53 protein-coding genes and 2 pseudogenes (2 of these 55 cut by a window edge) are annotated in these 56,378 nt (G+C 67.4%); 21 read left to right on the plus strand and 34 right to left on the minus strand.

The features are described 5' to 3' along the window. Positions 1-79 carry the 5' portion of a CidA/LrgA family protein gene (locus Q0L30_RS24165; RefSeq protein WP_296662946.1) on the minus strand. It extends 389 nt beyond the left edge of the window, so the window shows 79 of its 468 coding nt (coding positions 1-79); it begins with the start codon at positions 77-79; its stop codon lies off the left edge, out of view. A gap of 104 nt (positions 80-183) precedes the next feature. Here Q0L30_RS24165 and Q0L30_RS24170 point away from each other — a divergent pair, with 104 nt between their 5' ends. Then, complete coding sequence (locus Q0L30_RS24170; RefSeq protein ID WP_296662948.1) at positions 184-1,113, plus strand: LysR family transcriptional regulator; 930 nt, start codon at positions 184-186, stop codon at positions 1,111-1,113. A 46-nt stretch (positions 1,114-1,159) separates the two neighbouring features. Here the strand turns inward: Q0L30_RS24170 and Q0L30_RS24175 are convergent, their stop codons facing one another. Beyond that, the gene (locus Q0L30_RS24175) at positions 1,160-2,788 is read right to left on the minus strand and encodes a GMC family oxidoreductase (RefSeq protein ID WP_296662953.1); all 1,629 of its coding nucleotides are present in this window, start codon (positions 2,786-2,788) and stop codon (positions 1,160-1,162) included. A 247-nt stretch (positions 2,789-3,035) separates the two neighbouring features. On the opposite strand from Q0L30_RS24175, the gene Q0L30_RS24180 reads away from it, so the two are divergent. The 4 genes from Q0L30_RS24180 (at position 3,036) to Q0L30_RS24195 (ending at position 7,112) form a co-directional block, all read left to right on the plus strand. After that, positions 3,036-3,290, plus strand: coding sequence for an AbrB/MazE/SpoVT family DNA-binding domain-containing protein (locus Q0L30_RS24180; protein WP_293034339.1), 255 nt, complete (start codon positions 3,036-3,038; stop codon positions 3,288-3,290). Next, positions 3,290-3,652, plus strand: coding sequence for a type II toxin-antitoxin system PemK/MazF family toxin (locus tag Q0L30_RS24185; protein ID WP_296662956.1), 363 nt, complete (start codon positions 3,290-3,292; stop codon positions 3,650-3,652). The genes Q0L30_RS24180 and Q0L30_RS24185 overlap by 1 nt, the downstream gene beginning before the upstream one ends. Before the next feature lie 242 nt (positions 3,653-3,894). Further along, a complete protein-coding gene (locus Q0L30_RS24190) occupies positions 3,895-5,613 on the plus strand; it encodes an isovaleryl-CoA dehydrogenase (protein WP_296662958.1) in 1,719 nt (572 codons plus the stop codon). A gap of 77 nt (positions 5,614-5,690) precedes the next feature. Further along, entirely contained in the window at positions 5,691-7,112 is a 1,422-nt protein-coding gene (locus Q0L30_RS24195) for a coniferyl aldehyde dehydrogenase (protein ID WP_296662961.1), read from the plus strand. Here the strand turns inward: Q0L30_RS24195 and Q0L30_RS24200 are convergent. The 5 genes from Q0L30_RS24200 to fliE form a co-directional block, all read right to left on the minus strand. Further along, positions 7,090-7,476 (minus strand): EscU/YscU/HrcU family type III secretion system export apparatus switch protein, encoded by a 387-nt coding sequence (locus Q0L30_RS24200; RefSeq protein WP_296662964.1) that lies wholly within the window; start codon positions 7,474-7,476, stop codon positions 7,090-7,092. The genes Q0L30_RS24195 and Q0L30_RS24200 overlap by 23 nt on opposite strands. Continuing rightward, positions 7,476-9,077 carry a flagellar hook-length control protein FliK gene (locus Q0L30_RS24205; RefSeq protein WP_296662967.1) on the minus strand — a complete coding sequence of 534 codons (1,602 nt, stop codon included), beginning with the start codon at positions 9,075-9,077 and terminating at the stop codon, positions 7,476-7,478. The genes Q0L30_RS24200 and Q0L30_RS24205 overlap by 1 nt, the downstream gene beginning before the upstream one ends. Positions 9,078-9,153: 76 nt before the next feature. Further along, entirely contained in the window at positions 9,154-9,483 is a 330-nt protein-coding gene (locus Q0L30_RS24210; protein ID WP_296662970.1) for a flagellar protein FliT, read from the minus strand. Continuing rightward, positions 9,480-9,926 carry a flagellar export chaperone FliS gene (gene fliS, locus Q0L30_RS24215; RefSeq protein WP_296662972.1) on the minus strand — a complete coding sequence of 149 codons (447 nt, stop codon included), beginning with the start codon at positions 9,924-9,926 and terminating at the stop codon, positions 9,480-9,482. Before fliS ends, Q0L30_RS24210 begins: the two co-directional genes overlap by 4 nt. A gap of 141 nt (positions 9,927-10,067) precedes the next feature. Next, complete coding sequence (gene fliE / locus Q0L30_RS24220) at positions 10,068-10,403, minus strand: flagellar hook-basal body complex protein FliE (protein ID WP_296662974.1); 336 nt, start codon at positions 10,401-10,403, stop codon at positions 10,068-10,070. 345 nt (positions 10,404-10,748) lie between these two features. Here fliE and fliF point away from each other — a divergent pair, with 345 nt between their 5' ends. From fliF to fliR, 13 genes are all read left to right on the plus strand, one after another. Then, positions 10,749-12,530, plus strand: coding sequence for a flagellar basal-body MS-ring/collar protein FliF (fliF, locus tag Q0L30_RS24225; protein ID WP_296662976.1), 1,782 nt, complete (start codon positions 10,749-10,751; stop codon positions 12,528-12,530). Next, positions 12,520-13,515, plus strand: coding sequence for a flagellar motor switch protein FliG (gene fliG / locus Q0L30_RS24230; RefSeq protein WP_293033041.1), 996 nt, complete (start codon positions 12,520-12,522; stop codon positions 13,513-13,515). The genes fliF and fliG overlap by 11 nt, the downstream gene beginning before the upstream one ends. After that, positions 13,502-14,194, plus strand: coding sequence for a flagellar assembly protein FliH (fliH, locus tag Q0L30_RS24235; protein WP_296662979.1), 693 nt, complete (start codon positions 13,502-13,504; stop codon positions 14,192-14,194). Before fliG ends, fliH begins: the two co-directional genes overlap by 14 nt. After that, positions 14,188-15,894 (plus strand): flagellar protein export ATPase FliI, encoded by a 1,707-nt coding sequence (gene fliI, locus Q0L30_RS24240; RefSeq protein WP_296662980.1) that lies wholly within the window; start codon positions 14,188-14,190, stop codon positions 15,892-15,894. Before fliH ends, fliI begins: the two co-directional genes overlap by 7 nt. After that, a complete protein-coding gene (fliJ, locus tag Q0L30_RS24245; protein ID WP_296662983.1) occupies positions 15,891-16,343 on the plus strand; it encodes a flagellar export protein FliJ in 453 nt (150 codons plus the stop codon). The genes fliI and fliJ overlap by 4 nt, the downstream gene beginning before the upstream one ends. Before the next feature lie 25 nt (positions 16,344-16,368). Beyond that, complete coding sequence (locus tag Q0L30_RS24250; RefSeq protein ID WP_296662985.1) at positions 16,369-17,964, plus strand: flagellar hook-length control protein FliK; 1,596 nt, start codon at positions 16,369-16,371, stop codon at positions 17,962-17,964. 457 nt (positions 17,965-18,421) lie between these two features. Continuing rightward, positions 18,422-18,937: a flagellar basal body-associated protein FliL gene (gene fliL / locus Q0L30_RS24255; RefSeq protein ID WP_296662988.1), complete on the plus strand. Its 516-nt coding sequence runs from the start codon at positions 18,422-18,424 to the stop codon at positions 18,935-18,937. Between the two features lie 97 nt (positions 18,938-19,034). Beyond that, entirely contained in the window at positions 19,035-20,033 is a 999-nt protein-coding gene (fliM, locus tag Q0L30_RS24260) for a flagellar motor switch protein FliM (protein ID WP_296663092.1), read from the plus strand. Then, positions 20,026-20,493 (plus strand): flagellar motor switch protein FliN, encoded by a 468-nt coding sequence (gene fliN / locus Q0L30_RS24265; RefSeq protein WP_296662990.1) that lies wholly within the window; start codon positions 20,026-20,028, stop codon positions 20,491-20,493. The genes fliM and fliN overlap by 8 nt, the downstream gene beginning before the upstream one ends. Before the next feature lie 92 nt (positions 20,494-20,585). Then, the gene (gene fliO, locus Q0L30_RS24270; protein ID WP_296663095.1) at positions 20,586-21,104 is read left to right on the plus strand and encodes a flagellar biosynthetic protein FliO; all 519 of its coding nucleotides are present in this window, start codon (positions 20,586-20,588) and stop codon (positions 21,102-21,104) included. Positions 21,105-21,251: 147 nt separating this feature from the next. After that, positions 21,252-21,998 (plus strand): flagellar type III secretion system pore protein FliP, encoded by a 747-nt coding sequence (gene fliP, locus Q0L30_RS24275; protein WP_296662993.1) that lies wholly within the window; start codon positions 21,252-21,254, stop codon positions 21,996-21,998. A gap of 12 nt (positions 21,999-22,010) precedes the next feature. Further along, positions 22,011-22,280 (plus strand): flagellar biosynthesis protein FliQ, encoded by a 270-nt coding sequence (gene fliQ / locus Q0L30_RS24280; protein ID WP_293035497.1) that lies wholly within the window; start codon positions 22,011-22,013, stop codon positions 22,278-22,280. A 34-nt stretch (positions 22,281-22,314) separates the two neighbouring features. Then, on the plus strand, positions 22,315-23,106 hold the full coding sequence (gene fliR, locus Q0L30_RS24285) for a flagellar biosynthetic protein FliR (RefSeq protein WP_296662997.1): 792 nt from the start codon (positions 22,315-22,317) through the stop codon (positions 23,104-23,106). A gap of 58 nt (positions 23,107-23,164) precedes the next feature. Here the strand turns inward: fliR and flgL are convergent, their stop codons facing one another. The 12 genes and pseudogenes from flgL to Q0L30_RS24345 form a co-directional block, all read right to left on the minus strand. Continuing rightward, on the minus strand, positions 23,165-24,433 hold the full coding sequence (gene flgL / locus Q0L30_RS24290) for a flagellar hook-associated protein FlgL (RefSeq protein ID WP_296662999.1): 1,269 nt from the start codon (positions 24,431-24,433) through the stop codon (positions 23,165-23,167). Between the two features lie 11 nt (positions 24,434-24,444). Beyond that, positions 24,445-26,457 carry a flagellar hook-associated protein FlgK gene (flgK, locus tag Q0L30_RS24295; protein ID WP_296663003.1) on the minus strand — a complete coding sequence of 671 codons (2,013 nt, stop codon included), beginning with the start codon at positions 26,455-26,457 and terminating at the stop codon, positions 24,445-24,447. Between the two features lie 169 nt (positions 26,458-26,626). Continuing rightward, positions 26,627-27,385: a flagellar brake protein gene (locus Q0L30_RS24300; protein ID WP_296663005.1), complete on the minus strand. Its 759-nt coding sequence runs from the start codon at positions 27,383-27,385 to the stop codon at positions 26,627-26,629. 268 nt (positions 27,386-27,653) lie between these two features. Then, positions 27,654-28,667, minus strand: coding sequence for a flagellar assembly peptidoglycan hydrolase FlgJ (gene flgJ, locus Q0L30_RS24305; RefSeq protein WP_296663007.1), 1,014 nt, complete (start codon positions 28,665-28,667; stop codon positions 27,654-27,656). A gap of 11 nt (positions 28,668-28,678) precedes the next feature. Further along, positions 28,679-29,761 (minus strand): annotated as a pseudogene (locus Q0L30_RS24310) (flagellar basal body P-ring protein FlgI); the annotation flags it as partial. 122 nt (positions 29,762-29,883) lie between these two features. Further along, positions 29,884-30,552, minus strand: a complete 669-nt coding sequence (flgH, locus tag Q0L30_RS24315) for a flagellar basal body L-ring protein FlgH (protein WP_296663100.1) — start codon at positions 30,550-30,552, stop codon at positions 29,884-29,886. Positions 30,553-30,618: 66 nt separating this feature from the next. After that, on the minus strand, positions 30,619-31,407 hold the full coding sequence (gene flgG / locus Q0L30_RS24320) for a flagellar basal-body rod protein FlgG (protein ID WP_296663010.1): 789 nt from the start codon (positions 31,405-31,407) through the stop codon (positions 30,619-30,621). A gap of 46 nt (positions 31,408-31,453) precedes the next feature. Further along, positions 31,454-32,212: a flagellar basal-body rod protein FlgF gene (gene flgF, locus Q0L30_RS24325; RefSeq protein ID WP_296663011.1), complete on the minus strand. Its 759-nt coding sequence runs from the start codon at positions 32,210-32,212 to the stop codon at positions 31,454-31,456. A gap of 35 nt (positions 32,213-32,247) precedes the next feature. Continuing rightward, positions 32,248-33,513: a flagellar hook protein FlgE gene (gene flgE / locus Q0L30_RS24330; protein ID WP_296663015.1), complete on the minus strand. Its 1,266-nt coding sequence runs from the start codon at positions 33,511-33,513 to the stop codon at positions 32,248-32,250. 26 nt (positions 33,514-33,539) lie between these two features. After that, positions 33,540-34,250: a flagellar hook capping FlgD N-terminal domain-containing protein gene (locus tag Q0L30_RS24335; protein WP_296663018.1), complete on the minus strand. Its 711-nt coding sequence runs from the start codon at positions 34,248-34,250 to the stop codon at positions 33,540-33,542. A 106-nt stretch (positions 34,251-34,356) separates the two neighbouring features. Further along, the gene (flgC, locus tag Q0L30_RS24340; RefSeq protein ID WP_296663021.1) at positions 34,357-34,782 is read right to left on the minus strand and encodes a flagellar basal body rod protein FlgC; all 426 of its coding nucleotides are present in this window, start codon (positions 34,780-34,782) and stop codon (positions 34,357-34,359) included. A gap of 134 nt (positions 34,783-34,916) precedes the next feature. Further along, positions 34,917-35,540, minus strand: coding sequence for a flagellar basal body protein (locus Q0L30_RS24345; protein WP_296663025.1), 624 nt, complete (start codon positions 35,538-35,540; stop codon positions 34,917-34,919). Positions 35,541-35,743: 203 nt separating this feature from the next. On the opposite strand from Q0L30_RS24345, the gene flgA reads away from it, so the two are divergent. From flgA to Q0L30_RS24360, 3 genes are all read left to right on the plus strand, one after another. Further along, on the plus strand, positions 35,744-37,144 hold the full coding sequence (flgA, locus tag Q0L30_RS24350) for a flagellar basal body P-ring formation chaperone FlgA (RefSeq protein WP_296663028.1): 1,401 nt from the start codon (positions 35,744-35,746) through the stop codon (positions 37,142-37,144). A 99-nt stretch (positions 37,145-37,243) separates the two neighbouring features. Beyond that, positions 37,244-37,597: a flagellar biosynthesis anti-sigma factor FlgM gene (gene flgM, locus Q0L30_RS24355; protein WP_296663031.1), complete on the plus strand. Its 354-nt coding sequence runs from the start codon at positions 37,244-37,246 to the stop codon at positions 37,595-37,597. Between the two features lie 34 nt (positions 37,598-37,631). After that, positions 37,632-38,081 carry a flagella synthesis protein FlgN gene (locus Q0L30_RS24360; RefSeq protein WP_296663033.1) on the plus strand — a complete coding sequence of 150 codons (450 nt, stop codon included), beginning with the start codon at positions 37,632-37,634 and terminating at the stop codon, positions 38,079-38,081. Positions 38,082-38,207: 126 nt separating this feature from the next. Here Q0L30_RS24360 and Q0L30_RS24365 read toward each other — a convergent pair whose 3' ends face one another. The 15 genes and pseudogenes from Q0L30_RS24365 to motB form a co-directional block, all read right to left on the minus strand. Beyond that, positions 38,208-38,939 (minus strand): RNA polymerase sigma factor FliA, encoded by a 732-nt coding sequence (locus Q0L30_RS24365; protein WP_296663036.1) that lies wholly within the window; start codon positions 38,937-38,939, stop codon positions 38,208-38,210. A gap of 49 nt (positions 38,940-38,988) precedes the next feature. Further along, positions 38,989-39,957: a MinD/ParA family protein gene (locus tag Q0L30_RS24370; protein ID WP_296663039.1), complete on the minus strand. Its 969-nt coding sequence runs from the start codon at positions 39,955-39,957 to the stop codon at positions 38,989-38,991. Continuing rightward, the gene (flhF, locus tag Q0L30_RS24375) at positions 39,950-41,920 is read right to left on the minus strand and encodes a flagellar biosynthesis protein FlhF (RefSeq protein ID WP_296663042.1); all 1,971 of its coding nucleotides are present in this window, start codon (positions 41,918-41,920) and stop codon (positions 39,950-39,952) included. The genes Q0L30_RS24370 and flhF overlap by 8 nt, the downstream gene beginning before the upstream one ends. A 324-nt stretch (positions 41,921-42,244) precedes the next feature. Then, positions 42,245-44,341: a flagellar biosynthesis protein FlhA gene (gene flhA, locus Q0L30_RS24380; protein ID WP_296663045.1), complete on the minus strand. Its 2,097-nt coding sequence runs from the start codon at positions 44,339-44,341 to the stop codon at positions 42,245-42,247. Then, positions 44,338-45,594: a flagellar biosynthesis protein FlhB gene (gene flhB / locus Q0L30_RS24385; protein WP_296663048.1), complete on the minus strand. Its 1,257-nt coding sequence runs from the start codon at positions 45,592-45,594 to the stop codon at positions 44,338-44,340. Before flhB ends, flhA begins: the two co-directional genes overlap by 4 nt. A 291-nt stretch (positions 45,595-45,885) precedes the next feature. Beyond that, the gene (cheZ, locus tag Q0L30_RS24390; protein WP_296663101.1) at positions 45,886-46,578 is read right to left on the minus strand and encodes a protein phosphatase CheZ; all 693 of its coding nucleotides are present in this window, start codon (positions 46,576-46,578) and stop codon (positions 45,886-45,888) included. Between the two features lie 58 nt (positions 46,579-46,636). Next, the gene (gene cheY, locus Q0L30_RS24395; RefSeq protein WP_296663051.1) at positions 46,637-47,032 is read right to left on the minus strand and encodes a chemotaxis response regulator CheY; all 396 of its coding nucleotides are present in this window, start codon (positions 47,030-47,032) and stop codon (positions 46,637-46,639) included. 122 nt (positions 47,033-47,154) lie between these two features. Then, a complete protein-coding gene (locus Q0L30_RS24400) occupies positions 47,155-48,252 on the minus strand; it encodes a chemotaxis response regulator protein-glutamate methylesterase (protein ID WP_296663104.1) in 1,098 nt (365 codons plus the stop codon). Between the two features lie 5 nt (positions 48,253-48,257). After that, positions 48,258-49,034, minus strand: coding sequence for a chemoreceptor glutamine deamidase CheD (gene cheD, locus Q0L30_RS24405; protein WP_296663053.1), 777 nt, complete (start codon positions 49,032-49,034; stop codon positions 48,258-48,260). Then, positions 49,031-49,963 (minus strand): CheR family methyltransferase, encoded by a 933-nt coding sequence (locus Q0L30_RS24410; protein ID WP_296663107.1) that lies wholly within the window; start codon positions 49,961-49,963, stop codon positions 49,031-49,033. Before Q0L30_RS24410 ends, cheD begins: the two co-directional genes overlap by 4 nt. A gap of 205 nt (positions 49,964-50,168) precedes the next feature. Further along, positions 50,169-51,983 carry a methyl-accepting chemotaxis protein gene (locus Q0L30_RS24415; protein WP_296663054.1) on the minus strand — a complete coding sequence of 605 codons (1,815 nt, stop codon included), beginning with the start codon at positions 51,981-51,983 and terminating at the stop codon, positions 50,169-50,171. A 160-nt stretch (positions 51,984-52,143) separates the two neighbouring features. Next, positions 52,144-52,668 carry a chemotaxis protein CheW gene (cheW, locus tag Q0L30_RS24420; protein ID WP_296663110.1) on the minus strand — a complete coding sequence of 175 codons (525 nt, stop codon included), beginning with the start codon at positions 52,666-52,668 and terminating at the stop codon, positions 52,144-52,146. Positions 52,669-52,742: 74 nt separating this feature from the next. Further along, positions 52,743-55,043 carry a chemotaxis protein CheA gene (gene cheA, locus Q0L30_RS24425; protein ID WP_296663057.1) on the minus strand — a complete coding sequence of 767 codons (2,301 nt, stop codon included), beginning with the start codon at positions 55,041-55,043 and terminating at the stop codon, positions 52,743-52,745. 64 nt (positions 55,044-55,107) lie between these two features. Next, positions 55,108-55,482 carry a response regulator gene (locus tag Q0L30_RS24430; protein WP_296663059.1) on the minus strand — a complete coding sequence of 125 codons (375 nt, stop codon included), beginning with the start codon at positions 55,480-55,482 and terminating at the stop codon, positions 55,108-55,110. A 301-nt stretch (positions 55,483-55,783) separates the two neighbouring features. Then, positions 55,784-56,378, minus strand: a pseudogene (motB, locus tag Q0L30_RS24435) (flagellar motor protein MotB); its annotated part runs 353 nt beyond the window's last position; the annotation flags it as partial.

A 56,378-nucleotide genomic window follows, 5' to 3' on the forward strand; every position in this document is an offset into this window, starting at 1 on the left:
ACTGCACGGCGATCAAGCCGATGCGCGCCACTGCGCCCACTTGCCGCGAGGCTTTCGTCGTTGAGCGTTGAGTGGTCATGGCAAACCCTGGGTGACATTGGAAAGAACCCAGTATAGGTTGCGTCGCAGCATAAATATAATGACTTAGAATTATCCAGATCATTCCAAACTGGAATCAGAACCATGGAGCTACGTGCGCTTCGCTATTTCATCGAGGTGGTGCGGCAACAGAGTTTCACCGCCGCCGCCGAGCAGATGCACGTCACGCAGCCGACCATCAGCAAGATGGTGAAAGCGCTCGAAGACGAGATCGGCACGCCGCTTTTGCTGCGCGATACGCGCCAGATGGTGCTCACCGACGCGGGCCGCATCGTCTGGCAGCGCGGCCAGGACGTGCTCGCCGCGCATGCGCAGTTACAGGCCGAAATCGACGATCTGGAGACGCTCGGCCGCGGCGAGCTGACGATTGGCGTGCCGCCGATGGGCGGCTCGCTCTTCACCCCTGCCATCGCGGCATTCCGCGAGCGCTACCCGAGGATCGAGCTGAAGCTCTTCGAGCAGGGCTCGCGCGCAATCGAAGCCGCGCTGATTTCCGGCGAACTCGAACTGGGCGGCGTGCTGCAGCCGGTCGATCCGGCGACCATCGACGTACTGCCGATCTCGCATGAAGTGCTGTGGCTCGTCGCGCAGAAGGGTTCGCGGTGGGACGGCGCGGCGAGCGTGCCGTTGGCCGAACTCGCCGACGAGCCGTTCGTGTTCTACGGCGAGAGCCTGGCCCTGAACGACGTCGTGCAGCATGCGTGCCGCGAAGCGGGCTTCGTGCCGCAGATCGTGGGGCGCAGCGGACATTGGGATCTGATGGCGGCGCTCGTGCTCGCGGGCGTCGGGATCGCGTTGCTGCCCGCCCCGTACTGCCGCAGGCTCGACGCCGCGCGCTTCACGTGCCTGCCTGTGAGCGAGCCCGAAATCACCTGGGATATGGCGATTGGCTGGAAGCGCAACGCGTACCTGTCACACGCGGCGCGCGCGTGGCTCGCGGTGGCGAAGGAGACGTTCGGCAAGCCCTCGTCGTTTCTCGACGATTTCGTGCTGCCGCCCGGGCTGGGCGAATGACGCGCGCGCGGCTGCCGAAAAAGCGCAGCCGCTGCCAGGTCGCTACTCAGACCACCGCGCTCGCTCTGGCCGTTTCACCCTTGCGGCGCGTTTGCGCGATGAAGTCCGCAGCGCGCTCGCCGATCATCACGGTCGGCGCGTTCGTGTTGCCGCCGATCAGCGTCGGCATCACCGAGGCATCGACAATGCGCAATCCGCGCACGCCGCGTACGCGCAACTGCGTATCGACGACCGACCGCGCGTCGCCGCCCATGCGGCAGGTCGCAACCGGGTGATAGATCGTGTCGGCGTGCGCGGCAATCGTCGCGCGCAGTTCGGCGTCCGTCTGCCCAGGGTGCGTGTAGAGTTCGCGCCCGCCAAGCTCCGCCAGCGGCGCCGCATCGAGAATGGGCCGCACAAGCCGCACGCCCGCAACGAGCGCATCCATGTCGCGCGCATCGGAGAGAAAGCCCGGATCGATCACGGGCGCGACGCGCGCGTCGGCGCTTGCGAGCGTGACCGTGCCGCGACTCGCCGGACGCAGCACGCATACATGCAGCGAATAGCCGTGGCCCCAGTGCATGCGGCGGCTGTGATCGTCGACCAGCCCGGTGCAAAAGTGCAATTGCAGGTTGGGCCGGTCCAGACCGGGGCGGCTCTTCAGAAAGCCGCCCGCCTCCGCGACGTTCGACGTGAACATGCCGCGCCGCGAACCGAAGTAACGCGCGAGCGCGGGCGCCATCTTCGCGAAGCCGCGCAGCGAATAACCGAACGCATCGGTCGTTTTCACGCGCAGGTTGTAGGTGTAGTCGATGTGGTCGATCAGATTGCGGCCCACCTCGGGCGCGTCGTAACGAACCTGCAGGCCATGCGCGCGCAGTTGTTCGGCCGGGCCGATGCCCGAGCACATCAGCAACTGCGGCGTGTTGAACGCGCCCGCCGCGAGGATCACTTCGCCGCGCGCGCGCAGTTCCTCGACCCGGCCGCCGCGCGCGACGTTCACGCCGGTCGTGCGCTCGCCGTCGAAGGTCACGCGCAGCACGGTCGCATCGGCAATCAGATGCAGGTTCGGGCGCTCGCGCCCATACAGGTACGCCCGCGCCACGCTGCAACGCTCGCCGCCGCGCTGCGTCACCTGATAGAAGCCGACGCCTTCCTGATCGGGTCCGTTGAAGTCGTTGTTTACGCGAAAGCCCGCTTCGAGCGCGGCCCGCACGAAGCGCTCCGCCACCGGGTTACGGACGCGCAGATCCGTGACGCCGAGCGGCCCGCCCGCGCCGTGCCAGGCGTTCGCGCCGCGCGTGTTGTCCTCGGCGCGCAGGAAGTACGGCAGCACGTCGCTAAAGGCCCAGCCCGTGCAGCCGAGCTTCGCCCATTCGTCGTAGTCGAGCGGATGGCCGCGCGTGTAGATCATCGCGTTGATGGCGCTCGATCCGCCAAAGCCGCGTCCGCGCGGCTGGTAGCCGCGCCGGCCTCCCAGCCCCGGCTGCGGCACGGTCTCGTAGCCGTAGTTGTTCTTCATCGCACGCGGCACGAGCCCGGCGACGCCCATCGGCATGTTGACGAGCAGATTGCGTTCGGTGTGCGGACCGGCTTCGATCAGCGCGATCGTCGCTTCAGGACAGCGCAAGGCGAGCCGCCCGGCCAGCGAAGCGCCGCCCGATCCGGCGCCCACGATGATGTAGTCGTATTCCACCATCTCCTCCGTCTGTCTTTATTGGCGTTGCACCTGGGTCGCGCCCGACGCACGCTCGTTCGATAATTAGTTTTTTGCGCATTGTAGGAAGCGAGCAGAGCGAAGCGCGACACTTATGTCAGAGCCTTCCCTCTAATCGGCCGGAAGCGCGGCACGCCTGTCAAACCGGGAAACCCATATAAACGCGTTAAAGCGTCCACTGGAGCGTGTAGACTTGTTTATACGTCAACAAGAGAGGGATTCCATCATGGGAAAAACAGCGACGCTTACGATTCAGCAGTGGGGGAACAGCCTGGCTGTCCGCATTCCCGCTGCTGTCGCACGCGCGGCGCATTTTTCGGTCGGTCAGGAGGTCGAAGTGACGACCGATGAGGTGGGCGTGACGGTGAAACCGGTTGGTCCGCGCAAGCTCACGCTCGCGGAGAAACTGGCTCTGTTCGATCCGGAAAAGCACGGCGGCGAAGCGATGGCAACCTCCCGCGTTGGCGCGGAGGTGTGCTGATGGCAGGGGCGGTGTGGGCACCCGATCGCCGCGACATTATCTGGATTGACTGCAATCCGCAGGTCGGGCGCGAAATGAGGGACATGCATCCGATGCTGGTCCTGTCACCGAAGCCGTTCAACGAGCGGACCGGCATCGTCATCGGACTTCCCATGACGACCGCCAGATCCAACGACACGAATCCGTTTGCCATCAAGTTTCAGGGGCCGAAAAACGTCACGAGCTACGTGCTTGGACACCAGCCCAAATCGTTCGACTGGCGAGCGCGAGGCGCGAAGGCACACCCGTGGAAGCGCGTTCCGGATGAGGTGTTTGCTGCGGCGTGCGAACAGTTGAACCAGATTATCGCGATTGGCGACTAGGAAACGGCGGCGTGACGTTTGACACGCCAAAGACGCTCGCGGGCAACGTGATCTCCCGCGCTCGCGAGTGCAGGTAACCACGCAGATGCCGCGCGCTTTCCGCGCGACTACCACACAACTACACGCAACTACCAAGCAACTACCACGCGATTACCACGCGATTACCACGCGATTACCACGCAGTCACCATAATCAGACAAGGCCGCGCGCACCCGCGCCCAAGGCCCAAAGGAGACAGGCAGATGGAAAGAGCACATCGCCCCGGCACGAGCCACGAGGTCACGAATCAGGCGCCGCCGCTCGCCGACTACAACCTTTTCACCACCGACGCCGCGCTCGCCGAATCGCTCGCACGCGCGGGCGCCGGGTGGCATCGCGAGGCGCTCGAACGCGACGGCGCGCGCCTCGGCACCGCCGAGGTGATCGCGCTCGCCGATCTCGCCAATCGCCACACGCCCGAACTCTTCACGCACAGCCCGCGCGGCGAGCGCATCGATGCGCTCGAATTTCATCCGGCGTGGCATCGCCTGCTCGCGCTGCTGCGCGCCGAGGGCCTGCAGGCGCTGCCGTTCTCGAACCCGCAGCCCGGCGCGATGGCCGCGCGCTGCGCGGGCTACTTCCTGCACGCGCAGATCGAATCGGGCGCGCTGTGCCCCACCACGATGACCTTCGCGAGCATCCCCGTGCTGCGGCGCGAACCCGCGCTTTTCGAAACGCTGCGCGAGCGCCTTTACGCGCGCGAACACGATCCGCGCGACATGCCGTGGCAGCAGAAGACGTCGATGATGATCGGCATGGGCATGACCGAAAAGCAGGGCGGCTCCGACGTGCGCAGCAACCGCACCGAAGCGCACGCCGCAGGTACCACCGCGGGCACCGCCACCGGGCGCGGCGCCGAGTACCGCCTGACCGGGCACAAGTGGTTTCTCTCCGCGCCGCAATGCGACGCGCATCTGGTGCTCGCGCGAAGCGGCGCTCACGACGGCCTCTCGTGCTTCTTCGTGCCGCGCTTCGCGCCGGACGGCACGAAGAACACCGTGAACGTGCAGCGCCTGAAGAACAAGCTCGGCAACCGCTCCAACGCAAGCAGCGAAGTCGAGTTCTTCGACGCGTACGGCGTGATGATCGGCGACGAGGGACGCGGCGTGCAGACCATCATCGAAATGACGAACTACACGCGGCTCGATTGCGTGATCGGCAGCGCGGCGCTCATGCGCGCGGCGCTCGTCGAGGCGATCCATCATGCGCGCCATCGCAGCGCGTTCGGACGTCTGCTTGCCGATCAGCAGCTCATGCAGAACGTGCTCGCCGATCTCGCGCTCGAATCGGAGGCCGCGACGGTGCTGTTCATGCGCCTCGCGCATGCGTTCGAGGAAGACGCGGGCGCGCACGTCGCCCAGTCGCCCGAAGAGCGCGCATGGCGCCGCATCGTCACGCCCGCCGCGAAGTTCTGGGTCTGCAAGCGCGCGATCGCGTTCACCGGCGAGGCCATGGAGGTCTGGGGCGGCAACGGCTACGTCGAGGAAGGTCCGATGGCGCGCCTCTATCGCGAAGCGCCGGTCAATTCGATCTGGGAAGGTTCGGGCAACGTAATGTGCCTCGACGTGCTGCGCGCGCTCGAACGCGAAGCCGACGCCGCCCAGACGCTCTTTCTCGCGTGGCGGCGCGAGGCGCAGGGGCATCCGGTGCTCACGGCCGCGCTCGATCGTCTGTCGGCACTGCTCAACGGTGCGCCTGGCACGCGCGAAGCGAGCGCGCGGCACATCGCGCAGCAGATCGTACTGATCGCGCAGGCACTGTTGTTGCGCGAGGGCCCGCAGGATGTCGCCGACGCCTTCATCGCCACGCGGCTCGGCGAACGCGACGGCGACGGCAATGGCAACTGCGGCCGCGTGGCCGGCACGCTGCCTGCGCGGTTCGACCATGCAGCTTTAGTGGCGCGCGCGTTCCCGGCCATCTGACCCACGGCCCGCCACGCCATGCCACGCCACGCCATGCACGATCATTCGAACGTTCAAGCCCTGAGGACCGACCGACCATGAAACAGGATCTGCCCGAATCCGTCTCGCGCGATCCCCTCGCCGCCCTGCTCGACGTGCAGCGCGACGCGTTCCTGCGCGAGCCGTTCCCTGCGTGGGAGGTGCGCGCACGCCACCTGAGGGCGTTGCGCGCGATGCTCTTCGACAATCGCGACGCACTGGCCGAAGCGATGAACGCCGACTTCGGCCAGCGCTCGAAAGCCGAGGTCACGCTTTCGGAATTCGTCGTACTCAAGCAGGAAATCGACGGCGCGCTGAAGCACGGCGCGCGCTGGATGAAGCCGCAGCGCCGCAGCGTCGGCAAATGGCTGCGGCCCGGGCGCGCGAGAATCGTGCCGCAGCCGCTCGGCGTGGCGGGCATTGTCGTGCCGTGGAACTATCCGCTGCTGCTCGGCGCGGGGCCGCTCGTCTGCGCGCTCGCGGCGGGCAACCGCGCGATGATCAAGATGTCGGAGTTGACGCCGCGCACCTCGGCGCTCTTCGAGGCCCTCATCGAAAAGACCTTCTCGCGCGACCACGTCGCCGTGGTCAACGGCGACGCGTCCGTCGGCGCCGCGTTCGCGGCGCTGCCGTTCGACCACCTGCTGTTCACGGGCTCGACGCGCATCGGCCACGAGGTCATGCGCGCGGCGTCGGCCAACCTGACGCCCGTGACGCTGGAGCTCGGCGGCAAATCACCGGCGCTGATCGGCGAGCACGCGCGTTTCGACTACGCGGTCGACAGCCTCCTGCTCGGCAAGACGCTCAACGCGGGTCAAACCTGCATCGCGCCCGACTACGTGCTGCTGCCGCGCGGCCAGGAGGCGGCGTTCATCGAGCGCGCCCGCGCGCGCTTCGCGCAGCTTTATCCGGACTTCCTCGACAACCGCGATTACACGTCGATCATCTCGGCGCGCCACTACGAGCGGCTCGTGCGCATCGCCGACGAGGCACTGGCGGCGGGCGCGCAACTGCATCCGCTCGGCGCTCAGGACGAGGCTGCGCGGCGCATGGCGCCCGTCATCGTGACGGACGCTCCGGCGAACACGGCGCTCATGCAGGAGGAGATCTTCGGGCCGCTCTTGCCGCTCGTGCCCTACGACACGCTCGACGACGCGTTGCGCTACGTGAATTCGCGCGCACGCCCGCTCGCGCTCTACCTCTACGCCGACGACGCACGCACGATCGAGCGCGTGACGCGCGAGACGATCGCGGGCGGGATGTCGGTGAACGAGACGCTGATGCACATCGCCGCCGAGGGCCTGCCGTTCGGCGGCGTCGGGGCAAGCGGCATGGGCGCGTATCACGGCTACGAGGGTTTCGCGACTTTTTCGAAGCTGAAGCCGGTGTTCACACAGGCGCGGCTCAACGCGCGCGGGCTGATCGCGCCGCCCTACGGCCTGATCTTTCGCTTCCTGATCAATCTGATGATGAAGTTCTGAACGGCGCAAGCGCCAGGAACGGCGACGCGCGACGCTGCGCGTTGCGTTCCGGCGCGGCGGCGGCAGGTTCGGGCTCGGGTGCGGGCGGCGGCGCACTGCTGACGGCTTCGAGCTGATGCAGCCACGCGAGCAGTTCGGCCACGGCCTGGTAGAGCTGGGGCGGAATCTTCGAGTCGAGATCGACCTGCATCAGCAGCGACATCATCTGCGGCGACTCGTGCACGTAGAGGCCCGCTTCCTTTGCGCGCTGAATGATCATGTCCGCGACGAGGCCGTAGCCCTTCGCGACGACGCGCGGTGCGCCGTCGGCGGCGGGGGCGTCGTAGGCGAGCGCGGCGGCGCTCTTGCGATGCATGCGGCTCATTACAGATCCCAGTCGAGATAGCCTGCGCCCGCGACGGCCGCGCTCGCCTGCGGCTCCGCCGGACGGGCCTGCGCAGCCGCCTGGGCAGCCTGCGCTGCCTGAGCCGCCTGCGCTGCTTGAGCCGCCTGAGCCTCTTGAGCCTCTTGCGCGGCGGCGCGCGCATACGCGCTCGCGGCTTTCGCGGCTTCGGCCGTTCCCGGCGCGCCGCTGCCGACTTCGCGGATCGAGAATCCCGTGAGCGCGAGACCGAGCGCTTCGAGGCGGCCCTTCAACGCATTGCCGCCTTCAACGAGACGCGACGCGCCGTCCGGGTTCGCCTGCACCCGCACGGCAAGCGACTGGCCGGTGAGCGTCAGCTCGGCATCGACGGTGCCGAGCGACGGCAGCGCAAGCGTGAGCCGCGTGCGCCACTGCGCGTCGTCGGGATCGGCTGCGCCGTGACGCGGATCGCGCGCGTCGACGCGGTCTTGCTGGATGCTCCAGTCGAGGCGCACGCCCGCCCAGGCCTCGCCGGTCCAGCGGAATTCGCCGGTCGCCAGCAGATCGAGCTGTTGCCGCACGAGCGGAATCACAGCCGGATGAATCGAAGCGCCTGCCGCCTGCGCGTCGTGCGATGCGGACGACGACGCAGGCAACAACGTGGGCAAAAGCGCGGCTTCGGAAAGCGCGCCGCTCGCCCGCACGAGCACGGCGTTCGTCGCGAGCGCGGCTGGGCCGGACTGGGCGGCCGCATTGCGTGCGAGCGACGCGTTCGCGCTGTCCGCCTGCTGCTCGCGCGCACCCGCTGCGGGCGTTTCGGTCCAGAACACATCGTCAGCGTCGCTTGCGGCGAGGCTCCAGTCGCGCGGCAACTGGACGGCGCCGTCGACGAGCCGGTTCTGCGGTTCGGCGGCGAGCGACGCGGGCGTGCGCTGGCCTTGCAGCCATTGCGCGAGATGGGATTCGTAAAAGAGGCCGCTGTCCGTGACGGTCTGCGCGAGCGCTGCCGCAAGCGCGGCAACCGGGGTTGCCGCCGCCTGGCTGGCCGCCGTAGCCGCAGTCGTCTGGCCAGCCGCAGCAGCGGAAGCCGCCGTGCCGTTTTGCGCGCCTGCGGTCGTGGCGGCCTGCGCGGCGTCTGCCGTGCCGGAACCGGCTGGATTGCCGCTCACGCCCGTTTGCGTTTCGGTTTGTGTCAGTGCGGCGGCGTCGCCAGCGAGCAGTTCGGCTTCGATCAGCGCGGCCTGCGCGGCGGCATCAGCTGCGCCCGGCAATGGGACCGAACCCAGGACCGAACCAGGCAGCGAACCCGGCAACGCGCCCGCCCCGGCTTGCGTCGCGGCACCCGGATCGCTCCAGACCGGCGCGTTGCCGACCACCGCGGGCGTCGCTTCGCCGCCCGAACGGATAATCGCGTCGAGCGTGAGCGCCACAGCCGAGAGTACGGTTTGCGCCGAGGCCTGCTGCGTGGCGCCCGTGACCGCATCGGGCAGCGTCGGCGTGCCGGTCGCAAGCGCCGATACGTCCGTCTGCGTCGCGCCCGTGCTGCCTTGCGACCCCACCGGATTGAGCGCGCTCGAGCGGTTCGCGACGAGCGCGGCGCTTCCCGTGTCGATTCCGTTCATGCATTCCCCGAGGCCGGCGGGTCGTCGCGCGCGTCGCGCTCCGCCCAGGTATCAATGTCGATCGGGCGCGGCGCGCCTAGCGCACGCCGTAGAGTTCCTGCAACACCCGCCCGGGGCGCGTCTTGCCGGCAAAGAGCGCCGCGAGACGCGTCATGCACGGGCTCGCCAGTTCGCGGATCGCCGCGTCGTCGGCGAGGATCTGGCGGATCAGCTCGAATTTGCGCGCGCGCTCGTGGGTCGACAGCAGCGTGCCGCCGTCCGCAGCCTTGAGCGCGTCGACGAGGTGGCGATACTCCTCCTGGAGATCGATCAGATCGTCCCAGTGCGCACCGCGTGCTGCGCAGAGCATCCGCTCTGAGACTGCCGCTATCGCTTCGTAGCGGGCGAAGTAGTCTGCGTTCGTCATCTCATCATTGGACCGGCGCCCGGAGCGCCAGGCGCTCCAGCCAGCCGTTCGGCTTCCGGCCCGATACCGAGCCAGGCTTCCTCGAGCGTCGCCAGCAGGCCGTCTACCTCGACCAGCATGGGCTCGCTCTGTTTAATGTTCGCTTCCAGCAGGCGGCGCGCAATGTAGTCGTACAGCGCATTCAGACGCTGTGCGATTTCCCCGCCCGCCTCCATGTTCAAGGCCTGCTGAAGCCCGCTTTCGACAATCTGGATTGCCTTGCCGATCGCCTCGCCCCGCCCCGCGACATTCCCCATCTGCATGTGCATGCGCGCCTGCGCCACGGCCTTGCGTGCGCCTTCGTACAGCATCGCGATGAGCCTGTGCGGACTCGCACCCATGACTCCAGTCGTGACCCCCACGTGTGCGTACGCGTTGGCTCCAGAGCGTGAAGACGAAAACATGGGTGCTTCTCCTCGATACTTGCGGCTGTGAATACGTTGCATCCGGCACGCGGCGCCGAGAAGCGCCTGCCGGCCATAGCCGGGTTATCGGAATGTTGTGGGAGAAGCTTTAGCGCTGCGTGCGCGGCAATCCGCCTGAAATCAGACCTGGATCGACATGATGTCGGTGTACGCAGTGACGAGCTTGTTGCGCACCTGCAGCCCGAACTGGAAGCCGACGTTCGCCTTCTGCATGTCGACCATCACGTCGTTCAGCGAGACGTTGTTCGCGCCCAGCTCGAACGCCTGCGACTCGCCCACGGCTTTCTGCTGCTCGTCGCTGATCTTGTCGAGCGACGCCTTCAGCGCCGCCGAGAACCCGCCTGCCGTCGCGGCGCCCGAGGCCTGGTCGGCGGCGCTCGGCCCGCTGGCCGCCTGCGTCGCCATCGACTGCATCTGCGCGAGTGCGGACGTGAGCGGAGATACTGGCAAGGACATGATTGCTCCACAGTAAAAAAGTGACGCGAGGGGCCAGCGCCTGGCGTGGTGACAAAGCGTGGTTGCGCCGCCCGCTGCGCCCGGCGCTTGCACGGGCCGCCGGGACTGGTGCACAGAATAGCAGCGGGGCATCGGCGAGACCGCCGAAACTAGGGGGGAAACCCGGCTCTATTCGCGCAATCGGCTTGCGCGCGGCTGCGGATAATCCCTAGCGTGAAAGTCTCTGTCGCCAGCGCGCCGCGCCGGGCCGGAACCGTTCCCGAAAGCGCTTGCGCCGGGGCGGCCCGAGCCTCGCGCCGCGGTGCGGGCGGCGGACGCTGAAGGCCTCCCGGAGAAACCCGACGCATGGATTCGTCAGCCAACTCTTTGATCAACCCCGACGCCCGCGTGGGCCTCGCCACCGGCGGTGCCGCGGCGGGCGCCGCCGGCGCTGCACAGCCGGGCGCCGCTGACGACCTCGGCGGCGCGGGCGGATTCGCGCAGCGCTTTAACGCGCTGCCGACGCTGCGCGCCATGCGCGGCAACCCGCGTGCGCCGCTGATCTTCGCCGTCGCCGTGCTGCTTGCCGTGGTGGCCGCGCTCGTGCTGTGGTCGCGCGCGCCCGACTACAAGGTGCTCTACAGCAACCTGTCGGACCGCGACGGCGGCGCGATCATCACCGCGTTGCAGGCCGCAAACGTTCCCTACAAGCTCAGCAACGGCGGCGGCACGATTCTCGTGCCCACGGAGCAGGTCAACGAAATGCGCCTGCGGCTCGCCACCCAGGGCCTGCCGAAGAACGGCTCGGTCGGCTTCGAACTGATGGACAACCAGAAGTTCGGCATCAGCCAGTTCGCGGAGCAGGTGAACTATCAGCGCTCGCTGGAGGGCGAGCTGGAGCAAACGATTGAATCGATCGCGAGCGTGAAGACGGCGCGCGTGCATCTGGCGATTCCGAAGCCCTCCGTGTTCGTGCGCGAGCACGAGGCGCCCACCGCCTCGGTGCTCGTGAATCTCTACCCGGGCCGCATGCTCGACGAAGGCCAGGTCGCCTCGATCACGCACATGGTCGCCTCGGCCGTGCCCGATCTGACCGCGCACAACGTCACGGTGGTCGACCAGGACGGCAACCTGCTCACGCAGAACGCCGCGAGCGCCGGGCTCGACGCCACCCAGATCAAGTACGTACGGCAGATCGAGCGCGACACGCAGGCGCGCATCGATTCGATCCTCGCGCCGCTCTTCGGCCCGGGCAACGCGCGCGCCCAGGTGAGCGCCGACATCGACTTCTCGAAGCTCGAACAGACTTCCGAAGCGTACGGTCCGAACGGCAACCCGCAGCAAGCCGCGGTTCGCAGCCAGCAGCAGAGCATCGCGCAGGAGCTGCAGCAAGGCGGCGCCTCGGGCGTGCCGGGCGCGCTGTCGAACCAGCCGCCGCAGCCCGCTTCGGCGCCGGTCAACGCGCCGGTCGGGGCGAACGGCCAGCCGACCTCGACGCCGGTTTCGGACCATCGCGACACGACGACCAACTACGAGCTCGACAAGACCGTGCGCCACTACCAGCAGGCGCCGGGCGACATCAAGCGGCTTTCGGTGGCGGTGATCGTCAACTATCAGCCGAAGGTCGACGCGAAGGGCCATGCGACCATGCAGCCGCTCGACGCGCAGAAGCTCGCGCAGGTCGAGCAGCTCGTGAAGGACGCGATGGGCTACGACGCGAAGCGCGGCGACTCGATCAACGTGGTGAACGCCGCGTTCCAGACCGAAGTCGATCCGTACGCGAACCTGCCGTGGTGGCGCCAGCCGGACATCGTCGCGCTCGCCAAGCAGATCGCACTGTGGCTCGGCATCGCGGCGGTGGCGGCGGTCCTGTACTTCTGGATGGTGAAGCCGGCGCTGCGCCGCGCGTTTCCGCCGCCGGAGCCGGTCGCCCCGCTCCTGCCGGAGAGCCTGGACGGCGAGCCGCTGCTGCTGGACGGCCTCCCGCCCCCGCCGGTCGAGGATACGGAAAGCGACGCCGCGCTGGCCGCCTTCGAGAACGAGAAACACCGGTTCGAGCGGAATCTGGACTACGCGCGCACGATCGCGCGCCAGGATCCGAAGATCGTCGCAACCGTCGTCAAGACCTGGGTGAACGATGAGCGCTGAAGGTGCTGTCAAGAGTGCATTGCTGCTGATGTCGATCGGCGAGGAAGAGGCCGCCGAGGTCTTCAAGTTCCTCGGACCGCGCGAAGTGCAGAAGATCGGCGCCGCCATGGCGTCGCTCAAGAACGTCAAGCGCGAAGAGATCGAAGCCGTGCTGCAGGAGTTCGTGAAGGAAGCCGAGCAGCACACGGCGTTCTCGCTCGACTCGAACGACTACATTCGCAACGTGCTGAACAAGGCGCTCGGCGAGGACAAGGCCGGTGCGATCATCGACCGTATCCTGCAGGGCGGCGATACGAGCGGTATCGAAGGGCTCAAGTGGATGGATTCGAGCTCGGTGGCCGAGCTCATCAAGAACGAGCACCCGCAGATCATCGCGACGATCCTCGTGCACCTCGATCGCGACCAGGCCTCCGAGATCGTCGGGTGCTTCGCCGAGCGTCTGCGCAACGACGTGCTGCTGCGTATCGCGACGCTCGACGGCATCCAGCCGGCCGCGCTGCGCGAACTCGACGACGTGCTCACGGGCCTGCTCTCGGGCAGCGACAACCTCAAGCGCAGCCCGATGGGCGGCATCCGCACGGCAGCCGAAATTCTCAACTTCATGCCGGCGCAGTTCGAGGAAGGCGTGCTCGAAAACGTGCGCCAGTACGACGCCGAACTCGCGCAGAAGATCATCGACCAGATGTTCGTGTTCGAAAACCTGCTCGACCTCGAAGACCGCGCGATCCAGCTGCTGCTCAAGGAAGTCGAGTCGGAGTCGCTCATCATCTCGCTCAAGGGCGCGCCGCCTCCGCTGCGCCAGAAGTTCCTCTCGAACATGTCGCAGCGTGCTGCCGAACTGCTCGCCGAAGACCTCGACGCACGCGGTCCGGTGCGCGTTTCGGAAGTCGAGTCGCAGCAGCGTCAGATCCTCCAGATCGTGCGCAATCTGGCCGAAAGCGGTCAGATCGTGATCGGCGGCAAGGCGGAAGATGCGTATGTCTGACGACGCGTCAGCCAAGCTGAAGGGCGCGGCGTACCGGCGCTGGGAGATGGCGTCGTTCGATCCGCCCCCGCCCCCGCCGCCGCCGCCTCCTCCGCCGTCGCCCGACGAAGAAGCCGCGCTCATCGCCGAGCTGCAGCGCCTGCGCGACGAAGCGCACGCGCAGGGTCTCGCGTCGGGCCACGTCTCGGGCCAGGCGCTCGGCTACCAGGCCGGTCACGAGCAGGGCCACAAGCAGGGTTTCGAGCAGGGTCTCGCCGATGCGCGCGCCCAGGCCAAGCAGCTCGCGCTCGTCGCGCAGCGCTTTAGCGAAGCATTGACGACCGTGCAGGCGGGCGTGGCCGAAACGCTCGTCGAACTCGCGCTCGACATCGCGCAGCAGGTCGTGCGCCAGCAGGTCCAGCACGATCCGACCACGCTTCTCGCCGTGGCGCGCGAAGTGCTCGCCGCCGAACCGGCGCTCGCGGGCGCGCCGCAGCTCGTGGTGAGCCCGGCCGATCTGCCGGTGGTCGAAGCCTATCTGCAGGAAGAACTCCAGGCGCGCGGCTGGACCGTGCGCACCGACCCGGCGCTGGAGCGCGGCGGCTGCCGCGCGCAGGCCGCGACCGGCGAAGTGGACGCGACCGTGGGCTCGCGCTGGGAGCGCGTGGCCGCCGCGCTCGGCAAGGTACGGCCATGGTGACGCCGCCGGCGGCCGGGACGATCCACACGAGCGGCCTCACGCCGCTCGAACAGGAACTCGCGCTCGCGTCGTTCGGTCCGCTCGCGCACGACGCGGCGCAGCCCGTCGAGGCCCGCGCGGATCTCGTGGCGCATAGCCCGTCCGCCGAACAAATCGCGGACGAACCCGCGAAGGAACCCGCAGACGCCGACGGCGAAGCGAGCGCCGATGCGCCCGCGCGTGCACCCGCGCTTGCGCCCGCGCTCGCACCCGCCTCTGCCTCCGCGTTTGCGAACTACACACCGCCGCCGCACTACGACCCCGCGAACGAGCATCTGCAGGCGTGGAACGCCTTTCTCGAAGGCGTGCGCGAGCGCAACGCGCTCGCCCTGCCGCTGCGCGCATGCGGGCGCCTCACGCGCGCGGCGGGCCTCGTGCTCGAAGCGGTGGGTCTGCGTCTTTCGGTGGGCGCGGAAGTGATGATCGAGTTGCCGCCCGGCAGCACCCTGCCGATGGCCGAAGCCGAGGTGGTGGGCTTCGGCGGCGACAAGCTGTTCCTGATGCCGACGACCGAAGTCGCGGGTCTGTTGCCCGGCGCGCGCGTGTGGCCGCTCGAAGCGGCGCCCATCGCCGACCCGATGTCGGGCGCGAAGCGCCTGCCGGTCGGCTGGGGCATGCTCGGCCGCGTGGTGGACGCCTCGGGCAAGCCGCTCGACGGACTCGGTGCGCTCGCGACCGAAGCCGATGCGCCGCTCACCGCCGCCTCGCTCAACCCGCTCAACCGCGAGCCGATCCACCACGTGCTCGACGTTGGCGTGCGCGCGATCAACGCGCTGCTCACCGTCGGGCGCGGCCAGCGCATGGGTCTTTTCGCGGGCTCGGGCGTCGGCAAATCGGTGCTGCTCGGCACGATGGCGCGCGCAACGAGCGCCGAAGTGATCGTGATCGGCCTGATCGGCGAGCGGGGCCGCGAAGTCAAGGAATTCATCGAGCAGATTCTCGGGCCCGAGGGACTCGCACGCTCGGTCGTGGTGGCCGCGCCGGCCGACGTCTCGCCGCTGTTGCGCATGCAGGGCGCCGCCTACGCCACGACGCTCGCCGAATATTTCCGCGACCAGGGCAAGCATGTGCTGCTGCTCATGGATTCGCTCACGCGCTACGCGATGGCGCAGCGCGAAATCGCACTGGCCATCGGCGAGCCGCCCGCGACCAAAGGCTATCCGCCTTCGGTCTTCGCGCGCCTGCCCGCGCTCGTCGAGCGCACCGGCAACGGCCCCGCGGGCGGCGGCTCGATCACCGCGTTCTACACGGTGCTCACCGAAGGCGACGACCAGCAGGATCCGATCGCCGACGCCGCGCGCGCGATTCTCGACGGCCACATCGTGCTCTCGCGCACGCTGGCCGAAGCGGGCCACTATCCGGCCATCGACATCGAAGCCTCGATCAGCCGCGCGATGACCGCGCTGATCGACGACCAGCATCTGAACTGCACGCGCCAGTTCAAGCAGATGCTTTCGCGCTATCAGCGCAACCGCGACCTCATCAACGTCGGCGCATACGTGAGCGGCCGCGACGCGGTGCTCGACCGCGCCATTTCGCTGTATCCGCGCATCGAAGCGTTCCTCCAGCAAGGCTTTCGCGAAACCGCGAGCTATCAGGCAAGCCTCCAGGCACTCGGGACACTTCTCGGACAGGCCAACGGGCAAGGAGCCAGGACATGACGAACCCCACACCGCTGCAAACCCTGATCGGACTCGCTCAGGACGAGGTCGACGCTGCCGCACAGCGGCTCGGGCGCCTGCAGCGCGAGCGCGGCGAAGTCGAAAAGCAGCTTCAGGCACTCATTACGTACCGGGACGAGTACCATACGCGTTTCACGGAAACGGCACGCCAGGGCATGGCGGCGGGCAACGTGCGCAACTTCCAGGCGTTCATCGACACGCTCGATACGGCGATCGACCAGCAGCGGCGCATGCTCGACCAGGCCACGACGCGTGTCGAAGCAGCGAAGCCCGAGTGGCAGCGCTGCAAGCAGAAGCTCGGCTCGTACGAAGTCCTGCAGACGCGCCAGGATCAGGTTGCGGCGCGCAAGGAAGCGCGTCGCGAGCAGCGCGACTCCGATGAATACGCCGCGCGCATCCTGCGCATGCGCGCGCCGCAACACCTGTAACAGCACAATTTTCGAGACCGCAAGCATGTCGATACTTACCGGAATCAGCGCACTGCTCGGGAGCCTCGGGGACGCGGCGTCGAGTGCGGCCGCGAGCCAGGACGAGCAGGCCGGCCAGAGCTTCGCGCAGACACTTCAGCAAAGCATCAACGCGCAAACGCCCGTGCAGGCCGCCCCGCTGCCGCAACCGGCAACGACTGCATCCGTGCAGCAGGTCAGCAACGCTGTCGCGAGCGCCGCCAGCAGCGTGAACAACAGCGTCAACAGCAACAGCGGCTTCCACAACAGCACCAACGCCAGCAGCAACGCCAACGCGCAGCAAAGCGCGGCGGCCGGCCACCAGACGAACACGAGCCAGACGGCGCAGTCGTCGGGCTCGACCTCGCACTCGCATGGCGCGCAACAGGCATCGAACGGCGCCCAGCAGCAAAGCGGCAGCGCCAGCCCCGATCAGAACCAGACCGATGCCGCGGGCGCACAAGCCGCAGCGGCGGCCGTTCAGGCGCAGATGCAGTTGCAGATGCAAATGCAGGCTCAGATGCAGGCTCAAGCGCAGGGCCAGGCGCAGGGCCAGGCGGCCGGCGGCGATGCCACCGGCGCGCAGGCCAGCGCCAATGCCGCGCTTGCGGACCTCGCCGCCACGACGGCAGCCACCGCTGCCCGTACGGCTGCGACCGCTGCGGGCAACGCCGCAGCAGGCGCCGGTACCTCGGGCAACCCGAAATCGGTGCGCGACGCACTGCAGGCTGCGTTCGCCGCACTGCGCGACGGCTCGGCCACAGCGGGGGGACACGCCGCCGCGACGACTACACCGGCCAGCACGACGGCGAGCACCGCCACGAGCCTGAACACGCACCCGGCCACGACGCTCACGCCGTCCTCCGGCGCGGCAAGCAACTTCGCCTCGCACCTCGCGACCCACACGGCAGCCAGGGGTGCGGGCGAGAACGCCGCCGCCCTCGCCAGCGACAAGACGGCTGCCGCGGCCCCGACGAACGACACGGCCGCGGCAGCGGCAGTGGCACAGGCGCTGCAGGACCCGGCAACCGCCGCCACCGGCGCCAGCCAGAACACACCCGATGCGCTCGCCGCCGCCCAGGCGGCAGCGGCTGCGGCGGCGCAAAGCCCGGCAACGGTGGGGGCATCGACCGTCGCGGCGTCGTCGGCGGCGGGCGCAACGGCGCTCGCACCGCAAGTGGGCACGGCCGACTGGGAAGACGCGCTTAGCCAGAAAGTCGTGTTCCTTTCGAACGCACACGAGTCGAGCGCCCAACTCACGCTGAATCCGAAAGACCTCGGCCCGCTGCAGGTGGTGCTCCAGGTCGCGGACAGCCACGCGCACGCGCTCTTCGTCTCGCAGCACCAGCAGGTGCGCGACGCCGTCGAGGCGGCGCTGCCGAAGCTGCGCGAGGCGATGGAGCAAAACGGCATCGGCCTTGGCAGCGCGAGCGTGAGCGACGGCTTCGCACGGCAGATGAACCAGCAGGCGCAGCAGGAAAGCGGCAGCAATCGCAGATCGAGCACGGCAAGCACGGGCGACGCGGCGGACGACAGCATCGTCGCCGCAGCCGCGACGACCGTCACGCAACGCAGCGTCGGCCTGATCGATACGTTTGCTTGAGTTTGCCTAAAGCGGCGCCACGCGGCGCGTGCAACACGGCAAACCCGCGAGTTGGCACGTGAGGTTAGCCCGCGAAGTCAGCCCGCGAGTTCAGCCCGCGAAGTCGGCCCATGAAATGAGCCAGAGAAGCGGCCCGCCCCGCGCGCGCCGCTTCGCCCGGCATCTTCAGGCAACTGAAGGCAACTTCAGGCGCCTTTGCCGCCGATGCCGCCGGTTGCACGCCCGCCCATCAGGCGCCATCAATAAAAAAGTCACCGGCCTTGTGCACAATCGACGCCTTGCACGCGCAACGACGTGCGCATGCCTCACCGAAGGCTTGCGCACGTTGCACAACAAAAGCACGAGATAGCCGCAAATCCCCCTTCTATTCCCCCCATCGCCGCAAGGCAAAAGCCAGAACAATGCAAGCTACCGGAATTAACGGTCCTTATGCACGTATAGCAGGCGCTCAACTGACATGGCGACAACGACCGCATCCAAGCAAGCCGCAACAGAAAGCGAGAAACCAGGCCCAATGAAGCGCTATCTTGCCCCCGCCCTCATCGCGATCTTCGCCGCAGGCGCCGCCGCAGGCGGTGTGTGGTTCTTCATGCAAGGACACGGCGCCGGCGCGGCTGCGGCTACCGCCAGCGCCGCGACCGTCGCGGCATCGCCGACGCCCGTGTATTTCGTGCTCGATCCGATGACCGTGAACCTGCAGTCCGACGACGGCGAAGCGCATTACCTGCGCATCGGCCTCACGCTGAAGGTGCCCAACCAGGCGACCCAGGACGCGCTCAAGGATCACACGCCGGAGATCCGCAGCCGCGTGCTGCTGGCGCTCTCGGCCAAGAAGCCGGCCGATCTCGCGACGCTCGACGGCAAGCGTGCGCTCGCCACCGAACTCTCCGTGCTGATCTCCCAGCCGTCCGACCCGCGCGAGCCTTTCATGCGCATCGACGACGTGCTGTTCACCGAATTCGTCGTGCAGTGAGCGTGAACCCGATGACCCAGCAAGCCTGTCAGCCACGCACGCTGCGCGAAGTGCTGGCGCGCCGCGTCCACTGCGGGGAGAGCCACGCATCATGAGCATGGGCCACAGCGAGTTCATGTCCCAGGAGGAGGTCGATGCCCTCCTCAAGGGCGTGACCGGTGAAGTCGACAACGAGTCGAACAGTTCAGACAGCAAGGGCGTCCGGCCGTACAACATCGCGACGCAGGAACGCATCGTGCGCGGCCGGATGCCCGGCCTCGAAATCATCAACGAGCGTTTCGCGCGTCTGTTGCGCGTCGGCATCTTCAACTTCATGCGCCGCACCGCCGAGATTTCGGTGGGACCGGTGCGGGTACTGAAGTACGCCGAGTTCACGCGCAACCTGCCGATCCCGACGAACCTGAACCTCGTGCAGGTCAAGCCGCTGCGCGGCACGTCGCTGTTCGTGTTCGACCCGAACCTCGTGTTCTTCGTGGTCGACAACCTGTTCGGCGGCGACGGACGCTTTCATACGCGCGTCGAAGGGCGCGACTTCACGCAGACCGAGCAGCGCATTATCGGCAAGCTGCTCAACCTCGTGTTCGAGCACTACACGACGGCGTGGAAGAGCGTGCGGCCGCTGAATTTCGAATACGTGCGCTCCGAAATGCACACGCAGTTCGCAAACGTTGCCACTCCCAATGAGATCGTGATCGTCACGCAGTTCTCGATCGAATTCGGGCCGACGGGCGGCACGCTGCACATCTGCCTGCCCTACTCGATGATCGAGCCGATGCGCGACGTGCTCTCCTCGCCGATCCAGGGCGACGTGCTCGACGTGGACCGCCGCTGGGTGCGCGTGCTCTCGCAGCAGGTGCAGGCCGCGGAAGTCGAGCTCACCGCCGATCTCGCCGAGTTCCCGATCACGTTCGAGCAGATCCTGAACATGCGGGCGGGCGACGTGCTGCCGCTCAACATTCCCGAGCACATCGTCGCCAAGGTCGACGGCGTGCCGGTGATGGAATGCGGCTACGGAATTTTCAATGGTCAATATGCGTTGCGGGTCCAGAAAATGATCAGCGCAGCCGACACGATGAAGGAAGGTAGAGATGAGTGACGTGAACGCCACGCCCGCAGACGAGCCGGTGCTCGAACCCGGTGCCGGAGCCGCCGTGCAGCCCGACGAGGAGCAGGGGCTCGACGACTGGGCGGCCGCGCTCGCCGAGCAGAACGGCAATGAGGTCGCCACGACGCAGCCCGCGGAGGCCGCCGGCGTATTCCAGCCGCTTTCGAAGGTGACGTCGACCACGACGCACAACGACATCGACATGATTCTGGACATTCCCGTCCAGATGACCGTCGAACTCGGCCGCACGAAGATCGCGATCCGCAACCTGCTTCAGCTGGCGCAGGGCTCGGTCGTGGAACTCGACGGTCTCGCAGGCGAGCCGATGGACGTGCTCGTGAACGGCTGCCTCATCGCCCAGGGCGAAGTCGTGGTGGTCAACGACAAGTTCGGCATCCGCCTGACCGACATCATCACGCCCTCCGAGCGGATCCGGAAGCTCAACCGATGAACCCGCTGGCAGGGCATGGCGCGGTTCGCCGCGCCGCGCAGGCATTCGCTTCGTCGCTCGCATGCACCGCAGTGCTCCCGGCATTGCTTGTCATGGTGCTCGCGGCGTCGCCGCTCGCCGCCCACGCCGCCGATCTCAACGCGGTGAACCAGGCCGCCGCCCTCGCCGCTTCGGGCGCCTCCGCCGCTTCCGCCGCTTCTTCGGCCAATGCGCTCGGCGCGGGCAGCGCGGTGCCTTCGCTCGGCTTCGGCGCCGTGCTGCAAACCGTGTTCGGCCTTGTACTCGTGATCGGCATCGTGTTCGGCTGCGCGTGGCTCGCGCGCCGGCTCGGCCTGCACGGCATGTCCGGCGGCGCGCTCGTGAAGACGGTGGGCGGCGCGTCGCTCGGCGGCAAGGAGCGCGTGTCCGTCGTCGAGATCGGCGACACCTGGCTCGTGCTCGGCACGGCGCCCGGCAACGTGCGTCTGCTGCACACCATGCCCGCCGGCACCGTGCCGGATGCGGCGCAAACCGGCCCCGCACTGCAGGGCGGCTTCGGACAGCGCTTTCGTGACGCGCTGAAAAGCGAAGCGGGTAAACGATTCAGGCGTCACGACGGCGGAGCGCAGTAAATGGACAGCAGTTCCCTCGACGCGGCACAAGGGCGTGCGCTTCAGACGGCCGCGCGTGCGCGCCGCCCGTCTTTCGGCAGATCCTTCGCCAGGTCGTTCTCCAGCTCATTCTCCAGGTTGTTCGCCGGGTCGTTCGTGAAATCGGCCATGCCGTTCGCGCTGATCCTCGGCGCGGCCGCCCTGGCGCTCGTGCTGCCGCATGTCGCGCACGCGCAGGCCGCCGGCCTGCCCGCCTTCAATTCGGCTCCCGGCCCGAACGGAGGAACGACCTACTCGCTGAGCGTGCAGACGATGCTGCTGCTCACGATGCTGTCGTTCCTGCCCGCGATGGTGCTGATGATGACGAGCTTCACGCGCATCATCATCGTGCTGTCGCTGTTGCGCCAGGCGCTCGGCACGACCACCACGCCGCCCAACCAGGTGCTCGTGGGCCTCGCGCTCTTTCTGACGCTGTTCGTGATGTCGCCGGTGCTCGACAAGGCGTATAACGACGGCTACAAGCCCTTCTCCGCCGGCACGCTGCCGATGGACGAGGCGGTTTCGCGCGGCGTCGCGCCGTTCAAGACGTTCATGCTGCGCCAGACGCGCGAATCGGATCTCGCGCTCTTCGCGCGCATCTCGCACGCGGCGCCGATGCAGGGCCCCGAGGACGTGCCGCTCACGCTGCTCGTGCCGGCGTTCGTCACGAGCGAGCTGAAAACCGGCTTCCAGATCGGCTTTACGATCTACATCCCGTTCCTGATCATCGAAATGGTGGTGGCGAGCGTGCTGATGTCGATGGGTATGATGATGGTTTCACCCGCAACCATATCGCTGCCGTTCAAACTGATGCTGTTCGTGCTCGTCGACGGCTGGCAACTGCTGCTCGGCTCGCTCGCGCAGAGTTTCGTGTAAGGAGGACTGCCTGTGACGCCCGAATCGGTCATGACGCTCGCCCACGAGGCGATGCTCATCTCGATCATGCTGGCCGCGCCGCTCCTGCTCGTGTCGCTCACGGTGGGTCTCGTGGTGAGCCTGTTCCAGGCGGCCACGCAGATCAACGAATCCACGCTCTCGTTCATCCCGAAGCTCATCGCGATTCTCGTGACGCTCGTGATCGCCGGGCCGTGGATGCTCACGACGATGCTCGACTACATGCACCGCATGTTCTCGAGCATTTCGTCGCTCGCCAACTAGGCGGCGCACGCCGCCGCCCGCGTTTTTTCACTCGATGTTCTCGGTCACCTATGCGCAGCTGAACGGCTGGCTCACCGCGTTCCTCTGGCCGTTCACGCGCATTCTCGCGCTCATCGCGGTCGCGCCGTTGCTCGGCCAGCGCGTGGTGCAAACGCGCGTGAAAATCGGCCTCGCGGGCTTCATCACGCTGATCGTCGCGCCCACGCTCGGCGCGATGCCGCACGTGACGGTCTTCTCAGCCGAAGGCGTGTGGATCATCGTGAACCAGTTTCTGATCGGCGTCGCGCTCGGCTTCACGATGCAGGTGGTGTTCGCGGTCGTGACCGCGGCGGGCGACATCATGGGGCTCGGCATGGGCCTCGGCTTCGCCACCTTCTTCGATCCGCAGACCTCGGCCAATACGTCCGCGCTCTCGAGCCTGCTCAACATGTTCGCGATGCTGACGTTCCTGATCCTCGACGGCCATCTGCAGATGCTCGCGGCGCTCGTCGCGTCGTTCGAATCGGTGCCCATTTCGGCCAACATCCTCGGCGCGCCGGGCTGGCGCATTCTCGCGAACTGGGGCTCGGTCGTGTTCGCCTCGGGCCTCCTGCTCGCGCTGCCCGTGGTGGTCGCGCTCCTCATCACCAACCTCTCGCTCGGCATCCTGAACCGCGCCGCGCCGCAGATCGGTATTTTCCAGATCGGCTTCGCGCTCACGATGATCACCGGCATGCTGCTCATCGTCATGATGGTGCCGAACATGATCCCGTTCTTCGCGCGCCTGTTCGACAGCGGCATCGACGAAATGGGCCGCGTGGCCGCGGCGCTGCGGCCCGCGGGCTGAGCGCATGCGGCGGTCGGCGCGGCGCGCGCATGCCGCACGCGCCGCGCCCTCCCCGGGATCAGGGATTGATGTACTGGAACAGCGAGAGCTGCTGGGTTTGCGCGAAAGTCTTCTGCGATGCCGAGAGCGCGCTCTGGACCTGCGTGTACTGACTGATCGCCGCCGTCATGTTCGTGCTCATGAGGGTCTGGAGGTCCGTCGTGGTCTGCAGCGCGTTGTTCGACGTCACGGTCTGCAGTGCCTGCAGTTCCTGTTCGCGTCCGCCCACCGAAGCCTGGATCGTGATCACGTTCGACAGCGAATTGCTGAGCGCGGCCATGCCGGTCGTCATCGCGTTGGTGTACGTGGCCGTGGCCGTGGCGTTGTTCTGCGACGGCTGGTTCAGCGCCGCGATCATGTTGTCGATCGTGGTGAACACATTCGTGTTGGCGGAGGCCGTGGCCGGCGTCACCGTGAACGAATCGCCCACGACGGCGGGCGGCGTGACGACACCCGACGGCGTACCCGAGATGGTCACGTTCATGCCGCTGCCGAGCGAGATCGACGCACCGTCCGTGTACGGCGTGGCCGGCGTGGTCGTCGGCGGAACGGCGCTGTTGTCGGTCACGGTGTAGGTCAGGGCGTTCGTGACGGGGTCGTTCGCGAACCCGATCGAGTAGCTGTCGCCGTTCGTGGCCGCAGTCGGATCGGTCACCGTGACCGCGCCGATCACGCCCGTGCCGGTGTTGGTCGCGCTGCCGGCCGGAACTTGTTGCGAGCCCAACGGCTGCACGCTCATGAACACCGAGCTGCCCGAGTCGCCGATCGCGATCTGCCGCGTGTCGTTCACCTGAATCACGCGCTGGCCCGAATCGCCGTTGTACGTAGCGCCCTTGCCTGCGGTGTCGGTGAACACCTGCGACGTCTTCTGGAAGCCCGAGAACAACATGTTGCCCTGGCCGTCGCTCGCGTTGGCGTACGACAGCAGCTCGTTGCGGTAACCCTCCATCTGCTTGGCGAGCGCGGCACGGTTCGTATCGTTCAACGAGCCGCCGAGTGCCTCCGAAGCAATCGAATTGATGCCCTGCAGCGTGGTCGTGATGTTGGTGAGGGCGGTGCCCTCGATCTGCAGCGACGTGAGCGCCGTGCTCTGGTTCGACGCGTACTGCGTGAGCGCCGCGCTCGTCGACGAGAGGTGCACGGCCTGGGCTGCGCCGAGCGGGTTGTCGGCGGGGTTCGAGATCGCCACGCCCGACGAAACCTGCTGCTCGATCTGCAGAAGCTGGGACTGCTGGTTCTCCATCGTCGCGAGGCTCGTGGAGTAAATCTCGGAAGTTGCGATACGCATGGGTCAGCGCCTTACTGAATAATGCCGATCAGGGTCTGGAAGAGCGAAGCCGCGGTCTGGATGACCTTGCTGTTCGCCTGGTAGAGCTGCTGATACTGGAGCAGTTTTGCTGCCTCTTCGTCCATGTTCACACCCTGCACGGACTGCTGCTGCGAGGTGATCTGCGAAACGAGCGACTGCTGCGACGTGCTGTTCGCCTGGAGCAGCGTCGCCGTGTTGCCGATCGAATTCACGTAGCTCGCGTAAGCGCTCGTGAGCGTGGCCGTTCCGTTGAAGGTCGTGCTGGACGTGAGGTTCGCGAGCAGCAGCGCATTGCGGCCGTCCTGCGCGCCGCCGGGGTTCGCCGCGATCGTGAACTTGTCGTTGTTGGCGGGCGTGCCCGTCATCGTGAAGCTCACGTTGGTCACGCCGTCGGTCGGATCGGTGATCGTGTACGAGTTACCGGTGGCCGGGTTGTACGGCACGCCCGTCACGCCAGGCGGGTTGATCGTCACCGAGGTCGTCGTGTTCGAGCCCGGCGTCGAATACGTGATCGTCGTGCCGGTGGCGAAGCCCGTGAGCGTACCCGTCGCGGCGTTGTAGGTGACCTGGAACGGCGTCGCGGGCACTGCATAGCCCGACGTGACCGTGCCGCCCGTGACGCTCCCCGAGCCGGTGTTGCCGACGCTCGCCGACACCAGCACGGGCGCCGTCGCCGCGATCGCCGCGGGATCGGTCGTCGCGAGCGAGAAGCTGTCGAGCGCGTTGCCCGTCGGCTGGATCGTGTAGGCGTCGCCGCTGTTCATCGTGCCCGTCGACGTGATGCTCAGGCCGCTGCCCGCCGGTGCGAACGGCGTGGTCGTGCTCGGCGCCGTCGTGGTCGTCCACGACAGGTTCGTCGTCGTGTCGGTGAGCGTGTAGGTGCCGGTGCCCGAAGCCGTGCTATAGCCCAGCGTGTAGGTGTCCGTGGTCGGCTGCGACTGGTTGGTGAGCGCCACCGTCACGACCCCGTTGCCGGTGTTGGTCGAGTGACCGGTCACGAGCGCCGGGTTCACGTTGAAAAGCGCAATGCCCGCGGTGCCGCCGAGGTTCAGGCCGAGCGCGTTCTGCGCGTTGACCTGCCCCGCGAAACTGGTCGCAATCGCGCCAAGCTTGGCTTCCGCCGGATCGAGCGTCTGCGTGACGAACGAGACGAGGCCGCCGAGCGTGCCGCCCTGCAGCGCGGCGGAGGTGAGCTGCTGCGGCGTGGTGTTCGATCCCGCGCCGCCGGCCCAGGCCACGCTCAGTTCGGCGCCGTTGCTGTTCGAAGGCTGCGTCGTGAGGTTGTAGTTCTGGGCGCTCACCACGAGCGGCTGGCCGTTGCCGAGAAACACGCTGTAGCCGCCGCTGTTCTGCACCACCGACACGCCGACCATCTTCGAGAGGTTCGCCACGGCCAGGTCGCGCTGGTCGAGCAACTGGTTCGGCGGCTGGCCCGTCGCGCTCGCAGCCGTGATCTGCGTGTTGAGGTCCGCGATCTGCTTCGAGTAGCTGTTGATCTGCGTGACCGCTTCCGAGAGCTGCGTATTCACGCTCTGGCGCATCTGGCTGTACTGCTGGCCCGCGGCGTTGATCTGGTCGGCGAGCGTCTGCGCATCGGAGAGCGCGGTCTGACGCGCCGCGGAGTCGTTCGGCGAGTTCGCGACGTTCTGAAGTCCCGAGAAAAACGACGTGATCGACGCGGCGATGCCCGCAGTCGGGCTGCCGACGAGATTCGAAAGCTGCTGCGCGAGCGTGTACGAAGCCGTGATCGAGCTGTTGGTGGCCTGCGCGTTGTTCAGCTGCGTCGTGAGGTACTGGCTGTAGGCGCGCTCCACCGACTGGGTCGTGACGCCGTTGCCGAGATAACCCGAACCCGTGTTCTGGCCATTCGACTCGGCATAGTCCGGCCTTTCGACGTTGTAACCGGCGGTCGTCGAGTTGCTGATGTTCTCGCTCGACGTCGCAATGCCGATCTGGGCCGCCTGCAAACCGCTCAAGCCGATCGAAAAGATATTCGTGGTCATGCGTGATCCTCGTGAACCTCCGGCCGCCTCGATGCGACCGCGTGGTGGACTACCCGTATAACGGCAGGACGTCGCGAAAATTGAGTGTCTGGACGCGCGGAAAACGTTTGGCGTCGAAGAGGTCAAGGCACACCGCCCAGGGGCGCGGCGGCGTGCCTCGATGCGGGCGTCAGGCGCGCGCGAGTGAGCGGCGCTTCATCTCGAGTTGCGTGATGTAGCGCTGGAGGCTGTTTTCGGTCGAGCCGGGCAGCAGTTCGAAGCGAAAGCCGAGGTGATAGCGGCGCTCGCCATTGGGCAAGTCGATGAAACGACGCACGACGAGCGCAAGATCGACACGCAGCTTGCCGTACGAGCGCAGATCCAGTTCGACGTCCGGAATATGCACGCCCATGCCGATCGCCTCGGCGCGCGGATCGGTCGTGCGCAGGCCCACGCCGCCGAGCGAGATGTCGTGCACGACGTAGGTGAAAGGCGCATCGTCGGGCAGCACGCCGCGGCAGATGCACGGATCCATCACCGGCGTATCGACGCGGAAGTACTCGCGGCGCTGAATGTAGTAGAGCACCTCGGGGAACGAGGCGATGAACGCGGGCCGCCCTTCGTAGTCGGTGCGCTGCGGCGTGCGCGTCGTGAACTGCACGCGCACGCCCTCGGGCGACGCATGGAATTCGCATTGATCGGCGTTGAGCACGCCGGTGTTCTGCTCGGCGAGCGCGCCCCAGTCGAACACGAACGTCTGGTTTCGCGTATCGACATCGAGAATGCGGGTGACGATCTGCCCCCCGCGGTACTGAAGAGTCAGGAAGTCCCCGCGATTGACGAGGTTGCGCAATTGCACGCCCACTTCGAGCGGATTGCGTCGTGCGAATTCGGGGACGTCTTCTTCGCCCCCCACTTCTTCCTGTTGATTCGACTGAACGGTATTCATCGGCCTGCCGGTATTTCGTGGACGTGCCGGCGCGCGTGAGACGGACCCAGAGCGCGCCATTCGGGCAGCGTGCGCCGCCCCTTGTACTTACCCATCTCGTCTGCATTAGCGGCAGGATGACGGGAAAATTTAGGGCGCGCCACAAAAAAATCCGGCAAAAAATCCAGCTGGCATGGCTTTGCGGCCATCGTGGCGGGATCGTCGTGCAGGCAACGTTTGCGCTTCGGCGAGGTGCGTTCGCAAGCCCGTTGCTGCTGCGAACAGGCCTTTAGCTCATCTGCTGCATGACCGAGAGGAGCTTCTGCGCGTAGTGCGGATCGGTGGCATAACCCGCGCGCTGCATGCCCTGCGCGAAACTTTCCGCGCTGTGCGAATGGTTGATGACCGACGCATAGCGCGGGTTGCTCTTGAGCAGCGTGGCGTAGTCGGCCATCGCGTCTTCGTACGAGTCGTACGCGCGGAATTTCGCCACCACGCGGTGCGGCTCGCCGTTCACGTATTCGGTCGTGACCGTCGAGACGGTCTTGCCGGTCCAGTCCTTCGACGCCTTGATGCCGAAGACGTTGTGGCTCGCCGAGCCGTCCGCCTTCTTGATCTCGCGCTTGCCCCAGCCCGACTCCAGCGCGGCCTGGCCGATGATGAAGCGTGCCGGGATGCCGGTCGATGCGCTCGCCTGCTGCGCGGCGTTGGCGAGCTTGTCGACGAACGCGTCCGCCGAGGCGTCGCCGTTGCCGTGCACCGCGGGCATGAGCGCGCTGTTGCCGCCGTAGCCCCGGCCGTTCGCGAGCGCGCCGTTGGCCGCCGCGTTGCCGTACGCGCGGCCGAGCGCGTTGAGCATCGCGAGGTTGCCCGCGCTGCCGCTTGCACCCAAACCCGCGCCCGCGCCCGAGCCTGCGAGACCCGAAAGCGCGTTGGCCACGCCGCCCGCACCCTCGCCGCCGTCCGCGCCAAGCGCCGCGCCGCCCATGCTGCGCGTGAGCTGCTTGAGCATCGCGTTCGCGACGCCGATGCCCTTGTTCGACATCTGCTGCGCGAGCTGCTGATCGAGCATCGACATGAACGTATTGCCGTCGCGCGAATCGAGCGGGCCGTCGTCGGGCGTCGCTTCGCGCATGCTCTTGAGCATCATCTGCGTGAAGACGGCGTCGAACTGCTTCGCCGCCATCTTGACGCCCTGCTGCGGCGCGGCGTTCGCGGCCGCGCGCATCGCGTCGAAGCCGTGAACGTCGAGCGCGAAGCGGTTGGTGATGTCGAGATTGTTGTCGATCTTCGAGCTGTCCATTTTGACGATCCTTAGATGATCTCGAGGTCGGCGCGCAGTGCGCCCGCCGCCTTCATCGCCTGCAGGATCGACATCAGGTCCGCCGGTGTCGCGCCGAGCGCATTGAGCGCCTTGACGACTTCGGCCAGATTGGCGCCCGCCGTCACGAGCTTGAGCGATCCGTTGTCCTGCTTCAACTGGATCTGCGACTGGCGCGCCGCCACCGTGTTGCCGTTCGAGAACGCGCCGGGCTGGCTCACCACGGTCTGCGTGTTGATGACGACCGAGAGGTTGCCGTGCGCCACCGCGCAGCTATCGAGCGTCACCATCTGGTTCATCACGATCGAGCCGGTGCGCGCGTTGAGAATCACCTTCGCCGCAGGCTGGGCCGGGTGCACGTTCAGGCTCTGGATCTGCGCGATGAAGCCCACCTGCGCGGACGGATCGGCGGGGCCGCGGACCTGGATCGTGCGTCCGTCGAGCGGCATGGCCGTGCCCGAGCCGAACATGTTGTTGATGGCCGCCACGATGCGCTGCGTCGTGTCGTAATCCATATCGTTCACTTCCAGCTGCAGGATGCCGCCTTGCTGCGCGACGGGCGACGGCACGGCGCGCTCCACGATCGCGCCGCCCGCGATGCGTCCTGCCGCGAGCTGGTTCACCTGCACCTTGCTGCCGTTGGCCGACGCGCCCGCGCCGCCCACCGCCACGTTGCCCTGCGCGAGCGCATACACCTGGCCGTCCGCGCCCTTGAGCGGCGTGAGCAGCAGCGTGCCGCCGCGCACGCTCTTCGCGTTCGCGAGCGACGAAACCGTCACGTCGATCGGCTCGCCCGGCCGCGCGAACGGCGGCAGCACCGCCGTCACCATCACGGCGGCGACGTTCTTGAGCTGCATGTTGTTGAGCGTCTGCGACGCCGCGCCGTTCGCACTCGACGTGTTGTTGATCGAGATGCCGAGGTTCGCGAGCATGTTCGCGAGCGTCTGCGTCGTGAACGGCGCCTGGGTGGTCTGGTCGCCGGTGCCGTCGAGGCCCACGACGAGGCCGTAGCCGATCAGCGGGTTGTCGCGCACGCCCTGGAACGTCGCGAGGTCCTTCACGCGCTCGGCGCGCGCGGGCGTGGCGAGCGTGAAGAGCGCCGCACAGGCGAAAAGACAGGAAAGGCAGCGGGCCACTATGCGCAGCGCGGCGAACATGTCTTTTGCGCGCGAGCGGCGCGCCTGCTTGATGCGGATCGTCACCATGGCGCGATGTTCAGGAAAAAGCGTTGCAGCCAGCCCATCGTCTCCGCCTCGTCGATCACGCCCTTCGCGGAGTATTCGATGCGCGCATCGGCGACGTCGGTGGAGAGCACGGAGTTGTCGCCGGCAACGGTGTTCGGGTTGACGACGCCGGAGAAGCGCACGTATTCGTTGCCCTGGTTGATGAGCATCTGCTTCTCGCCGGACACGACGAGATTGCCGTTGGGCAGCACGTTCGTCACGGTCACGGTGATCACGCCGTTGAACGTGTTCGACGCCTTCGCGCCGCCCGTGGAGTCGAACTGGTTCGCGCCCGTCGCGTCCAGATTCATGCGCGAGAAGACGCCCGGCGCGAAGCCCGCGTTCGGCACGGTGAAATTCGTGGTGCTGCCGCGCTTCGTGTTGGCGCCCGAGGACTTCTGCGCGTTGATGTTTTCGGCGATCACGATCGTGAGGATGTCGCCGATGTTGCGCGGGCGCTGGTCCTCGAAGAGCGGCCGGCCCGCGTAGCCCGGGTTGTAGATCGAGCCCGGCGACATGTTCACCGGCGGCGCGGGCGGCACGGCCGTCATCGGCTGCTGCGTGATCGGCGGCCGGTTGGGGATGTATGCGCAACCGCCGAGCGCGAGCAGGGCAGCGCCGGCCACGAGGGCCGTCGCGCGCATGCAAAGGTTGATACGTGCCGCCATGCTATTCACCGCCTCGATTCCACCGCCTCGATTCCGTCAGCATCAAACCTGCATCTGGGTGAGCGTCTGCAACATCTGGTCCGACGTGTTGACGGCCTTGCTGTTGATTTCGTACGCGCGCTGGGTCTCGATCATGTTCACGAGTTCCTGCACGACATTCACGTTCGACGATTCGATGTAGCCCTGGTTGAGCGTGCCCGAGCCGTTCAGGCCAGGCGTCGTGATCGTGGGCGCGCCCGACGAAGCCGTTTCCGACACGAGGTTCTCGCCGTTCGACTGCAGGCCGGTCGGGTTGATGAACATCGCGAGCTGCAGCGAGCCGATCGTCGTGCTGGCGCTCGAACCGGCCGTCGTGACCGTGACCACGCCGTCGCTGCCGACGGTGAGCGAGGTCGCGTTCGCGGGCACCGTGATCGCCGGGATCACCTGGTAGCCGCTCGCGGTCACGAGCTGGCCCTGCGAGTTGGTCTGGAACGAGCCGTCGCGCGTGTAGTTGGTCGTGCCGTCCGGCATCTGCACCTGGAAGAAGCCCGCGCCGTTGATCGCGAGGTCCTTCGAGTTGCCGGTCTGCTGCAGGTTGCCCTGCGTGTACAGGCGCTCGGTGGCGATCTGCTGCACGCCGGTGCCGACCTGGCTGCCCGAGGGCAGTTCGGTTTGCTGCGTCGAGTTCGCGCCGGGCTGGCGCAGCGTCTGGTACATCAGGTCTTCGAACACGGCGCGCGAGCCCTTGAAGCCGTTGGTGCTCACGTTCGCGAGGTTGTTCGAGATCACGTCCATCTGCGCCTGCTGCGCATTCATGCCGGTAGCGGCGATGTAGAGCGATCGATTCACGGTGTTTTTCTCCCGGTCGGGCCGCGCTCGGCGCAGCCCTCAATGCTTAGGTGAACTGGAGCAGCTGGTTGGCGGTCTGTTCGTTCTGGTCGGCGGTCTGCATCAGCTTCGTCTGCATCTGGAACTGGCGCGCGTTGGTGATCATCGAGACCATCGCCGCCACCGGATTGACGTTGCTGCCTTCGATCGATTCCGTCGCGATCTGCACGGTCTGGTCGGCATCGGCCGGATTGCCGTCGGCCGTGCGGAAGAGACCGTCGTCGCCGCGCGTGAGCGTGCCCGCGGGCGGGTTGACGAACTTGATCTGGTCGATCATCGCGATCGCGTTGGGCTGGCTTCCGGGCGCGAGGGCCGAGACCGTGCCGTCCGAGCCGATCGTCACCGCCGAGCCCGGCGGCACCGCGATCGGGCCGCCGCTGCCGATCACCTGCAGGTTGTTGGCGGTCACGAGCTGGCCGTTCGAATCGACGTGCAGATCGCCCGCACGCGTGTAGGCCTCGTTGCCGTCAGCCGTCTGCACGGCCATGAAGCCCGCGCCCTGGATCGCGATGTCGAGCGGATTGCCGGTGCGCGAGATCGCGCCGGGCGTCATGTCCGCGCCGGGCGTGGCCGACAGCACGAACGTACGCGTCGTCTGGTCGTTGACCGTCGAGCCGTCGCCGAACGACATCGGCACGTCGCGAAAGTTGGCGAGGTGCGCGCGAAAACCCGTGGTCGAGACGTTCGCCAGGTTGTTCGCCACGACGGCCTGCTGTTCGAGCGCCTGGGTGGCGCCCGTCATTGCTGTGTAGATCAATCGGTCCATGGTTCGCCCGGAGCCTCAAGTGCCTGATGGGTGGCTTACAGCTGCAGCAGCGACTGGTCGACGGTCTGCTGCGTCTTGATCGTCTGCGCGTTCGCCTGGTAGTTGCGCTGCGCGGTGATCAGGTCGACGAGCTGGCTCGTGAGGTCGACGTTCGACTGCTCCAGCGCACCGCCCTGCAGCGTGCCGTGGTTCGTGCTGCCCGGCGCGGAGATCTGCGCGACGCCCGACTGGATCGTCTGCTCGAACTGGTTGCCGCCGAGGTTCACGAGCCCGTTCGGGTTGTTGAACGTCGCGAGCACGATCTGGCCGAGCGCCATGGTCTGGCCGTTCGAGTAGTTGCCGGTGATCGTGCCGTCCGTGCCGATCGAGAAGTTCGAGAGCGTGCCGCTCGCATAACCGTTCTGCGTGAGGTTGTTCACGCCGCTCGCGCCGCCGTACTGGGTCGTGCCCTTGAAGTCGATGGTGAGGGTTTGCGGATTGGCGGCGCCGTCGGTCGGCGTCGTGGTGAACGTGAAGGAGCCCGAGCCGTTCGTCGCGGTCGCGAGCGAGACCGGCGCGAGCGCGGCGGCCCCGGTGCCGAGCGTCGAGCCCGAGATCTGACCCGACGAGTTGAACGCGATCTGGCCGAGGTCCGTCGTCTTGCCGTTCGACGTCACGTAGGCTTCGGCCTGCCCGACGGCGCTCTGCACGAAGTACATGTTGACCTGCTCTGTGCCGCCGAGCGTGTCGTAGGCCGTGACCGCGGTCGAGTAGCTGTAGCTGGTCGGATCGGCCGGGTTGAACGTCGTGGTGGTCGGCTTGGTGGCCTGCGCATTCAGGTTCAGCTGCGCGGTGATGTTCGTCGTCGCGAGCGGCGCGATGTTGGTGGTCGGCACCTGCAGCGGCACTGTCTGGGCCGTGTTGATGATGCCGCTCGGGCCCGCCGCGTAGCCCATCAGATCGTTGCCCGCGGCATCGACGATAAAGCCGCTCTTGTTGAGGTTGAACACGCCGTTGCGCGTGTACGTGATCGAACCGTTGTTCGACATCTGGTAGAAACCGTTGCCGTTGATCGCGACGTCGAGCGCCTGGCCCGTCGTGTTGATCGTGCCCTGCGAGAAGTTCTGCTGAACCTCCGACATCGACGCGCCGAGACCGATCTGCATGTTGACTGCGGTCGCGACCGAGTTCGCGTAGACGTCCGCGAACTGCGCCGTGCTCGACTTGAAGCCCACGGTGTTCGCATTGGCGATGTTGTTGCCGACCACGTCGAGATCGTTCGACGCCGCGGCGAGACCGCTCAGACCTTGCTGGTAACCCATGTTTTCTGCTCCGCGTTATGTCTTGATCAGAGGATGCCGGCCACGCTCGTGAGCGGGACAGTCTTGCCGTTGGCGAGCGAAACGCTCGGGGTGCCGTCCGCTTGCTGCATCACGGCCTGGACCTGGCTCGCGACGAGCGCGGAGGCCGTGCCCGGGTTGCCGTTGATCGTGGAGGTCGCGGTGATGTTGTATGTGCCGTCCGCGAGGGTGTTGCCCGACGAGTCCGCAGGCTTCCACGTAACCGGAACCGTGCCTGCCGCCTGCGGCCCGAGGTCGATCGAGCCGACGATCTTGCCCGACGAGTCGCTGATCGTGAGCTTCACATCCGAGGCCGCCGCCGGCACCGAGACGCCGAGCTGCGGCACCGTGCCGCCCGACACCGTCACGCTGCTGCTCGGGGCGAGCACCGACGAGCCGATCAGCAGTGCGGCCTGGGCGTTCTGGCCCGCGGAGAGCTGCGTCGAGAGCGACGAGAGCGACGTATTGAGCTGGCTGATGCCCGACACCGTGTTGATCTGGGCGAGCTGCGAGGTCATCTGCGAGCTGTCCATCGGATTGGTCGGATCCTGGTTCGTCAACTGGGCGACGAGCAGTTGCAGGAACGTGGTCTGCAGGTTGCTTGCGCTCGTGCTGCTCGACGACGAACCGGCCGAGCTGGCGCTCGTGCCGTTCATCGTGTCGAGCAGTTGCGGCGACACGGTGGCGGAAGAGCCGCCGATAGTGGTGCTGGAGGTCAACGTGTTCTCCTCGGATGCGTTTCTGGTGCCGTTGCGTGGGGCGTGGCGTCGTGCGTGGCCTGGTGCGTGGCTTAACGTTTGCCTGATCGGGCGAACAAAGCGCCGCTCAGGTGCCGATCGTCAGTGTCTTGAGCATCAATGCCTTGGCGGTGTTCAGCGTCTCCACGTTGGCCTGGTACGAGCGCGATGCCGAGATCATGTTCACCATTTCCTGGACCGGATCGACGTTCGGCATGGTCACGTAGCCGTCGGCGTTCGCTGACGGGTTGCTCGGGTCGTACGTCTCTTTCATCGGCGTCGGGTCGTCGACCACGCCCGTCACCTTCACGCCGCCCACCTGCTGGCCCGACGCCGTGCGCGAGCCGCCGAGCGGATCGACCGCGAACACCACCTGCTTGGCCTTGTACGGCTTGCCGTCCGGGCCGGTGGTGGAGTCGGCGTTGGCAAGATTGGACGCCGTCACGTTCAGGCGCTGCGACTCGGCCGTCATGGCGGAGCCCGCAACGCTGAAAATGTTCATCAGGGATGGCATGGTTTCATTGACCTCACGGAATACGTATTCCTGTCGCGCTGCCTGCTGCGCTGTCTGCTATCTGCTAACTGCCGCCTTGCTGCCGTTCTTTGCTGTCCTGCTTCCCGGCGCCCGGGAACCGTGGCTCGAACCCGTTAGCTCGAACCCGACGTGATCGCCGAGAGCATCGTCTTGATCTGTTGCGAGAGCACGGTCATGCCCGATTCGAAATGCAGCGCGTTGTCCGCGAACTGCACGCGCTCGGTGTCGAGATCGACCGTGTTGCCGTCGAGCGCGGGCTGCGTCGGGTTGCGGTACATCACCGGGCTCGAGTACTGCTCGGTCGGCCCGCCCGTCGGGATCAGCTTCGCGTTGCCCGCCATGTGGCCGGACTCCGTGGACGCCATCGTCATCCCGCTCGTCACGCCCGCGGGCTGCGACATCGCGAGCGGCACGCCGTTGCTGCCGCCCATGCCCGCCGTGCCCGTCCCCCCCGAAATGCCCGAGCCGTTCGACGTGCCCGCGAGACCCACGCTGCCCATCGAGCCCGTGGCATTCGCCATGCCGGTCATCCCCGCCGAGCCGGACATCCCCGAAGCGCCCGTCGCCCCGGCGCGCCTCAGCGCGCCCGAGAGCGACGCCGAAAAGTCCACGTCGCGCGCGAGGTAGCCCGGCGTATCGGCGTTCGCGATGTTCGCGGACAGCAGCGCCTGGCGGGTGGCGCGCACGTCGAGCGCTTCGCGGCCGAACGCGAATTCGGCGTCGAGTTTGTCCAGCATCGTGCGTTCTCCGTTACACGAAATGAGAGGCGGCAGGCGTGCGCACGACGCGCAGACCTTTTCGCATGGAGTGGAATCTTAGGGGCGCGTGGCAAGAACCAATCGGACGAATAGCCGGGGAAGCGCCCCTCTATTCGACGCAAACATGCCGGGCGGGCCGCCTAGAATGCGATGCGTGTCAATGCCTGAGATGGAGAACGACGATGCCGCAGACTGCCTCTGCCCGCGCGCCCGGTAACGCCGCACCGCGTCGCCTGCGCGGCGTGCGTGGCGTGTATGGCGTGCGCCTTGCGGTGCGCCTTGCGGTGCGTCTCGCTGCGTTGTGCTGCGCGCTTGCCGGTGGCGGCGGCGCGCTCGCGCAGACGCCGGGCGGCCAGATCTATATTGCGGGCCCGGGCGACCGCGGTGGCGCCGATGCCGCGCAAATGGGCGCGATGCTCGATACGCCGGGACGCGGCGGCGCGGCGTCCGCGGCACCCGCCGCCGCGGCGAGCGTCTATGCCCCGGCTGCCGCCCGCGAGAACGCCATGCCCCCCGGCATGATCGCGATTCCCGGTCCCGGCGAGCGCCAGGCGGCGCAAGCACCGGGCGAAGCGCCCAACATCGTCACGATCCCCGCGCCCGGCACACCGGCGGCGCCGGCCGTCGCGGCGCGCCGCGACGTACCGCCGCTACCGCCGCTGCCGCGCGTGAACGTCGGCACGGCGTCGAGCCGCGTGGCACCGGTCGTTGTCGAGGCATCGGCCAGCGAGGGCGCCGCGAACACCACGGCAAACGCTGCCGTGAACGCCGTCCCAAGCGCCACCCGTAACCCGGCCGACGGCGCGGAGATCAACGCCGCCAACGCGCGTGCGAACGCCATACAGCGCTACGCGGCCGCCGCGCTCGCGCAAAAGGGCGCCAACGCAAACGCGAACGCACACACCACCGCGAGCGCCGTGAACGCCGTGACCAGCGCCCAGGCCGCGCCGGTTCCGCCCGGCCAGGAGAACGGCGAGGTGATCCGCGCCGCCGCGCTCAAGTTCCTTCAGCAACAATCGGTCGGCCTGCCGGGCCACGTCACGGTCACCGTCGCGCCGGTCTTCCCGCGCGGCCTCGCCGCCTGCACGCAGCTCGAACCGTTCATGCCGCCCGGCGCCCGCACGTGGGGCCGCACGACCGTGGGCGTGCGCTGCATCGGCGAGAAGCCGTGGACGCTCTTCGTCAGCGCGCGCGTGGCCGTCGCCATCACCTATTACACGGCCGCGCGCCAGATCGAGCCCAGCCAGGTGCTGACCGTCGCCGATCTCGTGCCGCGCGAGGGCGATCTCGCATCGCTGCCGCGCACCGTCATCACCGATCCGTCGCAGGCCACGGGCGCGCTCGCGCTCCTGCGCATCTCGGCGGGCCTGCCGCTGCGCACCGACATGCTGCGCAGCGCGCAATCGGTGACCATCGGGCAAACCGTGCGCGTGGTCGCCGAGGGCGCCAACTTCACGATTTCCGCCGAAGGCAGCGCGCTCAACAACGCGGCGCCCGGCCAGCAGGTGCGCGTGCGCACGGCCGGCGGCCAGATCATCACGGGCGTCGCGAAAGACGCGGGCACGGTGCAGGTCCAGATATGATCGTTTGCGCACGTAACAGCATGTAACGGTTGAAGTTTTGGGCTAAAGTTTCGGCCTTCGCCTGCCGATATCAGGATCAAATCGATCAGGAAGCCCATCGTGAAAGTCGACTCCACCACCCGCAACAGCGCACGTTCGCTGCAAAACGGCCTCGCGCGCACGCAGCAGCAAGGCGAATCCGCGAGCACCGCAAGCGCAGGCAGCACCAGCAGCGCGAGCACGGGCGCGCCTGCGCAAAGCGGCGCTGGCAGCGACGCGAACGTGAGCCTTTCGGCGATGTCGTCGACACTGCGTTCGCTCGCGGCGAGCGGCTCGGCCGACATCGACGTGGCGCACGTCGAGTCGATCAAGGACGCGATCCGCAACGGCACCCTGCAAATCGACACGGGCAAGATCGCGGACGGCGTGCTGGAAACCGCGCGCAATCTGCTCTCGGCGCGACCGGCGAACTGAACCCGCCGCCGCAACTGACTTTTTTCGCTCAACCATGAAAGACGCCCTGCTCGCCACGCTGATCGACGAACACGCCGCGGTCGAGGCTTTCGCCTCGCTGCTCGCCGTCGAGCAGAAAGCGCTCACCAGCCTGGACGGCATGGACACACTGCCGCAGATCGTCGAGCAGAAAACGGTGCTCACGCAGTGTCTCGCGGGCCTCGAAAAGGTGCGCGACGCCGAACTCGCCGGGCTCGGGCTGCCGGGCGGCCGCAAGGGCATCGAGATGGCGTGCGAAAACGACACGCGCCTCGCGGGCCAGTGGGCGCTGCTCAAGAGCTCGACCGAGCGCGCGCGCCGCGCGAACATCACGGTCGGCATGATGATCCAGACGCGCATGGAACATAACCGCCGCTCGATCGCGATCCTGCGCGGCGACACCGGCGGCAAGAGTACGCAAATGCTGTACGGCCCGGATGGCCGGATGCCGTCGTTCGGGTACTGAGCCGGCGCACCGCGCGGGCGGCACAAAAAAAGCCGAAGCGTTTTGCGCTTCGGCTTTTTGTTTTTCGGACCGCCGGATCGAGCCGGGGGATGCAGCAGGGTAAGGTCGATTGAAGCAGGCGCGCGCCTAGTTCTCCGTGCCCGCCCACGCCATTTCGCGCAGCCGCGTGCGCAGCCGTGCGACGGCCTGACTGTGCAGCTGGCACACGCGCGACTCGCTCACCTCCATCACCGCGCCGATCTCGCGCAGGTTCATGCCGCGCTCGTAATAGAGCGACATCAGCAGCTTCTCGCGCTCGGGCAGGCGCTCGATCGCCTCGATCAGCGCGCCGCGCAGGCTGTCGTCGAGGAGCGCCGAAAGCGGATCGGTGTGATCGACGCAGTAACGGTCGAGAAACGGCTCGTCTTCGGCGGAGCGATCGAAATCTTCGTAGTAGATGAGCTGGCTGCCGTGCAGGTCCTGCAGCATCGACTGGTATTCGTCGAGCGGCATGTTCAGATGACCGGCGATCTCCGTCTCGCTCGCGGCGCGGCCAAGGCGCTGCTCGACCTGGTGCACGGCCGACTCGACTTCGCGCGACGTGCGGCGCAGGCTGCGCGGCAGCCAGTCGTTGCTGCGCAGCTCATCGAGCATCGCGCCGCGAATGCGCTGGCTCGCGTAGGTCTCGAACTGCGCGCCCTGGTCTTCCTTGTAGCGGTTGGCCGCGTCGAGCAGGCCGATCATGCCGGCCTGGATCAGATCGTCGAGGTCGACACTGGCGGGCATCTTGGCCACGAGCTGCAGTCCGAGGCGCCGCACGAGCGGCGCGTATTTCGACAGCACGTCGGCCTGCGCGATTTTTCCTTGAGCGTTATACATCGTGCTCTCCTGCTTCTCGTATCCCTTGCAAGGTCTCTCGGCGCGCGCGTCACGCGTGCTGCGTCGAGGGCCGCTGCGCGGGCGGGTCGGCTCGCCAGCCCTTCTGGGCCGGCGCGCTCTCGGATGAAACACCTGCAACGGCGGAATCGAATGCGTCATCGTCCACTGCACGCGCGAGGCGCGACTCGCCCGGCTCGCCCAAGGTGCGCGACGACAGCGCGTGCGACGACAGCGCGGGGCGCATCGGCCAGTTCTGCAGTTCGGCGGCGAGGCGGCGGTAGTCGCGCGCGGCTGCCGTCGACGGAAAGGCATCGACGATGCAGCGCTCGAGCTGCACCGCGCGATGCATGTGCGGCTCGGCGGCGATGTGGCCCGCGACTTCCAGCGAGACGTTCAGGTAACGGCTCGCGACGCCCGCGAGGTTTTCGAGCGCGGCCTCGGCGTCGGCGGCGCTCGATACGTGCGTCGCCAGCACGCGGAACTGCCTGATCGCATGCGCGAAATGCAGACGCTTCAGGCACGCGTAGGTATCGGTGATCGACTGCGCGGCAAGACGCATCACGACCAGCACGTCATGCGCGTGCATGGCGAGCGGCGACAAGGCGCCATCGGCGTCCAGCTCGGCGTCGATCAGCACGAAGTCGGCGGGCCCGGCCACCAGTTCGCGCAACTGCGCGGCGGTGTAATGCGCGCGGTTCTCGCGCGAGGCCACCAGCACGCCGAAGCCGAGCGCATGGCGTCCGGCCGCCTCGGCGAGCGCCGTCTCGCCGCGCATGAACGCGGCGAAGTTGCCCGCGCCGCGCACGGTGCCGAGCGTCGCGCAGACCGACTGCGGGCCGAGGCACTCGTCGATGACGAGCACGTCCTTGCCGAGCGCCGTGAGCGCGGCGGCGAGATTGACCACGGTGGTCGTGCGACCCGCTGCACCTGGGCCGCCCGTCACGGCCACCACGCGCGAACCCTCGCGCGCGAGCAGCCGCCGCAGCCCTTCGGCCTGGTCGACGACGAACTTATCCAAACCGGACCTCGGGTGCCTGCGACCCCGTGCGGATCGACAGCGCCGAGAGCAGCGCCGGGATGTCGTCCTCGTGCGGAACGAACGGCGAATGCTCGCGCGGCACGCAGAACGCACTGCGGATCAGGAAGCGGCGTGTAGCCACGTAAAGGTTCTCGGGCACTTTCTGGCCCGTCGAAACGTAATGCACCGGCAGCTTGTAGCGCAGCACCGTATCGAGCGCGCCGCCCAGGTTGGTCGCCTCGTCGAGCTTCGTGAGGATGCAGCCCGTGAGCGGCGCCCTGTCGGGCGCGCTCTGGTAGGCCTGCACGACTTCGTTGAGCGTATCGCCGTGGTTGGTCGCCGAAAGCAGCAAGAGGCGCTGCACCGGACGGCCTGCGCCGCACAGCATGGCGATCTGGTCGGCCACGGCGCGGTCGCGCTGGCTCATGCCGATCGTGTCGATCAGCACGATGTGCTTGTTCTTCAGTTCGTTCAGTGCGAGATGCAGGTCCGCGCCGTCGCGCACCGCGTGCACCGAGACGCCGAGGATCTTGCCGAAAATGCGCAGTTGCTCGTGGCCGCCGATCCGGTAGCTGTCGGTCGTGAGGAGCGCCACGCGGCTCGCGCCGAAACGCATCACGCAGCGCGCGGCGAGCTTGGCGGTCGTGGTCGTCTTGCCGACGCCCGTCGGGCCCATCAGCGCGAACACGCCGCCGCGCTCCATGAGCGCCTCTTCGTTTTCGAGGACCGGCAGGTTCGATTCGAGCACCGACTGGATCCACTCCATGCCGGCCGCTTCGGTTTCGACGGCGGGCAGCCGGTCGATCACCATCTTCACGAGCTGCGCCGAGAAACCGGCGGCGAACATCTGCTTCGTGAGCACGCCCTGCAGCGGGCTGCGGCGCTGGCGCTCGCCCCACACGAGGCCCGCGAACTGCTCTTCCATCATCCCGCGGATCGACGCGAGTTCGCTCATCACGGTCTCGTTGACCACCTGCTCGATGCGCGAGCGAATCGCTTCGCTCACGGTGTGCGCGGGTTGTTGTGCGGCGTTGCCCGCGTCGGCCGACGGGCCGACCGCTTCGGGGCCGTAGCCAAGACGCTGCGCGGCACGGCGCGCGGCGACGTCGGCCGCTTCGCGCGCCCAGTCGGGCGTCGTGGCGTCGACATCGGGGGGGTGTACGGGATCGGCGGGCATGCCGAGGCCCTTGGCCATCGCCGCCGACGGCGAGATGCCCGCGGCGCGCGCGGCTTCCTGCTGGCTCGCGATACGGCGCGCGTGGTCGATGAGCCAGGGGTTCGATTCGGCCATCGTCGGGTGGCGCTCGCCGGTGAGCGAGTCGCCGTACTGATGCGTGGCCGCCTGTTCGAGCATCGCGGCGGCTTCGTGCGGCGCGAGCGGATTCGGCACGTGGCGCGGCGTGAGCGGCGGCAGCGTCAAGGCTGGCTGGGGGGGCTTGCGGATGGGCTTTTTCGCGTTTCTGTTTGCACCGCTGTTTGCGCCGCCGTTTGCACCGCCGTTTGCACCGCTGCCGCCCGGCGCGGACGCGTTGCGTGGCGCGTTCGGTTGCACCGACTCGAGCGCGACGGAAACGTCGGCGTCGCCGTTGTCGTCGGCATCGCCCGAGTCGTCCGTGGCTCGCGCCATGTCGGAGAAGGCGAGCGCCGCGCCCTGCTGCCCGCCCACTTCCGGGCTCGCGCCGAACACCGACGAAAACACGTCGGGCATGCCGCTCGCGTACGGGTTGGCGCCGCCCGCCGTGCGCGCGGACTTCGGCGCGCCCGATGCGGCGGAGGCGGAAGCGGTGGCGGAAGCATCGGCGGGCGCGATCGCCGCGAGATCGCGGTCCGCTAGCGCGACGATTTCAACCGTGCCGTCATCGAGGGTGCGATTCGACAGCACGACTGCGTCTGCGCCGAGCGCTTCGCGCACGAGGCGCAACGCGTCGCGGCTGTTGCCGCCGATGAATTTCCGAATGTTCAAGCTGAACCCCCGATGAGGTGAGCGGCATGCGCGCCGCCGTCATGTGCTGCTGTTCTAGCGCGCCAACGTTGTCGTGGCGCCGCGCTGGGACTTTTTCCGATGATTGAATTATTTCGAAGGCAGCCGCGCCATGATCGGTGGATCAAAACAGAGAAACACGGGCAATTCGGGCAATGGCGTGACGCCGCCAGGGTGGCGGGGAGTCCGGCGGGCGGCGTGGATGGACACGCGCTTCACGGCGCGGTTCGGGTGTCCGGGCGCCCGAAAAAAGCAAAAACCCGCCGAAGCGGGTCTTTTCATGCGACGCAGTGCGACAGTTCGCCATCAAGCCCCGATCACGTTCACAACCTTCACGTTGCGCGTATCGGGCACTTCGGCATACGAGAGCACCTTCAACTGCGGCAGGCTGCGGCGCAGGAAGCGCGAGAGCATCGGCCGCAGCGCGTGCTGCACGAGCAGCACCGGCGCGAGGCCCATGCCCTGCTGGCGCGCCATCGCGTTTTCGGTATGCGTGAGCAGCGTATGCGCGAGGCCCGGTTCGAGCCCCGGGTTCGGTCCGGACGTGAGCGTCTGCGAGAGCACGCGTTCGAGGTTCGCGTCGAGGCCCATGACCTGCATGTCGCCCGTGCCCGGGAACCATTGCTGCGTGATCGCGCGGCCCAGCGAGATGCGCACCGCGGCCGTGAGGTCGTGCGGCTCCGTGATGCGCGAAGCATGCTCGGCGAGCGACTCCATGATCGTGCGCATGTCGCGGATCGGCACGCCTTCTTCCAGCAGGTACTGCAGCACTTTCTGCAGCGTCGTGACGGGCAGCAGCTTCGGCACCAGATCCTCGACCAGCGCGGGCGTGTCCTTCTGCACCCGCTCGACCAGCGCCTGCACCTCGCGGCGTCCGAGCAGCTCGGAGGCGTGCATCACGACGAGGTGGTTCAGGTGCGTCGCGACCACCGTGCTCGAATCGACGACCGTGTAGCCGAACACCTGCGCCTGCTCGCGCATGTTCGTGTCGATCCAGATCGCGGGCAGGCCGAATGCCGGATCGGTCGTGGGCGTGCCGGGCAGCACCGCGCTCACCTGGCCGGGGTTGATCGCGAGCCACTGGCCCGGATACGCCTCGCCCGAGCCCACTTCGACGCCCTTGAGCGTGATGCGATAGGCGTTCGGGCGCAGCTCCAGGTTGTCGCGGATATGGATGACCGGCGGCAGATAGCCGATTTCCTGCGCGAATTTCTTGCGGATGCTCTTGATGCGCTTGAGCAGTTCGCCGTCGGTGTTCTTGTCGACGAGCGGAATCAGGCGGTAGCCCACTTCGAGACCGAGCGTATCGATGAGCGCGACGTCGTCCCAGCTTGCCTCGGTGGTCTCGATAGGCGCCATCGCGGTCGGCACGGCGTCCGCGATCACGGCGCTCGCCTTCTTCGCCTCGGCGTTCTTCTTCAGCACGCGGCCGAGCTGGATCGCGCCGCCGCCGAGCAGCAGAAACGCGAAGTGCGGCATGCCGGGAATCAGACCCATCATGCCCATGATCGTGCCGGTGATCATCAGCACGCGCGGGTTCGTGAAGAGCTGGCCGGTGAGCTGGGTGCCGATGTCTTCGTTGGTCGCCACGCGCGAGACGATCACGCCCGCGGCCGTCGAGATCACGAGCGACGGGATCTGCGCGACGAGGCCGTCACCGATGGTGAGCAGCGTGTAGGTCTTGCCCGCCGCCGCGAATTCCATGCCGTGCTGCACGACGCCGACGATCAGCCCGCCCAGGATGTTGATCACCATGATGAGCAGGCCCGCGATCGCGTCGCCGCGCACGAACTTGCTCGCACCGTCCATCGAACCGTAGAACTCGGCTTCCTGGGCGATCTCGGCGCGGCGCTTGCGCGCGGCTTCCTCGTTGATGAGACCGGCGTTCAGATCGGCGTCGATCGCCATCTGCTTGCCGGGCATCGCATCGAGCGTGAAGCGCGCGGACACTTCGGCGATACGGCCCGCGCCCTTCGTGATCACCATGAAGTTGATGACCATGAGAATCACGAACACGACGATACCGACGGCGAAGTTGCCGCCCACGAGGAAGTGGCCGAACGACTCGATCACCTTGCCCGCCGCGTCCGGGCCGGTGTGGCCTTCGAGCAGCACGATACGCGTGGACGCCACGTTCAGCGACAGCCGCAGCAGCGTGGAGAACAGCAGCACGCTCGGGAACGCGGCGAAGTCGAGCGGCTTCATGGTGTACATGCTGACGAGCAGCACCATCACCGACAACGCGATGTTGAACGTGAACAGCAGATCCAGCAGGAACGGCGGCAGCGGCAGGATCATCATGCCGAGGATCATGCAGATGAGGATCGGCCCCGCGAGCGCGCGCAGGTTCGTGCCTTGCAGCACGTCCGGGCGGCGCGAGAGAAAACCGGTGCGGGCGTTCATTCAGGTGCTCCTTCGTTGCCGCGGCGCGGCTTCGTCGCGCCGCCACTGCTGGTCTGGCCGGCTGCCGGCTGGTCCGGGCCGAGCGCGTCGTCGGCCTCTTCGTCGGCCTCGGCGTCGGCTACGGGGCCCTTGTCGAGTTCAGCCGGCACATCGAGATCGGTCGGCTCCATCGGCACGTCGCCGCCGTGCTCGCGAAAACGTTTGAGCTGGTAAACCCACGCGAGGACCTGCGCGACCGCGCCGTACAGCGGGCCCGGAATCTCGCGGTTCAGATCCACGTTGTGATAGAGCGCGCGGGCGAGCGGCGGCGCTTCGAGCAGCGGCACGTTGTGCTCCGTGGCGATTTCGCGGATCCGCGCCGCCACGAGGTTCACGCCCTTGGCGATCACTTTCGGCGCGCGCATCTGGCCGTCCGTGTACTGCAGCGCGACCGCGAAGTGCGTCGGGTTGGTCACGACCACGTCGGCTTTGGGCACCTGCGCCATCATCCGGCGGCGCGCCATCGCGCGCTGCTGCGCACGGATGCGGCCCTTCACGTGCGGATCGCCTTCGCTCTCGCGGTGCTCGCGCTTGACCTCTTCCTTCGTCATGCGCAGCTTGCGGTAGTAGCTCCAGAGCTGGTAGGGCACGTCGAGCGCGGCCACCACGAACATCCCCGCGACGGTCGTGCCGCTGCAGACGGCGACGAGGCGAAACGCGTCGGCGAGCGCGCGCGGCGCGGGCTGGAGCGCGAGGCCCAGAATCTCTTCGTGCCGCTGCCAGACCGCCATGGTGCCGATCACGCCGACCACGAGCGTCTTCGCGAGCGACATGCCGAGCTGGATCGGCCCGTTCACCGAGAAGATGCGCCCCAGCCCCTCCATGGGGTTCAGGCGGCTGAATTTCGGTTCGAGCGATTTGGTGGAAAAGAGCCAGCCGCCGAGCGCCATCGGCGCGAGCAGGGCTGCGACGCCCGTGAGCGCGAGCACCGGCATGACCGCGTAGAGTCCCTCGCGCACGGCCACGGCCACGCCGTTCAGCATGCGGTTGGTGTCGAACGCGCCCGCGTGGTTGAACGTGAGCGCGCTGCGCAGCATGGCCTGCAGATGCCCGCCAATCGTGTTCGAGAGCATCCACGTGCCGTAGAAGCCCGCCGAGAGCAGCGCGAATGTGGAAAGCTCCCGCGAACGCGCAACCTGCCCCTCCTCCCGCGCCTTCTGGAGGCGCTTGGGAGTGGCGGATTCGGTTTTTTCGAGGTCGCTGTCCTCAGCCACGCTTGCTCCGGTCGGTGGCGCACGGCCTCGTCTGGCCGCACACGCCCTTTTTCAGTGACAGCAATTATTGCCGCGGCGCACCAGCGCCGATTGCCGGAGTAAGCCGGAGAAACGGGGGTATTTCGGGGAATGGGCCGGACCGGCGCTCGAGCCTTCCGGCGCCTGCATGGGCCTGCATGGGCCTGCATGGGCCTGCTCAAGCCTGCTCGGGCCTGCCGGCGCCGCCCGGCAGCGGCAAGGGCGGCGGCCAGGCAGCGAAGTGCCGCTGGCGTGCCGCCCCGCGCGGGAGAGCTAGAAGCCGAGGCTGGCGAGCAGATCGTCGACCTGCTCCTGATCCTGCACGACGTCGGCCTTGCCTTCGGGGTTGATCTGCGGGCCGTTCAGCAGCGATGCGGGGCTGCCCGTCGGCGATTCGACGAGCTGCGCGGCCGTCGCCGCGAACTGCTCGCGCCGCTCCGGCGCGATGTTCTCGACCAGCACGCCGAGCAGTTGCTGCTCGATCAGGTACACGACCTCCATGATCTTCTTGATCACCTGGCCGGTGAGATCCTGGAAGTCCTGCGCGAGCATGATCTCCAGCAGTTGCTGGTTCGTCGCGATGGTGACCTGCGGCACGCCGTCGACGAACGCGCGCGTTTCGTCCATCAGCACGCGCACTTCCTCGCGGCCGATCGGCGCGTCGTACCACGTCGCCCAGCGCTCGGAGAGCGCGCGCGCGTCGCGTTCGAGTTGCTCCTGCATCGGCTTGGCGAGCTCGATGGCCGAGAGCACGCGCTCCGCGGCCTGCTCGGTCATGCTGGCGACGTAGCGCAGCCGCTCCCGCGCGTCGGGCACGGCTTCGGCCGCGCGCTCGATGTGCTTGTCGAAGCCGAGTTCGCGCATCGAGTCCCGCAACGTGCGCGTAACGTGGCCGATGCGTGCGAGGATGCGGTCGCCCGCGATCCCGGACAGGTCGCCCGGCAGGCCGTCCGCGCCTTCTTGCAGCTCATCAGGCAGATCGCCAGGCAGCTCGTTGGCCTGCGCGCCGATATGCTCGTTCACGTCAGCTCCCCGTTTTTGCCATCTTTTCGAGGATCTTGTTCAGCTTCTCATCGAGCGTCGCCGCCGTGAACGGCTTCACCACATAGCCGCTCGCGCCAGCCTGCGCCGCCGCGATGATGTTTTCCTTCTTCGATTCCGCCGTCACCATCAGCACCGGCAGGTGCGTGAGGGTCGCATCGGCGCGGATTTCCTTGAGCATCGCGAGACCGTCGAGGTTCGGCATGTTCCAGTCGGAAATCACGAACTCGTAGTTGCCGCTGCGCAGGCGTGCGAGGCCCGCTGCGCCGTCTTCGGCTTCGTCGACGTTCGAGTAGCCCAGTTCCTTCAGCAGGTTGCGGACAATCCGGCGCATCGTCGGAAAATCGTCCACCACCAGAATCTTCATTCCCTTATCCATCACAGTTCCATTCCTCCAGGCTTGCCCCGGGCAATTATCCAGACTCGCATGCTACGAGGCCAGTCAAATTAGTTTTCCGTCGTTGCGCGCCTGTGCTGCGCGGCGCGCTTCGCAGGCGCGCATCATACCCGCTGTACGCGGTCTCCCATCTGCGCGAGACGCGCCATCACGCGGCGGCTCATGTCCGAAAGCGGCGCGACTTCATCGGCGGCGCCCGCCGCAATCGCCTCGCGCGGCATGCCGAACACGATACAGCTCGCCTCGTCCTGCGCGAACGTGTACGCACCCGCGCGGCGCATGTCGAGCAGGCCCGCGGCACCGTCGCGGCCCATGCCCGTGAGGATCACGCCAATCGCGTTCTTGCCCGCGTGCTGCGCCGCCGAGCGGAACAGCACGTCGACCGACGGACGATGCCGGTTCACCGGCGGGTCGTCGGAGAGATGGGCAATGTAGTTCGCGCCGCTGCGCGCGAGCAAAAGGTGCGCGTGGCCCGGCGCGATATACGCGTGGCCCGGCAGCACGCGCTCGCCGTGCTCGGCTTCCTTCACGCTGATGCGGCACAGGCCGTTCAGGCGCTGCGCGAACGACTTCGTGAAGCCCGGCGGCATGTGCTGCGCGATCAGCACCGCCGGCGCATCGGGCGGCAGCGGCGTGAGCACTTCGCGGATCGCTTCCGTGCCGCCCGTCGATGCGCCGATGATGATCAGCTTCTCGGTACTGAGCAGCGGATTGTTGATCATCGGCGCGTGGGCCGCAGCCGGGGGCGCGCCCGGCGCACCCGCATGGGCCGCAGCCGGTGCGGCGTGACGCGCCTGCACGCGCGCGCGCGCGGCGGCGCGCACCTTGTCCGCGAGCTTTTCCGCGTATTCGAGCATGCCGTCGCGAATGCCGACTTTCGGCTTCGTCACGAAATCGACGGCGCCCAGTTCGAGCGCGCGCAGCGTGATTTCGTTGCCGCGCTCGGTCAGCGACGACACCATCACGACCGGCATGGGACGCAGGCGCATGAGCTTCTCGAGAAAGTCGAGGCCGTCCATGCGCGGCATTTCCACGTCGAGCGTGAGAACGTCCGGGTTGTGCTGCTTGATCAGCTCACGCGCGACGAGCGGGTCGGGCGCGGTGGCGACGACCGTCATGTCCGGCTGATCGTTGATGATCTCCGTCATCAGACTGCGGATGAGCGCCGAATCGTCGACACAGAGAACCTTGATTTTTTGCACAGTGTTCACGCCTCCTCTACTGTCCTGGCGTTGTTTTGTCTGAGTGGCCGCTGCGGCGAGGAACCCGCCGCGCCGAAAAGTTCGACGCGGCTGCGAGTGCCCGCCTGCTGCGGTGAGGCCGGCTGCGGCGCGCGGGCTGCCGCGGCCCGCGTGCCCGCGAGTCCGAACAGCTCGACGCGCGCGCGCGCCTGGGCGAGCCTTTCGGCGCGCGCCTCGGGAGTTTGCCGCGCGAGCGCCTGTTCGCGCTCGGCGACGCCCGGATCCTGCGTGAGCCGCAGCTTTTTCACCATCACCTGGCCCGTATGCGGCAAGAACGCGATCTTGCGCGGATGCGTGCCCTGAAGATCCTCGGCGACGATGCGGATGTGTTCGGTCGCGAGATAGCGGCGCACGAACTCGGCGTTGCGGTCGCCGATATTCATCGTCGTCATGCCTGCGAGCACCGCCGCGCCGCCGAACACTTTCGCTTCGAAGCGCTCGCGCCGCCCGCCCGCCTTGATGAGCTCGTTGATGAGCACTTCCATCGCGTAGGCGCCGTAACGCATCGCGTCGGAGGCGGCCTGCGCGACATCGGCGCCGTCGTCGGGCAGCATGAAATGGTTCATGCCGCCGATCCCCGCCGTGCGATCTTGAATGCACGCGGCCACGCACGAGCCGAGCACCGTCACGAGCACCATGTCCTCGGCGGTCGTATAGAACTCGTTCGGCAACAGCTTCACGCCCTGGCGGTGGAAGTGGTTGTCGTAATAGAGATTGGTCGCGATCGGCAGCGTGGTGCTCATGCGGGCGTTCCGATCGTGTCACCGACGCGGCGCGCGGCCGAGGTGGCCGTGGTGGTCGCGCTCGCCGCGGTGGTCGGGTTGGCCCGCTCCCGCGCCAGCTCGTAGACGGTCTGGCCGCGCAGCCGGAAAGCCTGCGTGACGTAAGTGAAGTTCTCCGAATGACCCGCGAACAGCAGCCCGTCCGGCTTCATCAGCGGTTCGAAGCGCGTGAGCACCCGCGACTGCGTCGGCTTGTCGAAATAGATCATCACGTTGCGGCAGAAGATCGCATCGAATTGCTGCCGCAAACCGTAGTCCGCGTCGGTGAGATTGAGCTGCTCGAAGCGGATCATCTGGCGCAACTCCGGGCGCACCTTCACGAATCCGTCGTGCGCGCCGGTGCCCTTCAGGAAGAAGCGCTTCAGACGCTCCGCCGAAAGGTGCTTCACCTGGTCGTAGGCGTAGACGCCCGCATTGGCCTTCGCGAGCACCTGGGTGTCGAGATCGGTTGCGAGCACGCGCGCGTCGCGCGCCGCACGGTCGCCGAGCGCCTCGATCAGCGTCATGGCGATCGAGTAGGGCTCTTCGCCCGTGGAAGCCGCCGAACACCACACCGAAACCGGTTGCGCGCGCCGCTTCACGAACTCCGCGAGAATCGGAAAGTGATGCGCCTCGCGAAAGAACGCCGTGAGGTTCGTGGTGAGCGCATTCGTGAACGCCTCCCACTCGAGCGCATCGTTGCCCTGTTCGAGCTGGTCGAGATAGTCGCGAAAGCTGTCGAGCCCGAGCGCGCGCAGGCGCCGCGCGAGACGGCTGTACGCCATGTCGCGCTTGTGGTCCGAAAGCGAAATGCCCGCGCGGCGATGGATCAGCGCGCGGATCCGCTCGAAGTCCGCCGAGGTGAAGTCGAAATCGCGGTTACCCTCGGCCGGCGCCGCGCTCGCGCGCATGGCGCGATCGGCGCGATCCTCTCGCCTTGAACGCGGATCGCTCATCGTCTTGCGCTCCCGGCGGATCCGGCCACACGCCCGGCCGCGCGCGCGGCGGTTTGCACAGCGCCATGCGAGCCGCGCCGTGCGGCCGTTTCGTCGACGGCGGCACGGTACGTTTCATCGCGGCCGTGGACACTCATGTGCATTGCGTAACTCTTCGGATCTAGAACGTTTCCCAGTCGGCGTCCGCTGATGCGGCGCTCACGACCGGTTCGGCGCGCGCAGCAGCCTTCGGCGCCGGCCGCAGCAGAACCTGTTCGGCAGCAGGCTTCGGCGACGCTGCCGCTGCGGGTGCAGCTGCGCGCTTCGCGGCGGGCGCTGCCTGCGCGGCGTGCGTCACGACAGGCGCAGCCGACGCTGCCGACGTTGCCGCTGCCGGTACTGCCGCGGAGCGCACAGCCGTCGTGCGCGAGCGCGTGGACGCCGCGCCCGTGCGCCAGCTTCCGAGCACTGTCTGCAAATTGCGCGTCTGCTCTTCGAGCGAGGCCGCCGCGGCCGCCGCCTGTTCGACCAGCGCCGCGTTCTGCTGCGTGACCGTATCCATCTGCGTGACGGCGCGGTTCACCTGTTCGATGCCGCCCGACTGTTCCTCGGAGGCCGAACTGATCTCGCCCATGATGTCGGTGACGCGCCGCACGGCGAGGAGGATGTCTTCCATCGTCGTGCCCGCGCGGCCCACGAGCTGCGAGCCGCTTTGCACCTTCTGCGCGGAATCGTTGATCAGTTCCTTGATTTCCTTGGCCGCGCTCGCGCTACGCTGCGCGAGGCTGCGCACTTCGCCCGCGACCACCGCGAAACCGCGGCCCTGCTCGCCCGCCCGTGCGGCTTCGACTGCCGCGTTGAGCGCCAGAATGTTGGTCTGGAAGGCGATGCCTTCGATCACGCTGATGATGTCGACGATCTTCGCCGAGCTGGCCGCGATGTCCTGCATCGTGTGCACCACTTCGCCGACCACTTCGCCGCCGCGCGTCGCGATATCCGACGCGTTGACCGCCAACTGGCTCGCCTGGCGTGCGTTTTCGGCGTTCTGCTTCACGGTGCCGGTGAGCTGCTCCATGCTCGACGCGGTTTCCTGCAGCGAGGCCGCCTGCTGCTCGGTGCGCTGCGACAGATCGGTGTTGCCCATCGCGATTTCGCGCGCGCCGATGTCGATCGAACCCGCGCCCGTATTCACCGCGTTCACGAGCGAGACAAGGCTCTCCTGCATGCGCTTGAGGCCCACGAAGAGACGGCCGATTTCGTTCGTGCGGTCGACCACGATGGACTTCGACAGATCGCCCTGCGCGATGCGCTCGCAGCAATCCACGGCTTCCTGGAGCGGTTGCACGATGAGCCCGCGCAGCGCGAAGCGGATCACGAGCACGACGACGAGCGCGACGGCGGACATGACGACGATCAACGTGCGCATGAACGCGATCCGCTCGCGCGCATCGGCTTCGCGCTGCTGCGCGCCGTTCTGCACAGCCTGGGCGAGCGGTGCCGCAACGTTGTCGTAATCGACGAACATCGGGCTGATCTTCGTGTCGGCGAGCGCGTGATACGCCGTCTGATCGTTCGCGCGCAGCGCCGCGAGTTCGGGCTGCACGCCGTCTTGCAGCAGCGTCGCGCGCTTTTGCGCGAGGGCGTCGAGCGCAGCGGCATCGACACCGCTCTTCGGCGCGGCCTGGAACACCTTCCACGCGTCGTTGCCCTTGGCGAGCAGTGCGTCGGCGCGATCGAGCGCCTGCTTCGATTCGTCGGCCTGGTTCGCGACGGCGAGCGCGCTCGCGCGCTCAAGCGAGATGCGCGCGCGCAGCAGATACGACGAGGCGTCGTTCAGCGAACGCATCGCGACGACGTCGCCGTGCGCAATCGCGCTCAGCGAATCGCCCGCGCTACCGAGCGCGAAAAGGCCTAGCGCACCGACCAGAAAGGTCAGCAGGATCTGTACGGCGCCGACGCCGGTTAGCGTCGCGCGGATCGACCACTTGTGCAGCATCTCAATGGCTCCTGTGCTGTGCGAAAGGTTCAGTGAGCGTCGCACAAATCGTTGTTTGCAGCGCGCCAAACAAAGGGCAGCTTGCCGCTCTTTTCGGCGGCTTGCCGCTCTTTCGCGCCGGCCCACCCGGTGGGCCACCCCCGATACCGGTCGGCCGGGCCTACTTGGCGAGCGCCTCGATCAGCGCCATTTCGCGGCTCGTCATCAGCTTTTCGATGTCCATCAGGATCAGCATGCGGCCGTCCACCGTGCCGAGGCCCGTGAGGAATTCGGTGGTGAGCGTCGCGCCGAACTCCGGCGCGGGCATGATCTGGTCCTGCTGCAGCGTGAGCACGTCGGACACGCCGTCCACGACCATGCCGACGACGCGATGCGCGACGTTCAGGATGATGACGACCGTCTGGTGGTCGTATTCGACGCGGCCCAGATGGAACTTGATGCGCATGTCCACGATCGGGACGATGATGCCGCGCAGGTTGATGACGCCCTTGATGAATTCGGGCGCATTGGCGATGCGCGTCACGCTGTCGTAGCCGCGGATTTCCTGCACCTTGAGGATGTCGATGCCGTACTCTTCCGCGCCGAGCGTGAAGACGAGGAATTCCTGACCGCCTGCTTCGGCTTGCTGCGCGTCGCGCCGGTGCGCGAGGGCCCCGCCGGCGCCGTTGCCGCCGTTGCCATTGATGGGTTGGACTTCTGCCACGTTAGCCCCTGAACAGTTTGAATTGGGTTGCGAAAGTAAGTCTGAAGCGCCTGCGGTCAGGCAAATTCGGCGAATGCGCCCGCGGCCTGCCCCGCGCCGTGGGTCAACCGCGTTTCGCGATTGAGCGCCGCCACGTCGACGATCAGCGCGACACTGCCGTCACCGAGAATCGTCGCGGCGGAAATGCCGTGCACCTTGCGGTAATTCGTCTCAAGGTTCTTCACCACCACCTGCTGCTGGCCGACGAGTTCGTCGATCAGCATCGCGAAGCGGCGTCCTTCGGTTTCCATGATCGTCACGATGCCCTGCGTCGGCTCGGTGCGCGCGCCTTCCACGGCGAACACCTGATGAAGCGCAACCAGCGGCAGGTATTCGCCGCGCACGCGCACGACGCGGTCGCCGTTCGTGACCGTGTAGATGTCTTCGAGGCGCGGCTGCAGCGACTCCATCACGAAGTTCAGCGGCAGAATGAAGATCTCGCTGCCGACCTTGACCGACATGCCGTCGAGAATCGCCAGCGTGAGCGGCAGCACGATGCGCGTCGTCGTGCCCTTGCCCGCGTACGACGTGATTTCGACGTGGCCGCCCATCGCCTGGATGTTGCGCTTCACGACGTCCATGCCGACGCCGCGGCCCGAAACGTCGGTGACCTGTTCGGCGGTCGAGAAGCCCGGCGCGAAGATGAGATTCCAGACCTCTTCGTCCGGCATCGTTTCGCTGACCGACATGCCCTGCTTGATCGCCTTCGCGAGAATCTTGTCGCGGCGCAGGCCCGCGCCGTCGTCGCTCACCTCGATCACGATGTTGCCGCCGTGATGCGCGGCGGACAGCACGAGCTGGCCGGTGGAGTCTTTGCCCGCGGCGCGGCGCGCTTCCACCGTTTCGATGCCGTGGTCGAGCGAGTTGCGCACGAGGTGTGTGAGCGGATCGATGATGCGCTCGATCAGACTCTTGTCGAGTTCGGTCGCCTGACCGAACGTCACGAGTTCCACTTCCTTGCCGAGCTTGGCCGCGAGGTCGCGCACGAGACGGGGGAAGCGGCTGAACACGTAGTCCATCGGCATCATGCGGATCGACATCACCGCTTCTTGCAGGTCGCGCGCGTTGCGTTCGAGCTGCGCCATGCCGTTGAAGAGCCGGTCGTGCAGCGCCGGGTCGAACGCATTGGCCGTTTCGGCGAGCATCGCCTGGGTGATGACGAGTTCGCCGACGAGGTTGATGAGCTGGTCGACTTTCTCGACGCCCACGCGAATCGAGCTGCCCTCCGCCGATGCGGCGGCGGCGGCCGGGCGCTGCTTGCGCTCGGCCTCGGGGGCATGCGCCGCGCCTGACTGGGCCGCTGCGGCTTCGTGTTCGGGCTGGGCAGGCGCTGCGGCGGGCGCGGCTTGTACAGCTTGCGCAGCTTGTGCGGCAGGCGCGACGGGCGCGGTCAGCGCGGTTGCCGGAGCGCTCGCTGCGGCCGGCGCCGCTGCCGCCGCCGCTATGACCGCGGCCTCGGGCTGCGCGGCAGCGGCAGCGGCAGCCGGTGCCGCATCGCCTTGCGGCGCTGCACCGCGTCCGATCGAGATCTGGCTGTCGTCGATCACGAAACAGCACACGGCGATGATGTCGTCCGAGGACACCTCGGTTTCGAGCCACAGCGTGATGTCGTCGCCGGTCTTCACCTGCGCGACCACGCGGCCGAGGTTGCCGAGTTCTTCGGCGAGCAGTTCCTGATCCTTCGCATCGACACGGCGCAAGGTGATGCGCAGATGCGGGCCGTTTTCCGCGCCGCCGCTTGCGCCGCCCGTGCCGCCCGTGCCGCTTGCGGTCATCGCTTCATCGACGACGTGCTCGGGCGCGCCGTTTGCCGACGCGGCCGATGCAGCCGGTGCGACCGGCGCAGCGGGTGCGGCAGGTGCAGCGGCGGGAGCGGGAGCGGCAGCGGGCGCTGCGGGCGCGGGTGCGGCAGGCGCGGGCACGCCGCGGCTTTCCGCGTAGAGCCGTTCGAGCTTCGCGCGCACGGCGGCGGCGGCGTCCGCGTCGGGCTCGGCGCTCGCGCGGTAGTCGGCGAGCTGGCCCGAGAGCACGTCCTTCGTTTCGAGGAACGTGTCGATCATGTCCTTGCGCAGCACGAGTTCGTTGTTGCGCGCGCGGTCGAGCAGCGATTCGAGAATGTGCGTCGTTTCGGTGAGCGCGGTGAAGCCGAACGTCGCCGCGCCGCCCTTGATCGAATGCGCCGCGCGAAAGATCGCAGCGAGATCCTCGGGATCGGGCTGGGCGACATTCAGGTTCAGCAGCAGCTGCTCCATCTGTGCGAGCAGCTCGTCAGCTTCGTCGAAGAACGTCTGATAGAACTGAGTGATGTCGAGTGTCATGCCTGATTCACCGCGATATGTACTTGTTGGGGGTTGCCGTTGCCGCTGTCTCGTGCGACGCGCCTTATGCCTGCGCCTCGCAGAGCGCGCTCGCAAGATCGAGGAGCAGCTCCGGATCCACCGGTTTTTCCAGCCAGCCCGTCGCACCGGCATCGCGCAAGGCTGTCTTGAAGGTCTGATCCGATTCCGTCGTGAGGATGAGAATCGGCGTTTCGAAATACGAGGGGTTCGCGCGCAGCTTGCGGACCAGCTCGAGGCCGCTCACGCGCGGCATGTGCAGGTCGCTGAGCACGAGGTCGAAGTGCTGCGCGAGCGCGTGCTCGAGCCCTTCGTCGCCGTCCTTCGCGAGCGTCACCTCGTACCCGGCCTGGCCGAGCGCCGCCAGCAGGATCTCCCGCATGGATGCCGAATCGTCGATCGCCAGAATGCTTCTGATCATCGGTTTCTCGCTCGCGCTATACCCGGGCCCGAATGCTTCATTGGGCGGGCGGCTGCGCCGGACCCGGCGCCGCCGTTGTCGCTGTCGTTGTGCCTGCGGTTGCCGCCGCGGTTGCAGCTGCCGTTGTCGCTGCGGTTGTCCCTGCGGTTGCCGCTGCCGTTGCCGCTGCCGTTGTCGCCGCCGTTGTCCCTGCCGTTGGCGCCGGCATCCCGGCGACCTTCAACGCGGGCTTGATCCGCACCGGCGCGGGCGCAGCCACGGGCGCCGCCTGCGCGGCCGCCGGGTGCAGCATGACCCCCGGCAGGAGCGGCTTGCCGGAACGCGCGGCGTCGTCGGACAGCGGCGTCGTCGTCGTGTCGTCGTGCATCAGCGCGTCTTCCGACTTCTTGTTCAGCACGATGATGCTGATGCGCCGGTTCTCCGGATCGAGCGGATCGGCCTTGTTCAGGTTCTGCGTGGAAGCGAGGCCGATCACGCGCAGCACCTTGCCGTCGTCGAGGCCGCCCGCCACCAGCTCGCGGCGCGACGCGTTCGCGCGGTCCGCCGAAAGCTCCCAGTTGCTGTAACCCTTCTCGCCGCCCGCGTACGGCACGGCGTCGGTGTGGCCCTGCACGACGATGCGGTTCGGCACGTCGTTGAGCGTCCTGCCGATCGCGAGCAGGATGTCGCGCATATACGGCTCGACCACGTCGCGCGCGGTCGCGAACATCGGCCGCTTCTGCGTATCGACGATTTCGATGCGCAGGCCCGTGAGCGTCGAGTCGATGCGGATCTGCTGCTTGTACTGGCGCAGCACCGGGTTCGCCTCGATCGCGGCCATCAGCTTGACCTGCAGATCGTGCAGGCGCTCCTGTTCGCGGCGCTCGAGCGAGCCTTGCTGCTGCTTCGACGCTTCT

The organism is Paraburkholderia sp. (assembly GCF_024281035.1).
Lineage (GTDB): Bacteria > Pseudomonadota > Gammaproteobacteria > Burkholderiales > Burkholderiaceae > Paraburkholderia.

What these genes read in the sequence shown, in the direction of transcription:
- flgH (WP_296663100.1), bottom strand. Translation starts at nt 30,552, where the DNA reads ATGCGCGCGACGGCCCTCGTGGCCGGCGCTGCCCTGCTCGCGCTCGGC.
- flgJ (WP_296663007.1), bottom strand. Translation starts at nt 28,667, where the DNA reads ATGGACAGCTCGAAGATCGACAACAATCTCGACATCACCAACCGCTTC.
- fliF (WP_296662976.1), top strand. Translation starts at nt 10,749, where the DNA reads ATGGATTCGTCAGCCAACTCTTTGATCAACCCCGACGCCCGCGTGGGC.
- fliE (WP_296662974.1), bottom strand. Translation starts at nt 10,403, where the DNA reads ATGTCCTTGCCAGTATCTCCGCTCACGTCCGCACTCGCGCAGATGCAG.
- fliP (WP_296662993.1), top strand. Translation starts at nt 21,252, where the DNA reads ATGCCGTTCGCGCTGATCCTCGGCGCGGCCGCCCTGGCGCTCGTGCTG.
- fliS (WP_296662972.1), bottom strand. Translation starts at nt 9,926, where the DNA reads ATGTTTTCGTCTTCACGCTCTGGAGCCAACGCGTACGCACACGTGGGG.
- fliJ (WP_296662983.1), top strand. Translation starts at nt 15,891, where the DNA reads ATGACGAACCCCACACCGCTGCAAACCCTGATCGGACTCGCTCAGGAC.
- Q0L30_RS24200 (WP_296662964.1), bottom strand. Translation starts at nt 7,476, where the DNA reads ATGAGCCGCATGCATCGCAAGAGCGCCGCCGCGCTCGCCTACGACGCC.
- Q0L30_RS24170 (WP_296662948.1), top strand. Translation starts at nt 184, where the DNA reads ATGGAGCTACGTGCGCTTCGCTATTTCATCGAGGTGGTGCGGCAACAG.
- flgK (WP_296663003.1), bottom strand. Translation starts at nt 26,457, where the DNA reads ATGACCACGAATATCTTTTCGATCGGCTTGAGCGGTTTGCAGGCGGCC.
- Q0L30_RS24210 (WP_296662970.1), bottom strand. Translation starts at nt 9,483, where the DNA reads ATGACGAACGCAGACTACTTCGCCCGCTACGAAGCGATAGCGGCAGTC.
- flgC (WP_296663021.1), bottom strand. Translation starts at nt 34,782, where the DNA reads ATGCCATCCCTGATGAACATTTTCAGCGTTGCGGGCTCCGCCATGACG.
- flgA (WP_296663028.1), top strand. Translation starts at nt 35,744, where the DNA reads ATGCCGCAGACTGCCTCTGCCCGCGCGCCCGGTAACGCCGCACCGCGT.
- Q0L30_RS24360 (WP_296663033.1), top strand. Translation starts at nt 37,632, where the DNA reads ATGAAAGACGCCCTGCTCGCCACGCTGATCGACGAACACGCCGCGGTC.
- flgL (WP_296662999.1), bottom strand. Translation starts at nt 24,433, where the DNA reads ATGCGTATCGCAACTTCCGAGATTTACTCCACGAGCCTCGCGACGATG.
- Q0L30_RS24205 (WP_296662967.1), bottom strand. Translation starts at nt 9,077, where the DNA reads ATGAACGGAATCGACACGGGAAGCGCCGCGCTCGTCGCGAACCGCTCG.
- fliO (WP_296663095.1), top strand. Translation starts at nt 20,586, where the DNA reads ATGGTGCTCGCGGCGTCGCCGCTCGCCGCCCACGCCGCCGATCTCAAC.
- Q0L30_RS24250 (WP_296662985.1), top strand. Translation starts at nt 16,369, where the DNA reads ATGTCGATACTTACCGGAATCAGCGCACTGCTCGGGAGCCTCGGGGAC.
- Q0L30_RS24195 (WP_296662961.1), top strand. Translation starts at nt 5,691, where the DNA reads ATGAAACAGGATCTGCCCGAATCCGTCTCGCGCGATCCCCTCGCCGCC.
- fliN (WP_296662990.1), top strand. Translation starts at nt 20,026, where the DNA reads ATGAGTGACGTGAACGCCACGCCCGCAGACGAGCCGGTGCTCGAACCC.
- fliG (WP_293033041.1), top strand. Translation starts at nt 12,520, where the DNA reads ATGAGCGCTGAAGGTGCTGTCAAGAGTGCATTGCTGCTGATGTCGATC.
- Q0L30_RS24185 (WP_296662956.1), top strand. Translation starts at nt 3,290, where the DNA reads ATGGCAGGGGCGGTGTGGGCACCCGATCGCCGCGACATTATCTGGATT.
- fliH (WP_296662979.1), top strand. Translation starts at nt 13,502, where the DNA reads ATGCGTATGTCTGACGACGCGTCAGCCAAGCTGAAGGGCGCGGCGTAC.
- flgF (WP_296663011.1), bottom strand. Translation starts at nt 32,212, where the DNA reads ATGGACCGATTGATCTACACAGCAATGACGGGCGCCACCCAGGCGCTC.
- Q0L30_RS24415 (WP_296663054.1), bottom strand. Translation starts at nt 51,983, where the DNA reads ATGCTGCACAAGTGGTCGATCCGCGCGACGCTAACCGGCGTCGGCGCC.
- cheA (WP_296663057.1), bottom strand. Translation starts at nt 55,043, where the DNA reads ATGACACTCGACATCACTCAGTTCTATCAGACGTTCTTCGACGAAGCT.
- fliM (WP_296663092.1), top strand. Translation starts at nt 19,035, where the DNA reads ATGGGCCACAGCGAGTTCATGTCCCAGGAGGAGGTCGATGCCCTCCTC.
- Q0L30_RS24365 (WP_296663036.1), bottom strand. Translation starts at nt 38,939, where the DNA reads ATGTATAACGCTCAAGGAAAAATCGCGCAGGCCGACGTGCTGTCGAAA.
- Q0L30_RS24180 (WP_293034339.1), top strand. Translation starts at nt 3,036, where the DNA reads ATGGGAAAAACAGCGACGCTTACGATTCAGCAGTGGGGGAACAGCCTG.
- fliI (WP_296662980.1), top strand. Translation starts at nt 14,188, where the DNA reads ATGGTGACGCCGCCGGCGGCCGGGACGATCCACACGAGCGGCCTCACG.
- Q0L30_RS24410 (WP_296663107.1), bottom strand. Translation starts at nt 49,963, where the DNA reads ATGCGCGCGAGCGCGGCGCCGGCCGAGGGTAACCGCGATTTCGACTTC.
- Q0L30_RS24345 (WP_296663025.1), bottom strand. Translation starts at nt 35,540, where the DNA reads ATGCTGGACAAACTCGACGCCGAATTCGCGTTCGGCCGCGAAGCGCTC.
- cheY (WP_296663051.1), bottom strand. Translation starts at nt 47,032, where the DNA reads ATGGATAAGGGAATGAAGATTCTGGTGGTGGACGATTTTCCGACGATG.
- cheD (WP_296663053.1), bottom strand. Translation starts at nt 49,034, where the DNA reads ATGAGCACCACGCTGCCGATCGCGACCAATCTCTATTACGACAACCAC.
- Q0L30_RS24430 (WP_296663059.1), bottom strand. Translation starts at nt 55,482, where the DNA reads ATGATCAGAAGCATTCTGGCGATCGACGATTCGGCATCCATGCGGGAG.
- flhA (WP_296663045.1), bottom strand. Translation starts at nt 44,341, where the DNA reads ATGAACGCCCGCACCGGTTTTCTCTCGCGCCGCCCGGACGTGCTGCAA.
- Q0L30_RS24190 (WP_296662958.1), top strand. Translation starts at nt 3,895, where the DNA reads ATGGAAAGAGCACATCGCCCCGGCACGAGCCACGAGGTCACGAATCAG.
- fliR (WP_296662997.1), top strand. Translation starts at nt 22,315, where the DNA reads ATGTTCTCGGTCACCTATGCGCAGCTGAACGGCTGGCTCACCGCGTTC.
- fliL (WP_296662988.1), top strand. Translation starts at nt 18,422, where the DNA reads ATGGCGACAACGACCGCATCCAAGCAAGCCGCAACAGAAAGCGAGAAA.
- Q0L30_RS24300 (WP_296663005.1), bottom strand. Translation starts at nt 27,385, where the DNA reads ATGAATACCGTTCAGTCGAATCAACAGGAAGAAGTGGGGGGCGAAGAA.
- flgE (WP_296663015.1), bottom strand. Translation starts at nt 33,513, where the DNA reads ATGGGTTACCAGCAAGGTCTGAGCGGTCTCGCCGCGGCGTCGAACGAT.